General features: G+C 62.6%; 53 protein-coding genes, 2 other RNA genes and 2 pseudogenes (1 of these 57 running past the window's edge). 36 read left to right on the plus strand and 21 right to left on the minus strand.

Annotation, left to right across the window (positions count from 1 at the left end; genetic code table 11):
- Window positions 1-82 precede the first annotated feature (82 nt).
- Genes KPG66_RS02790 through KPG66_RS02805 form a run of 4 tightly spaced genes read right to left on the minus strand, consistent with a single transcriptional unit; the run spans window position 83 to window position 5,529 of the window.
- Window positions 83-340, minus strand: coding sequence for a formate dehydrogenase subunit delta (locus KPG66_RS02790; protein ID WP_013434443.1), 258 nt, complete (start codon window positions 338-340; stop codon window positions 83-85).
- A gap of 12 nt (window positions 341-352) precedes the next feature.
- Window positions 353-3,292, minus strand: a complete 2,940-nt coding sequence (gene fdhF, locus KPG66_RS02795) for a formate dehydrogenase subunit alpha (RefSeq protein ID WP_237069952.1) — start codon at window positions 3,290-3,292, stop codon at window positions 353-355.
- Window positions 3,293-3,334: 42 nt separating this feature from the next.
- Complete coding sequence (locus tag KPG66_RS02800) at window positions 3,335-4,951, minus strand: formate dehydrogenase beta subunit (RefSeq protein WP_041753121.1); 1,617 nt, start codon at window positions 4,949-4,951, stop codon at window positions 3,335-3,337.
- Complete coding sequence (locus tag KPG66_RS02805; protein ID WP_013434446.1) at window positions 4,951-5,529, minus strand: NAD(P)H-dependent oxidoreductase subunit E; 579 nt, start codon at window positions 5,527-5,529, stop codon at window positions 4,951-4,953. The genes KPG66_RS02800 and KPG66_RS02805 overlap by 1 nt, the downstream gene beginning before the upstream one ends.
- Window positions 5,530-5,655: 126 nt before the next feature.
- Here KPG66_RS02805 and KPG66_RS02810 point away from each other — a divergent pair, with 126 nt between their 5' ends.
- Entirely contained in the window at window positions 5,656-6,732 is a 1,077-nt protein-coding gene (locus tag KPG66_RS02810) for a substrate-binding domain-containing protein (RefSeq protein ID WP_237069953.1), read from the plus strand.
- A gap of 146 nt (window positions 6,733-6,878) precedes the next feature.
- Window positions 6,879-7,814 (plus strand): hypothetical protein, encoded by a 936-nt coding sequence (locus KPG66_RS02815; RefSeq protein ID WP_237069954.1) that lies wholly within the window; start codon window positions 6,879-6,881, stop codon window positions 7,812-7,814.
- A gap of 338 nt (window positions 7,815-8,152) precedes the next feature.
- On the opposite strand, the gene ssrA (KPG66_RS02820) is transcribed toward KPG66_RS02815, so the two are convergent.
- Both ssrA (KPG66_RS02820) and KPG66_RS02825 read right to left on the minus strand, forming a co-directional pair.
- Window positions 8,153-8,511, minus strand: a transfer-messenger RNA (tmRNA) gene (gene ssrA, locus KPG66_RS02820).
- A gap of 113 nt (window positions 8,512-8,624) precedes the next feature.
- A pseudogene (locus KPG66_RS02825) lies at window positions 8,625-8,849 on the minus strand (HAD family hydrolase); the annotation flags it as partial.
- A gap of 12 nt (window positions 8,850-8,861) precedes the next feature.
- On the opposite strand from KPG66_RS02825, the gene KPG66_RS02830 reads away from it, so the two are divergent.
- Window positions 8,862-9,116: a transcriptional regulator fdsR gene (locus KPG66_RS02830; RefSeq protein WP_013434452.1), complete on the plus strand. Its 255-nt coding sequence runs from the start codon at window positions 8,862-8,864 to the stop codon at window positions 9,114-9,116.
- Between the two features lie 1,198 nt (window positions 9,117-10,314).
- Here KPG66_RS02830 and ssrA (KPG66_RS02835) read toward each other — a convergent pair.
- The 4 genes from ssrA (KPG66_RS02835) to ompA all read right to left on the minus strand — a co-directional run bounded on the left by ssrA (KPG66_RS02835) (window position 10,315) and on the right by ompA (window position 13,161).
- Window positions 10,315-10,673, minus strand: a transfer-messenger RNA (tmRNA) gene (gene ssrA / locus KPG66_RS02835).
- A 91-nt stretch (window positions 10,674-10,764) separates the two neighbouring features.
- Window positions 10,765-11,478, minus strand: coding sequence for an HAD family hydrolase (locus tag KPG66_RS02840; protein ID WP_237069956.1), 714 nt, complete (start codon window positions 11,476-11,478; stop codon window positions 10,765-10,767).
- A gap of 11 nt (window positions 11,479-11,489) precedes the next feature.
- A complete protein-coding gene (gene ubiG / locus KPG66_RS02845; protein ID WP_237070067.1) occupies window positions 11,490-12,194 on the minus strand; it encodes a bifunctional 2-polyprenyl-6-hydroxyphenol methylase/3-demethylubiquinol 3-O-methyltransferase UbiG in 705 nt (234 codons plus the stop codon).
- A gap of 235 nt (window positions 12,195-12,429) precedes the next feature.
- Window positions 12,430-13,161 (minus strand): outer membrane protein OmpA, encoded by a 732-nt coding sequence (gene ompA / locus KPG66_RS02850; protein WP_013434457.1) that lies wholly within the window; start codon window positions 13,159-13,161, stop codon window positions 12,430-12,432.
- A gap of 570 nt (window positions 13,162-13,731) precedes the next feature.
- On the opposite strand from ompA, the gene gyrA reads away from it, so the two are divergent.
- The 16 genes and pseudogenes from gyrA (at window position 13,732) to cysM (ending at window position 31,661) form a co-directional block, all read left to right on the plus strand.
- Window positions 13,732-16,335 (plus strand): DNA gyrase subunit A, encoded by a 2,604-nt coding sequence (gene gyrA / locus KPG66_RS02855; RefSeq protein ID WP_013434460.1) that lies wholly within the window; start codon window positions 13,732-13,734, stop codon window positions 16,333-16,335.
- 82 nt (window positions 16,336-16,417) lie between these two features.
- Complete coding sequence (locus KPG66_RS02860) at window positions 16,418-17,017, plus strand: DUF2059 domain-containing protein (protein ID WP_237069957.1); 600 nt, start codon at window positions 16,418-16,420, stop codon at window positions 17,015-17,017.
- Between the two features lie 188 nt (window positions 17,018-17,205).
- On the plus strand, window positions 17,206-18,288 hold the full coding sequence (gene serC, locus KPG66_RS02865) for a 3-phosphoserine/phosphohydroxythreonine transaminase (protein ID WP_237069958.1): 1,083 nt from the start codon (window positions 17,206-17,208) through the stop codon (window positions 18,286-18,288).
- Between the two features lie 45 nt (window positions 18,289-18,333).
- The gene (gene pheA / locus KPG66_RS02870; protein WP_237069959.1) at window positions 18,334-19,416 is read left to right on the plus strand and encodes a prephenate dehydratase; all 1,083 of its coding nucleotides are present in this window, start codon (window positions 18,334-18,336) and stop codon (window positions 19,414-19,416) included.
- Window positions 19,417-19,658: 242 nt separating this feature from the next.
- Window positions 19,659-20,579, plus strand: coding sequence for a prephenate dehydrogenase (locus KPG66_RS02875; RefSeq protein ID WP_237069960.1), 921 nt, complete (start codon window positions 19,659-19,661; stop codon window positions 20,577-20,579).
- 14 nt (window positions 20,580-20,593) lie between these two features.
- Complete coding sequence (aroA, locus tag KPG66_RS02880; protein WP_041753131.1) at window positions 20,594-21,910, plus strand: 3-phosphoshikimate 1-carboxyvinyltransferase; 1,317 nt, start codon at window positions 20,594-20,596, stop codon at window positions 21,908-21,910.
- Between the two features lie 79 nt (window positions 21,911-21,989).
- Window positions 21,990-22,721 (plus strand): (d)CMP kinase, encoded by a 732-nt coding sequence (gene cmk / locus KPG66_RS02885; RefSeq protein WP_013434466.1) that lies wholly within the window; start codon window positions 21,990-21,992, stop codon window positions 22,719-22,721.
- A 178-nt stretch (window positions 22,722-22,899) separates the two neighbouring features.
- Window positions 22,900-24,633, plus strand: coding sequence for a 30S ribosomal protein S1 (gene rpsA, locus KPG66_RS02890; RefSeq protein WP_332415119.1), 1,734 nt, complete (start codon window positions 22,900-22,902; stop codon window positions 24,631-24,633).
- Between the two features lie 6 nt (window positions 24,634-24,639).
- Window positions 24,640-24,969, plus strand: coding sequence for an integration host factor subunit beta (locus KPG66_RS02895; protein ID WP_013434468.1), 330 nt, complete (start codon window positions 24,640-24,642; stop codon window positions 24,967-24,969).
- A 302-nt stretch (window positions 24,970-25,271) separates the two neighbouring features.
- A complete protein-coding gene (locus KPG66_RS02900) occupies window positions 25,272-25,565 on the plus strand; it encodes a LapA family protein (protein WP_041753133.1) in 294 nt (97 codons plus the stop codon).
- A 36-nt stretch (window positions 25,566-25,601) separates the two neighbouring features.
- Entirely contained in the window at window positions 25,602-26,777 is a 1,176-nt protein-coding gene (gene lapB, locus KPG66_RS02905) for a lipopolysaccharide assembly protein LapB (protein WP_237069961.1), read from the plus strand.
- A gap of 84 nt (window positions 26,778-26,861) precedes the next feature.
- Entirely contained in the window at window positions 26,862-28,262 is a 1,401-nt protein-coding gene (locus KPG66_RS02910) for a UDP-glucose dehydrogenase family protein (protein WP_237069962.1), read from the plus strand.
- Complete coding sequence (gene rfaE1 / locus KPG66_RS02915) at window positions 28,231-29,289, plus strand: D-glycero-beta-D-manno-heptose-7-phosphate kinase (RefSeq protein WP_083813422.1); 1,059 nt, start codon at window positions 28,231-28,233, stop codon at window positions 29,287-29,289. The genes KPG66_RS02910 and rfaE1 overlap by 32 nt, the downstream gene beginning before the upstream one ends.
- Window positions 29,290-29,331: 42 nt before the next feature.
- Window positions 29,332-30,318, plus strand: coding sequence for an ADP-glyceromanno-heptose 6-epimerase (rfaD, locus tag KPG66_RS02920; RefSeq protein ID WP_013434473.1), 987 nt, complete (start codon window positions 29,332-29,334; stop codon window positions 30,316-30,318).
- A 116-nt stretch (window positions 30,319-30,434) separates the two neighbouring features.
- Window positions 30,435-30,644 (plus strand): annotated as a pseudogene (locus KPG66_RS17525) (ComEA family DNA-binding protein); the annotation flags it as partial.
- Window positions 30,645-30,758: 114 nt separating this feature from the next.
- A complete protein-coding gene (gene cysM, locus KPG66_RS02930) occupies window positions 30,759-31,661 on the plus strand; it encodes a cysteine synthase CysM (protein ID WP_041754087.1) in 903 nt (300 codons plus the stop codon).
- 3 nt (window positions 31,662-31,664) lie between these two features.
- On the opposite strand, the gene mltB is transcribed toward cysM, so the two are convergent.
- Window positions 31,665-32,861 (minus strand): lytic murein transglycosylase B, encoded by a 1,197-nt coding sequence (mltB, locus tag KPG66_RS02935; protein WP_442929403.1) that lies wholly within the window; start codon window positions 32,859-32,861, stop codon window positions 31,665-31,667.
- 291 nt (window positions 32,862-33,152) lie between these two features.
- On the opposite strand from mltB, the gene KPG66_RS02940 reads away from it, so the two are divergent.
- From KPG66_RS02940 to KPG66_RS02965, 6 genes are all read left to right on the plus strand, one after another.
- Complete coding sequence (locus KPG66_RS02940) at window positions 33,153-34,076, plus strand: histone deacetylase family protein (RefSeq protein ID WP_041753134.1); 924 nt, start codon at window positions 33,153-33,155, stop codon at window positions 34,074-34,076.
- 295 nt (window positions 34,077-34,371) lie between these two features.
- The gene (locus tag KPG66_RS02945) at window positions 34,372-35,406 is read left to right on the plus strand and encodes a methionine ABC transporter ATP-binding protein (RefSeq protein WP_041753135.1); all 1,035 of its coding nucleotides are present in this window, start codon (window positions 34,372-34,374) and stop codon (window positions 35,404-35,406) included.
- A complete protein-coding gene (locus KPG66_RS02950) occupies window positions 35,396-36,049 on the plus strand; it encodes a methionine ABC transporter permease (RefSeq protein ID WP_237069964.1) in 654 nt (217 codons plus the stop codon). The genes KPG66_RS02945 and KPG66_RS02950 overlap by 11 nt, the downstream gene beginning before the upstream one ends.
- A gap of 88 nt (window positions 36,050-36,137) precedes the next feature.
- Complete coding sequence (locus tag KPG66_RS02955) at window positions 36,138-36,932, plus strand: MetQ/NlpA family ABC transporter substrate-binding protein (protein ID WP_013434480.1); 795 nt, start codon at window positions 36,138-36,140, stop codon at window positions 36,930-36,932.
- A gap of 406 nt (window positions 36,933-37,338) precedes the next feature.
- The gene (locus tag KPG66_RS02960) at window positions 37,339-38,088 is read left to right on the plus strand and encodes an electron transfer flavoprotein subunit beta/FixA family protein (RefSeq protein ID WP_041753137.1); all 750 of its coding nucleotides are present in this window, start codon (window positions 37,339-37,341) and stop codon (window positions 38,086-38,088) included.
- Between the two features lie 24 nt (window positions 38,089-38,112).
- The gene (locus KPG66_RS02965) at window positions 38,113-39,045 is read left to right on the plus strand and encodes an electron transfer flavoprotein subunit alpha/FixB family protein (RefSeq protein ID WP_013434482.1); all 933 of its coding nucleotides are present in this window, start codon (window positions 38,113-38,115) and stop codon (window positions 39,043-39,045) included.
- A gap of 187 nt (window positions 39,046-39,232) precedes the next feature.
- Here KPG66_RS02965 and KPG66_RS02970 read toward each other — a convergent pair whose 3' ends face one another.
- Complete coding sequence (locus KPG66_RS02970) at window positions 39,233-40,525, minus strand: D-amino acid dehydrogenase (RefSeq protein ID WP_041753138.1); 1,293 nt, start codon at window positions 40,523-40,525, stop codon at window positions 39,233-39,235.
- 128 nt (window positions 40,526-40,653) lie between these two features.
- Here KPG66_RS02970 and KPG66_RS02975 point away from each other — a divergent pair, with 128 nt between their 5' ends.
- Both KPG66_RS02975 and KPG66_RS02980 read left to right on the plus strand, forming a co-directional pair.
- Entirely contained in the window at window positions 40,654-41,142 is a 489-nt protein-coding gene (locus tag KPG66_RS02975) for a winged helix-turn-helix transcriptional regulator (protein ID WP_237069965.1), read from the plus strand.
- Window positions 41,143-41,179: 37 nt separating this feature from the next.
- Window positions 41,180-42,346, plus strand: a complete 1,167-nt coding sequence (locus KPG66_RS02980) for a PA0069 family radical SAM protein (RefSeq protein WP_041753139.1) — start codon at window positions 41,180-41,182, stop codon at window positions 42,344-42,346.
- 46 nt (window positions 42,347-42,392) lie between these two features.
- Here KPG66_RS02980 and KPG66_RS02985 read toward each other — a convergent pair whose 3' ends face one another.
- Window positions 42,393-42,902: an NINE protein gene (locus tag KPG66_RS02985; RefSeq protein ID WP_237069966.1), complete on the minus strand. Its 510-nt coding sequence runs from the start codon at window positions 42,900-42,902 to the stop codon at window positions 42,393-42,395.
- Between the two features lie 17 nt (window positions 42,903-42,919).
- Between KPG66_RS02985 and KPG66_RS02990 the strand changes: the two genes are divergently transcribed.
- The 7 genes from KPG66_RS02990 (at window position 42,920) to KPG66_RS03020 (ending at window position 47,521) form a co-directional block, all read left to right on the plus strand.
- Complete coding sequence (locus KPG66_RS02990) at window positions 42,920-43,078, plus strand: hypothetical protein (RefSeq protein WP_237069967.1); 159 nt, start codon at window positions 42,920-42,922, stop codon at window positions 43,076-43,078.
- A 279-nt stretch (window positions 43,079-43,357) separates the two neighbouring features.
- Window positions 43,358-43,612, plus strand: coding sequence for a 30S ribosomal protein S16 (gene rpsP, locus KPG66_RS02995; protein ID WP_013434489.1), 255 nt, complete (start codon window positions 43,358-43,360; stop codon window positions 43,610-43,612).
- 93 nt (window positions 43,613-43,705) lie between these two features.
- Window positions 43,706-44,365: a ribosome maturation factor RimM gene (rimM, locus tag KPG66_RS03000; RefSeq protein ID WP_237069968.1), complete on the plus strand. Its 660-nt coding sequence runs from the start codon at window positions 43,706-43,708 to the stop codon at window positions 44,363-44,365.
- Window positions 44,366-44,376: 11 nt separating this feature from the next.
- The gene (trmD, locus tag KPG66_RS03005) at window positions 44,377-45,150 is read left to right on the plus strand and encodes a tRNA (guanosine(37)-N1)-methyltransferase TrmD (RefSeq protein WP_041754088.1); all 774 of its coding nucleotides are present in this window, start codon (window positions 44,377-44,379) and stop codon (window positions 45,148-45,150) included.
- 124 nt (window positions 45,151-45,274) lie between these two features.
- Entirely contained in the window at window positions 45,275-45,664 is a 390-nt protein-coding gene (gene rplS, locus KPG66_RS03010) for a 50S ribosomal protein L19 (RefSeq protein ID WP_041753143.1), read from the plus strand.
- Between the two features lie 63 nt (window positions 45,665-45,727).
- A complete protein-coding gene (locus KPG66_RS03015) occupies window positions 45,728-46,402 on the plus strand; it encodes a CoA pyrophosphatase (RefSeq protein ID WP_013434493.1) in 675 nt (224 codons plus the stop codon).
- Window positions 46,403-46,582: 180 nt separating this feature from the next.
- The gene (locus tag KPG66_RS03020) at window positions 46,583-47,521 is read left to right on the plus strand and encodes a CobD/CbiB family protein (RefSeq protein WP_041753145.1); all 939 of its coding nucleotides are present in this window, start codon (window positions 46,583-46,585) and stop codon (window positions 47,519-47,521) included.
- Between the two features lie 40 nt (window positions 47,522-47,561).
- On the opposite strand, the gene KPG66_RS03025 is transcribed toward KPG66_RS03020, so the two are convergent.
- From KPG66_RS03025 to KPG66_RS03035, 3 genes are all read right to left on the minus strand, one after another.
- On the minus strand, window positions 47,562-47,885 hold the full coding sequence (locus KPG66_RS03025; RefSeq protein WP_013434495.1) for a putative signal transducing protein: 324 nt from the start codon (window positions 47,883-47,885) through the stop codon (window positions 47,562-47,564).
- Window positions 47,886-48,019: 134 nt separating this feature from the next.
- Window positions 48,020-48,994: a ribosome small subunit-dependent GTPase A gene (gene rsgA / locus KPG66_RS03030; RefSeq protein ID WP_013434496.1), complete on the minus strand. Its 975-nt coding sequence runs from the start codon at window positions 48,992-48,994 to the stop codon at window positions 48,020-48,022.
- Window positions 48,991-50,244 carry a M48 family metallopeptidase gene (locus KPG66_RS03035; protein WP_013434497.1) on the minus strand — a complete coding sequence of 418 codons (1,254 nt, stop codon included), beginning with the start codon at window positions 50,242-50,244 and terminating at the stop codon, window positions 48,991-48,993. The genes rsgA and KPG66_RS03035 overlap by 4 nt, the downstream gene beginning before the upstream one ends.
- A gap of 110 nt (window positions 50,245-50,354) precedes the next feature.
- Between KPG66_RS03035 and orn the strand changes: the two genes are divergently transcribed.
- A complete protein-coding gene (gene orn, locus KPG66_RS03040) occupies window positions 50,355-50,969 on the plus strand; it encodes an oligoribonuclease (protein WP_237069969.1) in 615 nt (204 codons plus the stop codon).
- A 46-nt stretch (window positions 50,970-51,015) separates the two neighbouring features.
- Here the strand turns inward: orn and mog are convergent, their stop codons facing one another.
- The gene (gene mog, locus KPG66_RS03045) at window positions 51,016-51,648 is read right to left on the minus strand and encodes a molybdopterin adenylyltransferase (RefSeq protein WP_370645063.1); all 633 of its coding nucleotides are present in this window, start codon (window positions 51,646-51,648) and stop codon (window positions 51,016-51,018) included.
- On the minus strand, window positions 51,629-52,258 hold the full coding sequence (gene yjgA / locus KPG66_RS03050; protein ID WP_237069970.1) for a ribosome biogenesis factor YjgA: 630 nt from the start codon (window positions 52,256-52,258) through the stop codon (window positions 51,629-51,631). Before yjgA ends, mog begins: the two co-directional genes overlap by 20 nt.
- Before the next feature lie 67 nt (window positions 52,259-52,325).
- On the opposite strand from yjgA, the gene pmbA reads away from it, so the two are divergent.
- Window positions 52,326-53,708 (plus strand): metalloprotease PmbA, encoded by a 1,383-nt coding sequence (gene pmbA, locus KPG66_RS03055; RefSeq protein WP_442929404.1) that lies wholly within the window; start codon window positions 52,326-52,328, stop codon window positions 53,706-53,708.
- A 13-nt stretch (window positions 53,709-53,721) separates the two neighbouring features.
- Here the strand turns inward: pmbA and KPG66_RS03060 are convergent, their stop codons facing one another.
- From KPG66_RS03060 to fumC, 3 genes are all read right to left on the minus strand, one after another.
- Window positions 53,722-54,219 carry a dihydrofolate reductase gene (locus KPG66_RS03060; protein ID WP_041753151.1) on the minus strand — a complete coding sequence of 166 codons (498 nt, stop codon included), beginning with the start codon at window positions 54,217-54,219 and terminating at the stop codon, window positions 53,722-53,724.
- Window positions 54,220-54,389: 170 nt separating this feature from the next.
- Window positions 54,390-55,226 carry a thymidylate synthase gene (locus KPG66_RS03065; protein WP_013434502.1) on the minus strand — a complete coding sequence of 279 codons (837 nt, stop codon included), beginning with the start codon at window positions 55,224-55,226 and terminating at the stop codon, window positions 54,390-54,392.
- A 227-nt stretch (window positions 55,227-55,453) separates the two neighbouring features.
- A protein-coding gene (gene fumC, locus KPG66_RS03070; RefSeq protein WP_041753153.1) for a class II fumarate hydratase crosses the window boundary here: on the minus strand, window positions 55,454-55,886 show its end. Its footprint extends 965 nt past the window's final position; the window shows 433 of its 1,398 coding nt (coding positions 966-1,398); the start codon falls outside the window, past its right edge; its stop codon occupies window positions 55,454-55,456.

Below are 55,886 nucleotides of genomic sequence, written 5' to 3' on the forward strand. Positions count from 1 at the left end.
CACCAAGATGTATCGCATCTTCAGGCAAAACGAGTGACCCATATTTGTGGGTAAACCTCAGGGCTGCGGGGGGGAGCGCGGGTTATGCCGGCGCGGCGGCCGGCATTAACCTGTCACGATAGCGAACAAGGGCCTCGCGCGCGATCGGCATCAACTCGTCCAACGCCGGATCCATGCCGCGATCGAGCGCGTCGAGCAGTGTGCGCCGCATGCGCGGCTCCCAAAAGCGCTTTAGATGATCGGCGATACCTTCGAGCGCGGCGTGCCGATCGGGCATCGATTCGAAGAACTCTCCAATGCGGTTGGCCATGTCGACCAGGGTGTGCAGCGGCATTGCCATTGTCGACTCCTCCTATTGGGCCGTCGCGACGCCCGATGCGTCCAGTAGGGTACGTTCTTTCAGCAGCGCCAGTTGCTGGTCGCTGAAGCGGGCATAGCGCTGCTGCCAGTCCGATAACTGACCGACAACCGGCGTGACCTGCACCGCGGTCACTTTGTACTCTGGGCAATTGGTCGCCCAGTCGGACGAGTCGGTGGTTACCACGTTGGCGCCGGATTCCGGAAAGTGGAACGTCGTGTAGACGACGCCGGGCTGCATCCGCGTGGTCACCAGCGCGCGCAGGACCGTGTGTCCCGCGCGCGACGCGACGCCGACCCAGTCGCCGCTCTTGATTCCCCGGTCCTCTGCGTCCACCGGATGGATCTCCAGCCGGTCCTCTTCATGCCAGCGCGAATTGTCCGTGCGGCGGGTCTGCGCGCCGACATTGTACTGCGACAGGATTCGGCCCGTGGTCAGCAATAGCGGGAACCGGCGGGTGACCTTCTCGCGCGTCGGGATGAACTGCGTGATCACGAAGCGTCCCTTGCCGCGCACGAAGGTGTCCACGTGCATGGTCGGGGTGCCGTGTGGCGCCGCTTCATTGCATGGCCACTGGATGCTGCCCAATTCGTCCAGCCGCGCGTACGATACGCCATGGAAGGTGGGCGTGAGCCGTGCGATTTCGTCCATGATTTGGCTCGGATGGGAATAATCCATCGCGTAGCCCAGCTTGGCGGCCAGCTTGATCGTCACTTGCCAGTCGGCCATGCCGGGTAGCGGGGGCATCACCTGTCGCACGCGGGAAATCCGGCGCTCCGCATTCGTGAACGTGCCATCCTTTTCCAAAAATGACGTGCCCGGCAGGAAAACGTGCGCGTACTTGGCCGTCTCGTTCAGGAAAATATCCTGCACGACGATGCACTCCATCGACGACAGCGCCGCGGCGACATGCTGCGTGTTCGGGTCCGATTGCGCGATGTCCTCGCCCTGGCAATACAGGCCCTTGAACGTGCCGCTCAGCGCGGCATCGAACATGTTCGGAATGCGCAGACCCGGCTCGGGTTGTAGCGTGACGTTCCAAGCGGCCTCGAACAGGCTGCGCGTGGCGGCGTCACCGATATGCCGGTAGCCCGGCAACTCATGCGGGAACGATCCCATGTCGCAGGAGCCCTGCACGTTGTTTTGCCCGCGCAGTGGGTTGACACCGACGCCTTCACGGCCGAGGTTGCCAGTGGCCATCGCCAGATTCGCAATGCCCATCACCATCGTGGAGCCCTGCGAATGTTCGGTGACGCCTAACCCGTAATAAATCGCCGCATTGCCGCCGGTGGCATACAGACGAGCGGCTTCGCGCACCTGCGCCGCCGGCACGCCGGTGATCGACTCGGTGGCTTCCGGCGCGTTCTGTGGCTGGGCCGCGAAATCCCGCCATTGCTCGAATGCGAGCGGCTCGCACCGCTGGGCGATGAAAGCCGTGTCGAGCAGGCCCTCGGTGACAATCACATGCGCGAACGCATTGATGATCGCGACATTCGTGCCCGGGCGCACGGGTAGGTGATACTGCGCGTTGACGTGAGGTCCCTGGACCAGATCGATGCGGCGCGGGTCGATCACGATCAGCTTCGCGCCTTCGCGCAGACGCCGCTTAAGCCGTGAGCCGAATACCGGATGGCCATCAGTCGGGTTGGCGCCGATTACCATGATCACGTCGCTATGCGCGACCGATGCGAAAGTCTGCGTGCCGGCCGATTCGCCAAGCGTGGTCTTCAAGCCGTAGCCGGTCGGCGAGTGACACACGCGGGCGCAGGTGTCGACGTTGTTGTTGCCAAATGCCGCCCGCACGAGTTTTTGCACTAGGTACGTCTCTTCGTTCGTGCATCGTGACGATGTGATGCCGCCGATCGACTCGCGTCCGTACTTGTCCTGGATGCGCCGGAACGCGCTGGCCGCGTAGTCCAGCGCCTCGTCCCAGCTGACTTCGCGCCACGGCGCGTCGATCGACGCGCGGATCATCGGGCGCGTGATGCGGTCGCGGTGCGTCGCATAGCCCCATGCAAAGCGCCCCTTCACGCAAGCATGGCCCTCGTTGGCGCGGCCGTCCTTGTGCGGCACCATCCGTACCACCTGATTGCCCTTCATCTCGGCCTTTAGCGAACAGCCGACACCGCAATAGGCACAGGTCGTGACGACGGCGTGCTCCGGTTGGCCCAGTTCGGCAATCGACTTTTCGTGCAACGTCGCGGTCGGGCAAGCGGCCACGCACGCTCCACACGAGACACACTCCGATGCCATGAACGAGACGCCTTCGCTTGCCGCAACGCGCGACTCGAAGCCGCGTCCCGCGATGGTCAGCGCAAAGGTGCCTTGTGTTTGCTCGCACGCGCGCACGCATCGGTTGCACACGATGCACTTGCTGGCGTCATAGGTGAAGTACGGGTTCGATTCGTCCTTCGCGTCGCGCAGATGATTGGCGCCATCGTAGCCGTAGCGGACCTCGCGCAGCCCCACGACGCCCGCCATGTCCTGCAACTCGCAACGCCCGTTGGACGGGCACGTCAGACAGTCTAACGGGTGATCGGAAATGTACAACTCCATCACGTTGCGACGCAGCGCCTGCAGCTTGTCGCTTTGCGTGCGCACCTTCATGCCCGGCTCGACCGGCGTCGTGCAGGAGGCCGGATAACCCCGGCGGCCTTCGATCTCGACCAGGCACAGCCGGCACGAGCCGAACGCCTCTAGAGAATCGGTTGCGCATAGTTTCGGCACGCGAACGCCGGCGTGGATCGCCGCGCGCATGACCGATGTGCCTGCCGGCACATCCACCTGCACGCCGTCGATCTGCAGCGACACGCTTGGGCCGTGGCGGGCCGGCGTACCGAAATCGACGTCGTCCAGCGGTACATTGTTCTCGCGGCAAGCGCACGATCCGGACCCGCACCCACCACGAAGGCCATCCTGGCTCATGTCATTCATTGTCTGCTCCTGCGCGTCGCGTGAAGCGGCGCGCGTCTGTCATCATGCCGCGGCGCTGCGTTCAGGCTCGCACGGCGCGTCGCCTTCGGCGCTCGCAAGGCCGAAGTCTTCAGGGAAATGGTCCAGCGCGGACAGCACCGGGTAGGGGGTCATCCCGCCCATCGCGCACAGCGAGCCGTGCAGCATCGTGTCGCATAGCTCGCGCAGCAACGTCACGTGGTGCGTGCGCGCGCGCGCGTCCTGCTCCGGGGCACGGAGCTTGTCGATGACCTCCGCGCCGCGCGTGGAGCCGATCCGGCACGGCGTGCACTTGCCGCACGATTCAAGCGCACAGAAGTGCATCGCATAACGCGCCAGCTCGGCCAGGTTGGCGGTGTCATCGTGGACCACGATGCCGCCGTGGCCCACGACGGCGCCGATCGCCGTATAGGCTTCGTAATCCAGCGGCACGTCCCACTGGCTCGGCGGCAGATAGGTGCCGAGCGGGCCGCCGACCTGGATCGCGCGTGCGGGGCGTCCACTCGCCGTGCCGCCTCCGAATTCGAACACCAGTTCGCGCAGCGTGACGCCGAACGCAACTTCGACCAGCCCGCCGCGCTGTACATTGCCGGCGAGTTGGAACGGTAGCGTGCCACGCGAGCGCCCCATGCCGAAGTCTCGGTAGAACGCATCGCCGCGCGCGAAAATGATCGGCACGGACGCCAGCGTGATCACGTTGTTGATCACCGTCGGCTTGCCTCGGTAGCCGGCCAACGCGGGCAGCGGTGGCTTGGCGCGCACGATGCCTCGCTTGCCTTCGAGCGATTCGAGTAGCGCCGTCTCCTCGCCGCAGACATACGCGCCGGCGCCTTTCGCGACGAACAGATCGAAAGCCCGACCGGAGCCCAGCACATCTGGGCCGAGCCAGCCGGCGGCGCGCGCACGGGCGATCGCCGCGTTCAATCGCGCGATCGCCAACGGGTATTCGCTGCGCACGTAGAGGTAGCCTTGCGTCGCACCGGTCGACACGCCGGCGATGATCATGCCTTCGATCAGACCAAATGGGTCACATTCCATCGACAAGCGGTCCGAGAACGTGCCGCTGTCACCTTCGTCCGCGTTGCAGACTACGTATTTTTGGTCTGCCTGGGCTTGCAGTACCGTGCGCCACTTAATACCTGCCGGAAACGCGGCGCCGCCGCGTCCGCGCAGTCCAGCGTCAATCAGTAACTGGCAGGCGGCGGCTGGCGCCATCTGCAACGCGCGGTGCAGGCCTTGCAGGCCACCGTGCGCAACATAGTCGTCGATCGATAGCGGATCGATGAGGCCGATCCGGGAAAAGGTCAAACGCTGTTGCTTGCTTAGGTAGGGGAGGGCTTCGACGAGGCCGACGCATTTCGGATGGGCCGCTGCCCGTGCTTGCGCAGCGTCGTCGGTGTGGAAACCCGAGTCGAACAACGCGTCGATGTCCTGCAACGCAACGTTAGCGTAGCCGATGCGGCCGGCGGCCGTGCCGACCTCCACGAGTGGCTCCAACCAGGACAATCCTCGCGAGCCGTTGCGTACCAGCTCGATGTCGAGCGCGCGTCGCGCGGCTTGTCCCGCGATGGCCTGCGCGATCTCGTCTGCTCCGAGCGCGATCGCTGTCGTATCGGACGGCACGTAAATGCGAATCGCCATTAGCACGCTCCCCGTTGCGCGTCGCCGATCGCCGCGGCGAGCACTGTATCGAGCTTCTCCGGCGTGACGCGGGCGTAGGGCTTGCCATTGACCATCATCGCCGGGGACGTGCTGCACAAGCCCAGGCAGTACGCGGATTGCAACTCAACTGCCGGGTGGCCGGCGAGCGGTGCGGCCGGTGGCGCCGCGCGATGGTCGTCGCCGTGGCGACACGCATCGAAGCGGTGACCCGTGCGGGTCTCGGCATGCCGCGCCAGCGCTTCGCTGCCCATCGCGCGACAGGATTCGGCGCGGCACAGCTGGACTGTCACGGCGGCCGGTGGCGATGTGCGAAAGTGATGGTAATACGTGATCACGCCATGGACTTCGGCGCGCGACAAGTTCATTGCCTGGGCAAGCGGGGCGATGACACTGTCGGGGATGTAACCAGCATCGTCCTGGATTGCGTGCAAAACGCTTAATAGCGAATGTCCCGGTACGGCGCGCGCTGCCGCACTCGTGTGGTGCGCGACAAGCCGAGCTGCCGCGTCCGGCGCCAATGCGGCGCCCGTTGCACGGCCGGTAGAGGGTTCTGCCAAGGGGCCTCCGGTGGGGGAGTAGTATATGATTTATCCGTTCATATACCGTTCGTTGGATTGATGTCTTTTTCGAACGTTAGTCGTTGCCGGTGTCGATTTCAATAGGAAAATAAATTGCATATGAGTATGCCCAGGATCGAAGCGGTGTCCGAATGGCGGATCGCGGGTACGGATCACGCGGGCGGGTGCTTGTCGGACGTGATCCTGCTGCTGACGCGACTGGTCGAGCTGGGCAGCATTGCGAGCGCGGCGCAAGCGCTCGGTCTGTCGTACCGGCACGCATGGGGCGTGCTGCGTGCGGCCGAACAGCGCCTTGGCGGCCCATTGCTGATCAAGGTTCGAGGCCAAGGTTCGCTGCTGTCCCCGCTCGGCGAAAAACTGCTGTGGGCCGAGCGCGTGCGTATCGAACGGCTGGAGCCGCTCACGCAGTCGCTCGGCGTCGAAGTCACCGAGGAAATCCGGCGATTGCTGGCCCCAGAGCGGCGTGACGTGCGGATTCACGCGTCACATGGATATGCCGTCGCGGCGCTGGTACAAGCGCTCGCCGAAGACGGCACCCCGGTGGAGATCCGGTATCGGGACAGTGCGGACGCCGTCGCGTCGTTGTCGCGCGGCGAATGCGACCTGGCCGGTTTCCACTTGCCGATTGGACCATTCCGCGCAGTATGCGCGGCCGTCTACCGGCCATGGCTGGACGACAGGCGACACGTGCTGATTCACCTGGCGCGCCGCAAGCAGGGGTTGTTCGTGCCGAAGGGCAATCCGCAGCACATCGGCGGCCTTGCCGACCTGTCCCGCGAAGGCTTGCGCTTTGTCAATCGTCAGCCAGGCTCCGGCACGCGCATGCTGCTCGACCTGATGCTGCGCGATATCGGTATCGATCCGACGCGCATCAACGGCTACGCGTCAACCGAACTGACGCATTCGGCGATCGCGGCGTTCGTGGCGAGCGGTAAGGCCGATGTCGGGTTCGGCGTTCAGCCGGCGGCTGCGTATTTCGGACTGGACTTCATTCCGATAGTCGATGAGGATTATTACTTCGCGTGCGAGCAAGCCGCGCTTGATATGGCACCGTTATCGACGATTGTCGATGAGTTGCGCGGCGACGCGTTCAAAGGCGCGGTCGCGCAACTGCACGGGTACGATGCCGCGCGCTGCGGCGACTGCGTTCCGCTTCAGGAGGGCGTGGGGCCGCGGAATTGATCCGGATATCTTATTATTTAAAGGGCGTCAGGACGGTGGGGAGCGAGGCCTTCGCGCACGGCAATATGTGATCGCGTACCTGAATAGCCTGAGTTGTGCATTGGTGTAGTGTGCGGTTTCAGCATGATAGAAGGATGTCAAGCGCTATGATCAAGGTGCACTCACTGCAGCAGCTTTCCCTGACCGACTTGCCGACGGACAGCGGCTTGGATCGTTTTATTAAAGATATAGATTCGCTCACACCGAAGAGTCGGGGCGGGGCGTCAAGTACCGGGCGGCCGGGTGAGCTGGCAGGCCTGCGTTCCCGGCATCGCGCAAGCGAAGAGTCAAGCAAGGTGACGCACTCGCCTGCTGAATCGAGCAAGAAATCCTTCGACAGTACGAGTTCATCGAAGTCGGGGAGCCGGTTCACTGAACTACTAGAAGAGAATTGGCCTCAAAAAGCTGAGAATTTGAAGCAAAAAACGGCTGTGGAGCCGTTTGTTAATCATCTGGACGTTGGGCAGACAAAGTCAAAGACGGCTACGGCACGGTTTGCCGATGATCATCTCGCAGGAGAGGAGGCGAAGCTAAAGACGGATGCCGAACGATTCATCGGTCACCTCGTCAAGGGAATCGATGCACAATACGATGCGCTTACCAAGTTTTTCGATGAGACCTATAGTGACTGGAAAAAGAACTTTGTAAAACATGACGTCCAACCCGAGGAGCCCAAGCAGCGGGGTAGGCGCCGTGAAGGTACCTTCAGTCGCTTGACCGACTCGCTGAAAAATATAGGGCGACGACGCTCTAACTCGACTCAATCGATGGGAGTAAACAACCCAGCCGGGCCAGGTGTTGCTGCCTCGGCTGCGGATGCAACGCCTGTTTCGTCAGCGAAACGGGCGCCCAAGCTTCGTGCGCGCAGCGCGTCGGCGGAAAATATCCGCAACGGTTTTTCGACGTTGACGAGAAAACTTAGTGTGAAGCGCCGTAAGTCGATGTCGGATACCGCCGCCACCTCGGGAGCCGCCGATGGGTCGTCTGTTCCGCCGGTCCCCCCGCTGCCGGACCGCGTCAAGGTCCGCAAGCCGAAGCGCTGATTCAGCGGTTACTGACCCCGGCTTAAAACGGCTACGCGCTCGCGGACTCGAGCTGTGTGGCAATACGTCGATGCGTCGGCTGGCTTACGCTCGGCGTCACCGCCCGACGAATGACACGCGACCCGGCACGCCGCCGTGGCGCTGCGCGATCGCCGCTGCACCGGTGATGTTTTGCTTAAGAAAGTTGGGTGGCGGGACACTCGCCCACCACTAACAGTTGCATGAACGTACGCATGCCAGACCATGCCAGTCGGAGCGGGCGTTCGCGCCCCATCTACAACGAGCGCTTGGCGGAAGCACATAAAAAAACCAACCGAGCGTGGTTGGGGCTTGAATAGTGGTGGAGCCGGCGGGAATCGAACCCGCGTCCGTAAGCACTCTACAACCAGTTCTACATACTTAGTCCAGTCTTTTGCTTTAACCGCACCGACGCGGACGAACACGCTTCGCTACGGCGAGTCACTGAGTTTTCGGCCCCGGCGCCGTGACCTCACCGGGGATTAGCTGACGTAAATGACCTCGCGCGGTCTTGCGACCCTAGCCCGTCAGCGAGCTAGTGCGAGGCAGGCCGGTGTTAAGCGGCCAGTGCGTACGTTTCGTCGTTCGCAGTTACTTAAGTCCCATTGATTTACGAGGTGACGGGTCCTCGGTATGCCCTGTATTGCTTCGCTACCCACGTCGAAACCAGGTCGGCCCCGAAAAGTAGGTGACCATTATCTCACAGACCATAAGATGTGGTCGATGGGGCGGCTTCAAGTAACGGGCACGTCCAGCACAAGTAACGGGCGCGCCCAGTACACCGCGTTCGTGTTACTGCGACAAGACCCCGAACAGGCGCTGCAGTTCCGTTGTTGTTTCGACCACGCGATCAGCCCCCCAATTGGACAGGGCCACGTCGCTGCCGCAATAGCCATAGGCCGCCACGACGGCCAGCATGCCGGCCGCCTTGCCGGCCTCGATATCGCGCAGGTCGTCGCCGATGTAGACCGCGCTGGTCGGCACGATGCCGAGTCGCTGTGCAGCCAGCAACAGCGGCTTGGTGGCCCATTGCTGGTCAAGGTCCATGGTCAAAGTTTAGTGCTGCCGCCACTAGGTGAAAAGCTGCTTTGGGCCGAGCGTATGCGGGTGGAGCGGCTCAGTCCACAGTTGCTGAGCATCGAAGGAGCGGACGAGATTGGGCGGCTTATTACGCCGGCGCGACGCAGTATGCAGATCCATGCATCACATGGGCATGCGATTGCGGCATTCGTTGCAAGTGGCAACGTCGATGTCGGATTCGGCGTGCAGTCGGCAGCTGCCTAATTTGGCTTAGAGTTCATACCAATAATTGATAAGGGATACTACTTTATTTGTCACGGGGATACAACTTATACGTCACCCTTGGCGATGATCGGCGACGAGTTACGCAGTGGTGACTTTCGACACATGGTTGCCCAACTGGACGGATAGGAGGCTTACTGCCGCGGCAATTGCGTGGTGGTTCATCCAGTATTGGGAATTCAATATTAATTAGGGATGTTGCAGGTCATTGAAGAAACGCAGGATGTTCGCTTGTTTCGCCAATGCTAATGTGTGATCGTGTATGCGCCTCGATTGTCTGCGATCTGGGGTAGTGTGAGTTTTCGCTAAGAGATAAGGTCTAAACGCAATATGACGATTCAGTCGGATCCACGGAGCCTATATTCCACCGGGAATCTCAAGTACCACCAACAATCGAGCAGTGTCAGCGACTCGTCGACATCGGAAGCAGACGATACTGTGCCGTTAGCAAGCCTGTATCGCCACCGGCTTATCGCTCCCAGCACGCGGCCCGGGACAGGATTACTCGCGCAGCTTAGGGCGGATCAATGTCCTGTTAAACCTAGGCAGTCACCGACGCAATTTATAGAAGAGCAATTTTACAATGGAAACATACGTACTTCTAATTTAATTAAGGACATTAGGGATACGTGTGCCCAATGGAATACGCAGTATGTGAACGCAGGATCTCACAAGACTGCAAAGGAGTCGATCCCGCCAACAGTCAGTACTCGATCTTCGGATGGAAGTTATACAAAAGAGCCGCAGTCTGCAGAAGAGGCAGCGGATCGGTACTTGCATCGAGTCGAACCGCTTGGTGTTAGCCGGGAGGCCGTGCTTGAGTATTTCTGTGCCACGTATCCTAATCGCGCCAATCGGACGACGAAACCCATGCAAAGCTCGCCTCAGAACGTACCGGTGAGCGGCAATACGACACCGGTCATGCGCCATCGCGCTATCGGGCGCAGTCAATCGATGTCAAACGCCCCGGAACGCCCCCCTGTTTTGCTTGAGGCAACCCCAGTGCCGCCGTTGCCCGAACGCCAGCGTCCGTCTGTGCTGAAGCGCTGGATTTCCAGCGTCTCGCTAGGCAAGCGTCATCGACGGCATAACAATGTGTCGGCGTCCTGAAATATCGTTCGTGCGGTGATTCTACTGCCGATGTGCTACTCCAGCAGGCACTGCTGGAGCGCGCGCGTATTGGTGGAGCCGGCGGGAATCGAACCCGCGTCCGTAAGCACTCTACAACCAGTTCTACATACTTAGTCCAGTCTTTTGCTTTAACCGCACCGACGCGGACGAACACGCTTCGTTACGGCGAGTCACTGAATTTTCGGCCCCGGCGTCGTGACCTCACCGGGGATTAGCTGACGTGAATGACCTCGCGCGGTCTTGCGACCCTAGCCCGTCAGCGAGCTAGTGCGAGGCAGGCCGGTGTTAAGCGGCCAGTGCGTACGTTTCGTCGTTCGCAGTTACTTAAGTCCCATTGATTTACGAGGTGACGGGTCCTCGGTATGCCCTGTATTGCTTCGCTACCCACGTCGAAACCAGGTCGGCCCCGAAAAGTAGAGGTTTATTATCTCACAGACCATAAGATGGGGTCGATGGGTCGGCTTCAAGTAACAGGCGCGCCCAGTACACCGCGTTCGTGTTACTGCGACATGATCCCGAACAGGCGCTGCAGTTCCGTTGTTGTTTCGACCACGTGATCGGCCCCCCAATTGGACGGGGCCACGTCGCTGCCGCAATAGCCATAGGCCGCCGCAACGGTCAGCATGCCGGCCGCCTTGCCGGCCTCGATATCGCGCAGGTCGTCGCCGATGTAGACCGCGCTGGTCGGCGCAATGCCGAGCTGCTGTGCGGCCAGCAATAGCGGCGCAGGGTGGGGTTTCGGGTACGGTGTGGTATCGCCGCCGATGACGCACCCGGCGCTGGCGCCCAGGCCCAGCCGGGCGACCAGCGGCAATGCCAGCCGTTCGACCTTATTCGTGACAATGCCCCACTGAATGCCGCGCGCGGACAGTGCGTCAAGCAATGGACGAATGCCGTCGAACAGCGTCGTGTCGATGCAAAGATCGGCCTCGTAATGGGCGAGGAACTCTTCCCGCATTGCGCTGAAATCGGGGTCGTGTGGCCCAATGCCGAATGCACCGCCGAGCAGCCCGCGTGCACCGGCCGAGGCCAACGGACGCAGCCTCTGCAGCGGCACCGCCGGTAAGCCGCGCCCGCGGCGCATCTTGTTGACCGCCGCCACCAGATCCGGTGCGGTATCGGCGATCGTACCGTCCAAGTCGAACAAGACCGCACGGCAAGTCGCGAACACGGCGGCGGGTATTGGGCCGGTTGGCGAGACAGTGTCTGTCATGTCGTTGCGATTCACGTGGCGCGTTGGCACGCAAGCATGTAATTGACGCGGGTATCGTCGGTCATCGCGAAGCGCTGGCCGATCGGGTGATAGGCTACCCCTTTGAATTCGTGCGCGAGCAATCCGGCGTCACGAACGAACTTGGCAAGCTCCGATGGCTTGATGAAGCGCGTATAGTCGTGCGTGCCCCGCGGCAGCATCTGCATCACGTATTCGGCGCCGATTACCGCGAACAAATAGGCCTTCAGATTTCGGTTCAGCGTCGAGAAGAACACCCAGCCACCCGGCTTCACCAACTGCGCGCAGGCGCGCACGATGCTCACCGGTTGCGGGACGTGCTCCAGCATCTCCATGCAGGTGACCACGTCGTATGTCGCCGGCTCGCGATCGGCGAGTGCCTCCGCGGAGATTGCTTCATACTCGACGTTTGTCACGCCGCTCTCCAGGCTGTGCAGGTCGGCGACGCCGAGTGCGTTCTCGGACAAATCGATTCCCTTGACCGACGCGGCGCCCAGTTGCGCAATCGACTCCGACAAGATGCCGCCGCCGCAGCCGACATCGAGCACCCGTTTGTCGAGCAAATGGGCGTGCGAGTCGATCCACGCCAGTCGCAGCGGGTTCATGTCGTGAAGCGGCTTGAATTCGGCTTTGGGATCCCACCAGCGATGAGCGAGATCGCTGAATTTTTGCAGTTCGTGTGGATCGGCGTTGGTCATGTCGGGCAAGGCAGGGGCGGCAGCAAGGCGGCGCGGCGCGCCGCCGCGAACTGCTCACGCGGCTAATAGTTACCAGTATATCGGGCCGTTGACGTGCCGGCAAAGCGGTGCTTGCGCGATTATTGTCGCGACTGGCATCGAGCGGAATGTGCGGCGCCGTGGGTAATGCTCGGATGAGGGCGAAAAAAAGCCCTGCCGATGCAGGGCTAGGTACCTCGGTTGCAAGCGCGCCGACTTATTGCTGCGGCTGGCTCGACGTACCGACGACAGGCTGGTTCGACGTATCGATGGGTTGGCTCGACGTATCGACGGGCAGGCTCTTCGTACCGACGACTTCCACTTCCACGCGGCGGTTCGGTGCCAGGCATGCGATCAGCGCCTTGCGGTTCTTCTGGTTGCAGTCCGTCACGACCGGATTACGCTTGCCCTTGCCTTCCGTGTAGATGCGGTTGGCTGGGATGTCCTTGCTGACCAGATACGCCTTCACCGCTTGCGCACGGCGCAGCGACAGATGGTCGTTGTACTTGTCCGAGCCGATCTTGTCGGTATAGCCCGTGGCGACGACCACTTCGAGGTTCAAGTCTTGGATCTTCGATGCCAGATCATCGAGCTTTTCCTTGCCAGCCGGCTTCAGCACCGCCTTGTCGAAGTCGAACAGCGTGTCCGCCTGATAAGTGACTTTCTGGCTCGTGATGACCGGTGCCGGTACGACCGGCGGGGGGGGCGCCGGCGGCGTCGGAGCCTGAGCCACCAGCGCGCCGTCGCATTTCGCGTTCGCCGTGGCCGGGGTCCAGAACGCATCGCGCCAGCAAAGCTCGCTCGTGCCGTTCATCCACACGTATTCGCCGGTGCCATTTGCCCAGTTGTCGTTGGCGGCTTGTCGCGAAGCCGGCACCGACTGTGCCGATGCGGATGCAGCCATGACCGCGGTAGCTGCAATGAACGCGAGCTTTGAAAGTTTATTCATATTTCTCCTCTCGAAATTGAGATTACCGCAGCTTTACTGCGAGCCTGTTGACGAAGACAAGTCAGACATTGCGCGAAGTATAACATTATGGCAATGCGGAAAACCGATGTATACACTTCGAACAGGGTCTGGCTTCTGCGCCACATTTTGCCATATTGGTACTATCCAACGATAAATTTCTCCTCCTCGCTAGGCCCTAATCCGGCAATTGTGGTTTGCTCGCAACAGTCGCCGAAGAACACTGTCCAGCTTGGCTGTGCGGCATTGTCGACAGGATTTCGTGACGCCGTCGAGAAAGGGGGGATGAATCGGCCGGCGAGAATCGGCATTCACGCGCGAGCCGTCGCGGCCGGTGGCTCCCTAGCGCGGCACGCCGCTTTAAGTTCGGGACTCACGCGCCGGCCGCGCTGTGTGCCCGCTTACGCGCGGCGCTGCGCGCCGGGGCCGCCGGGCTCACATGCTAGAATCGCGTGATACGCGTTGTCCTCCACCGCCACATCGGCACATGCGCCCACGCCACGCCCGTGGCCTGGGGCAGGCACCGCCAGAGTTCGTCACAGACACCAATAAATGGATCAATTCGCCAAAGAGACCCTGCCCATTTCTCTCGAAGAGGAAATGCGCCGCTCCTACCTCGACTACGCGATGAGCGTGATCGTGGGCCGCGCGCTGCCCGATGCGCGCGATGGGCTCAAGCCGGTGCATCGGCGCGTGCTCTATGCGATGCATGAGCTGAACAACGACTGGAATCGTGCGTACAAGAAGTCCGCGCGGATCGTCGGGGACGTGATCGGTAAATATCACCCGCATGGCGACAGCGCGGTCTACGAGACGATCGTGCGCATGGCGCAGGATTTCTCGTTGCGCTACATGCTGGTGGACGGGCAGGGCAACTTCGGCTCGGTCGACGGCGACAACGCCGCGGCGATGCGCTACACCGAGATCCGGCTTGCGAAGATTGGCCATGAGCTGCTGGCTGATATCGACAAGGAGACCGTCGACTTTGAGCCGAACTACGACGGTAGCGAGACCCAGCCGCAGGTGCTGCCGGCGCGGATCCCGAACCTGTTGATCAACGGCTCGTCCGGTATCGCGGTCGGCATGGCGACGAACATCCCGCCGCATAACTTGAACGAAGTCGTCGACGCGTGCCAGCATCTGCTAAACCATCCGCAAGCGTCGATCGACGAGTTGATCGAGATCGTCCCGGCGCCCGACTTCCCGACGGCGGGGATCGTCTACGGCGTGCAAGGCGTGCGCGACGGCTATCGTACCGGCCGCGGCCGCGTCGTGATGCGCGCCAAGACCCACTTCGAGGAGATCGACCGCGGCCAGCGCATGGCGATCATCGTCGACGAGTTGCCGTACCAGGTGAACAAGCGCTCGCTGCTCGAGCGCATCGCCGAGCTGGTCAACGAGAAGAAAATAGAGGGCATCTCCGATATCCGTGACGAGTCCGACAAGAGCGGCATGCGCGTGGTGATCGAGCTTAAGCGCGGCGAGGTGCCGGAGGTCGTGCTCAACAATCTGTACAAGAACACGCAACTGCAGGATACGTTCGGCATGAACATGGTCGCGCTGATCGACGGTCAGCCGAAGCTGCTGAACCTGCGCGAGTTGCTCGAGTGCTTCCTGTCGCACCGGCGCGAAGTCGTCACGCGCCGCACCCTCTATGAGTTACGCCGCGCGCGCGAGCGTGGCCACGTGCTCGAAGGCTTGGCGGTGGCGCTGGCGAACATCGACGAGTTCATTGCGATCATCAAAGCGGCACCGACGCCGCCGATCGCGAAGCAGGCGTTGATGACGCGCGCATGGGACTCGGCGCTAGTGCGCGATATGTTGTCACGCGCGCAAGGCGAAACCCCGGGCGGGCGCGATGCGTTCCGCCCCGATGGGCTGGCGCCCATCTTCGGCATGCAATCCGATGGGCTGTACAAGCTGTCGGACACGCAGGCGCAGGAAATCCTGCAGATGCGCCTGCAGCGCTTGACCGGCCTGGAGCAAGACAAAATCACCGCCGAGTATCGCGAGGTGATGGCGCAGATCGCCGATCTGCTAGATATCCTGGCCAAGCCGGAGCGGATCCGTACGATCATCGCCGACGAGCTGGTCGCGATCAAGGCGGAATTCGGCGACCCGAGGCGCTCGCAGATCGAATTGAACGCCACCGAGCTTGGCACCGAAGATCTAATCACGCCGCAGGACATGGTCGTCACGATGTCGCACGCCGGCTACATCAAGTCGCAGCCGCTGTCCGAGTATCGTGCGCAAAAGCGCGGTGGCCGCGGCAAGCAGGCGATCGTGATGAAGGACGACGATTGGATCGAGACGTTGTTCATCGCGAATACGCATGATTATATTCTGTGTTTCTCGAACCGCGGGCGCGTGTACTGGCTCAAGGTCTACGAGGTGCCGCAGGGCTCGCGCAACTCGCGCGGCCGGCCGATCGTGAACATGTTCCCGCTGCAAGAAGGCGAGAAAATCAACGTGGTGCTACCGGTCAAGGAATTTTCGGCCGACAAATTCGTATTCCTCGCCACGTCGCTTGGCACCGTGAAGAAGACGCCGCTGGAGGCGTTCTCGCGGCCGCTGAGAAAGGGCATTATCGCGGTGGGGCTCGATGATGGCGATTTCCTGATCGGCGCGCAGATCACCGACGGGCAGCATGACGTGATGCTGTTCTCCGACGCCGGCAAGGCGGTGCGCTTCGACGAGAACGACGTGCGGCCGATGGGGCGGGAGGCACGCGGCGTGCGCGGCATGCAGCTCGAGGAAGGCCAGCAGGTGATCGCGTTGCTAGTGGCCGGCGGCGAGTCGCAATCGGTACTGACCGCAACCGAGAACGGCTACGGCAAGCGCACGCCGATTGCCGAATACACGCGGCATGGGCGTGGCACGAAGGGTATGATCGCGATCCAGACCTCGGAGCGCAATGGCCGGGTAGTCGCCGCGACGCTGGTCGAACCGGATAGCGAGATTATGCTGATCACGACCGCTGGTGTGCTGATCCGTACACGCGTTTCTGAAATCCGCGAGATGGGCCGTGCAACGCAAGGTGTTACACTAATCAGCCTTGACGAGGGCACCAAGCTGTCGGGCTTGCAGCAGATCGCTGAGACCGACGCGGAAGCCGACGCCGAGTCCGACGCGGATACCGGTGGCGCCGACGAATGACGGCTGGCTGCATGTATGTCGGCCGGGTGTGGCTGCTGAGCGAGCGCCGGGTCGACAGAACAACTTTTTCATGGGAGTCGTGATGCAAAAACAATTCAAGCAGTGGATGTTGCTAGCCCTTTTCGTGCCGACGTTGGCGATGGCACAGGCGCTGCCTGCCCAGGGCAGCGCGGCTTCGACCTCCAGTGCAGCGCCGATCGATCCGGCCAAGCAGGCCGCCATCAAGGATCTGCTCGATGCGATCGACGCGCCGAAGCTGGTCGGTGCCATTGCCAACAGCGCACAAATGCAAGCCAAGCAACTGGTGCCGGCGATCCTATCCGACGCGCTGACCGAGAACAAGGCGCTCAACGACAAGCAGAAGCAGGCTGCCGTGCCGGCGCTGCAAAAGAATGCCGTGCCCAAGCTCGTGGAATCCGCCGGCACGGTATTCAACAGCGAGCCATTCCGCCAGGATGCGATGCAGGCGCAGTATGACGCGTATGCGAAGTACTATTCGGCATCGGAAATCAAAGATCTGACGGCGTTCTATAAGAGCCCGACCGGCCGCAAGTTCATCGAGGTGCAAGATCAGGTGGGCCGCGACGTGGTCAGCGGCTTGATGCAGAAGTACATGCCGGCATCGATCAAGGCGACGCGCGACCAGGCCGACAAGGAAGTGGCTGCGGTCAAGACGAAGTAACGTCGGCCGCGGATACGCGCTGCTACGCGGGTGACGCGTCGGCGCGTGAGCGGCGGGCTGGGCGCCGCCAGTTGCTTGGCGGTGCCGTGATGGCGATGCCATAATGGCCGTTTGCGATGCTGCAAGCGGCCATTGCTTTTTTTTCGACGCAGACGCGTTGTTTGCGTCCGTTTCAGCCAGAGTCCCAGATGCGAGCGTTCAATTTTTCGGCGGGCCCCGCGGCACTGCCTGAAGAGGTATTGCAACAGGCTGCCGACGAGATGCTCGATTGGCACGGCTGCGGCATGGGCGTGATGGAAATGAGCCACCGCGGCCGTGAGTTCTCGTCGATCCACGAGCGGGCATTGCTCGACCTGCGGGAACTGCTGGCGGTGCCGGCCAGCCACCAGATCCTGTTCCTGCAAGGCGGCGGGCTCGGCGCAAACGCGATTGTGCCGATGAACCTGCTCGGCTCGCGCTCGAGCGCGGATTTCGTGTTGACTGGCGCTTGGACGCAGAAGTCCTATCACGAGGCAAAGAAGTATTGCAGTGCGCATATTGCCGCATCGGGCAAGACCGAGGCGGGCTTCACGCGGATGCCGGCCGTGTCGGAATGGCAGCTTAGCGATGATCCCGCGTACGTGCATGTGTGCTCGAACGAAACGATTGACGGCGTCGAAATGTTCGAGTTTCCCGACCTGGGCAATGTGCCGCTGGTGGTCGATGCGTCGTCGCACATTCTGTCGCGTCCGATGGATGTGACCAAGTGCGGCGCGTTGTTTGCCGGCGCGCAGAAGAACATTGGCATTGCCGGCTTGACGATCGTGATCGTGCGCGAGGATCTGCTGGATCGCTCGCTCGCGATTTGCCCGTCGGCGTTTGAGTGGAAGACGGTTGCCGCAAACAACTCGATGTACAACACGCCTCCCACGTATGCGATCTATGTCGCCGGGCTGGTGTTCCAATGGCTGAAGCGCCAGGGCGGGCTTGCCGCGATTGAGGCGCGCAATATCGAGAAGGCCACACTGCTGTATGACTTCATCGACAGCAGCGATTTTTACTCGAACAAGGTCGAGCGCGGGTCGCGCTCGAGAATGAACGTGCCGTTCTTTCTTGCTGACGAATCGCGCAACGACGATTTCCTGGCCGGTGCGAACGCGCGGGGGCTATTGCAACTGAAGGGCCACAGGTCCGTTGGCGGCATGAGGGCATCGATCTACAACGCGGTGCCGTTGGGCGGTGTAAAGGCGCTTGTCGAATACATGAAGGAATTCGAGCAACGCCGCGCCTGAGGTCGCGTGGACCCAAGACTGGTTTTTTCACGAGCCGATGTTGCGATGGACGAAGAACTGAATTTGAAGCTCAAGCCATTGCGCGAGCGCATCGACGAGATCGACCGGCAATTGATCACGCTGCTGAACCAGCGCGCGCAGGTTGCTCTCGAGGTCGGCGAGGTCAAGAAGGCGTATAACGCGCCAGTGTTTTGGCCGGAGCGCGAGCAGCAGGTGATCTCGCGTCTGCAGGCGTTATCCACTGGGCCGCTGGGCGGCGAGCATATCGCGTTGATCTGGCGCGAGATCATGGCGGCGAGCCGCCAACTCGAGAAAGCGCAGCGGGTGGCGTATCTGAGCCCGCAGGGCACCTATAGCGAGCAGGCGATGCTCGGCTATTTCGGCCAGTCGATGACCGGCCTGCCGTGCGTGTCGATCGACGAGGTGTTCCGCTCGGTCGAGGCGGGCGCAGCCGATTTTGGCGTCGTGCCCGTCGAGAATTCGACCGAAGGTGCAGTGTCGCGCACGCTGGACCTGTTGCTGGAGACGTCGCTGCAGATCAGCGGTGAGCTATCGCTGCCGATCCAGCATCATCTGCTCACGCAAAGCGGCACGTTGCAACGGGTCACGCGGGTGTGCGCGCACGCGCAAGCGCTCGCGCAGTGCCAGAACTGGCTCTTTGCCAACGCGCCGCTGCTCGAGCGTCAGGCAGTGTCAAGCAATGCCGAGGCTGCCCGGGTGGCGGCGGCGGATCCCACCGTCGCGGCGATTGCCAGCGAACGCGCCGGGACGCAGTATGGCTTGCAAACCGCGTTCGCGTTGATTCAGGACGATCCGCGCAATCGCACGCGTTTCCTGATCATCGGCGGCGATTCGCCGGGTGCAACGGGTTGTGACAAGACATCGGTGATTTTCTCGGTGAAGAACGAACCGGGTGCCGTATTCCGGATGCTCGAGCCGCTGGCACGGCATGGTGTATCGATGAGCCGTTTCGAGTCGCGCCCGGCGCGCAGCAGTGCGTGGGAGTATTTTTTCTATATTGATCTTGAAGGCCATCGGCAAGACGCGGCGGTCGCGGCCGCGCTCGCGGAGCTGGAGCATACCGCAGCCTATGTGAAGATACTCGGCTCCTATCCGCGGGCCCGGTAGGGGCCGCGCCGGCGGGCCATCCGGTGGCGGCTGACGTGTGAACGTCATCGCCTGCCACGGCCGTTGGCCAACCTCGTCGTCATTTGTCTGGAGCTTGAACATCATGTCAGCCATGCAATACGGTCCGCCCCACGTGCGTGCGCTTGCCCCCAAACGAAGTGTTCCTGGCCGCGCTGCAAAAGGCGCTGGCACCGTCCTGATCCCGCAGGCGCATATCGTGCACCTCATTACGCTATCGTATCGTGGCCGCGTTCTCGTTTAATAAACTCGTTGTCGTCGGCGTCGGGCTGATCGGCGGCTCATTGGCGTTGGCGTTGCGCGAGCGTCACGGCGGCACCGGCACGATCGTCGGTGTCGGCCGCGGCGCTGGCTCGCTGCGCATGGCGCTCGAGCGGCGCGTCATTGATGAGGCGATCGTGGTCGACGATGACGCCGCGCTGGCCGGCGCGTTGCGCGGCGCGGATTGGGTCGTGCTGGCGGCGCCCGTCGCGCAGACCCGTGCGCTGCTTGGTGCCATCGCGCCGCACTTGGAGCGATCCACGATCGTCACCGACGCGGGCAGCACGAAGCAAGACGTTATTGCCGCTGCCCGCGCCGCGCTAGGCACGCGGCTCGCGCAGTTCGTGCCTGGGCATCCGATCGCTGGACGCGAATCCAGCGGGGTCGAGGCGGCGCTTGCCGACCTGTATGTGGGGCGCAAGGTGGTGTTGTGCCCGCTCGCGGAGAACCCACGCGCGTTGGTGGACCGGGTAGCCGCCATGTGGGAGGCGAGCGGCGCCTCGCTGCATGAGATGACTGCGCAGCAGCATGATGCGGTTTTCGCCGCCGTTAGCCACTTGCCGCATGTGCTGTCGTTCACGCTCGTCGAGACGATCCTGCGCGCGCCGGATGCGGCGTTGAAGCTCTCGTTCGCCGGCGGGGGCTTTCGCGACTTCACGCGGATCGCGGCGTCAAGTCCGGAAATGTGGCGCGACATCTGCGTGGCCAACCGTGATGCGCTACTAGACGGGATCGACGCTTACTCGGCCGTACTTGCGACAGTGCGTGCGGCGATCGCTGCGGGCGATGGTGCGACGCTCGAAGCGCTGTTCGCGCGTTCGCGCAGCGCGCGGGCGCAATGGGGCCACGAGCGTGATGCGGCGTCCAAGCTCAAGCAGTGCTAAAAGGAGCTTCTATTATGGAATACCTCGACCTCGGACCCTACACGCGCGCGACCGGCACGGTGCGCCTGCCTGGCTCCAAGAGTATTTCGAACCGCGTACTGCTGCTGGCGGCATTGGCTGAGGGCGTCACGACGATCGACAACCTGCTCGATTCGGATGACACCCGCGTCATGCTGGCCGCGCTCGAACAACTGGGCGTCACGCTGCAGCATGACGCCGCGCAGTGGCGTTGCACCGTGACAGGCGCTGGGAGCGTGTTTCCGGTCAAGCGGGCGGCGTTGTTTCTCGGCAACGCGGGAACCGCTGTGCGGCCGCTAACAGCGGCGTTGGCGGTCATGGGCGGCGAGTATCGACTGCATGGCGTACCGAGGATGCACGAGCGCCCGATCGGTGACCTGGTCGATGGCCTGCGGCAGCTCGGGGCGCGAATCGACTATGAAGGCAATCCGGGTTATCCGCCGTTGCTCGTGCATCCGGCGTCGCTTCGCGCGAATGCGCCGATTCGCGTGCGCGGTGACGTATCGAGCCAGTTTCTGACTGCGCTGCTGATCACGCTGCCGCTGGTGGAGACGGCTGGCGGCGAGGCGGTGGTCGAAGTCGAGGGCGAGCTCATCTCCAAGCCGTATGTTGAGATCACGATCCGCTTGATGGAGCGCTTCGGCGTGCACGTGCAGCGCGACGGTTGGCGGCGCTTCATCGTGCCGGCCGCCGGCTGCGCGCGTTACCGCTCGCCGGGCCGGATCGTCGTCGAAGGCGACGCATCGTCGGCGTCCTATTTCCTCGCGGCCGGCGCGCTCGCCCATGGGCCGGTGCGTGTCGAAGGAGTCGGGCGGGCCAGCATCCAAGGCGACGTGCAGTTTGCCGACGCGTTGGTCCGCATGGGGGCGAATGTGATGATCGGCGACGATTGGATCGAAGTGCGCGGGGTCGAATCAGATGATGGCAGGCTGCAGCCGTTGGACATGGATTGCAATCTGATTCCGGATGCCGCGATGACGATTGCAGTCGCCGCGTTGTTTGCCAGCGGCATGACCACGCTGCGCAACATCGGCAGCTGGCGGGTTAAGGAAACGGACCGGATCGCCGCCATGGCCACCGAGCTGCGCAAACTGGGGGCGCACGTCGAGGAAGGCGCGGACTACTTGCGTGTGGCGCCGCCTGCCGCGCTGACGCCTAATGCCGCAATCGACACGTATGATGACCATCGGATGGCAATGTGTTTCTCACTGGTCAGTCTGGGCCATGTTCCGGTGAGGATTCACGATCCCAGTTGCGTCGGCAAGACGTTTCCCGATTATTTCGACAGATTTGCCGCGATTACCCGCGCTTGATCCAGTGCCGGCGGCCGGCCGGTCCGCATACGTGCGGTCGGTCGTTTCGTTTCAAGTATTTTAGTCTTCAAATAGAGTAATGAAGTCCAATCGTCCATTTCATGAACCCGTGCCGGTCATCACGATTGACGGGCCGACGGCATCTGGCAAAGGCACGGTCGCGCAATTGGTGGCGGCACACCTGGGCTTTCATTTGTTGGACAGCGGCGCGCTGTATCGGCTGGCGGCGCTGGCGGCGCAGCGCTACGGAGTGGGCAAGGACGACGTCGCCGCGCTGGTGGCGCTGATCGATGACCTGCATATCACCTTTCGCGAAGGCTGTGCGCAATTGGATGGTGTGGACGTCTCGACCGAGATTCGGCAGGAGGCCATCGGCAAGCTGGCCTCGGCGATCGCGGTACACGCGCCGGTGCGCGGCGCGCTGGTGGCCCGACAGCGCGCGTTTCGCAAGCCGCCCGGCTTAGTCGCGGACGGCCGCGACATGGGCACGGTGATTTTTACCGACGCGGTATTGAAGGTGTTTTTGACGGCAAGCGCGGAGGCCCGCGCGCAGAGGCGTTATAAGCAATTGATACAAAAAGGGTTTTCTGCTAATATCGATGACCTTCTGCGGGATCTGCGCGAGCGTGACGCGCGCGATGCGAATCGCGCAAGCGCGCCGCTCAAGCCAGCGGCGCATGCGCGCCTGCTCGACACGTCCACGTTGTCGATCGGCGAAGCGGTTGACCGGGTCGTGGCTTGGTACCAGCAAATCGAGCCGGCCACCGGTGCCACGAACGCGGGCCATGGCCGGCAAGGCCCGCAGGCATGAGCGTTGCGGCTATACCGCGACGGATCGGGCAGTCATGCATCGGCGGTGAGGCTTCGTAGTGCCCGATGCAATGGTAGTGAATAGCAGTACCGTAGGTATTCCACGGTGACGTGGGATGTATTTTCAACCCTTAACCCCGCATGCGGTCGCTGGCGATCATGAAGCCGAGTCCCGCCCCATGCACCATTTCATTTTTATGTCCGACCTGCAAACCTCTAACCCGAATACTGAATCTTTTGCGGCTCTGTTCGAAGAGTCGCTGACCCGCCAGGACATGCGCGCAGGCGAAGTGATCTCTGCCGAAGTCGTGCGCGTTGACCACAATTTTGTGGTCGTCAACGCGGGTCTGAAGTCTGAAGCCTACATTCCGATCGAAGAGTTCCTGAATGATCAGGGCGAGGTTGAGGTGCAGGCGGGCGATTTCGTATCGGTCGCGATCGACGCCCTCGAGAACGGCTATGGCGATACGATCTTGTCGCGCGACAAGGCCAAGCGCCTTGCTTCGTGGCTTGCGCTTGAAAAGGCGCTGGACAACAACGAGCTTGTGACCGGCACGATTACCGGCAAGGTTAAGGGCGGCATGACCGTGATGGTCAACGGCATCCGTGCGTTCCTGCCCGGCTCGCTGGTTGACACCCGTCCAGTCAAGGACACGACGCCGTACGAGGGCAAGACGCTCGAGTTCCGCGTGATCAAGCTGGACCGTAAGCGCAACAACGTCGTGCTGTCGCGCCGCGCGGTGATCGAAGCCACGCAAGGCGAAGAGCGCGCGAAGCTGCTCGAGACGCTGAAGGAAGGCGCGATCGTCAATGGCGTCGTGAAGAACATCACTGACTACGGTGCGTTCGTTGACCTCGGCGGCATCGATGGCTTGCTGCACATCACCGACATCGCGTGGCGTCGTGTGCGTCACCCGAGCGAAGTGCTGTCTGTGGGCCAAGAAGTGACCGCGAAGATCCTGAAGTTCGATCAGGAGAAGAATCGTGTGTCGCTTGGCATCAAGCAGCTCGGCGACGATCCGTGGGAAGGCATTTCGCGTCGCTACCCGTCCGGCACGCGGCTGTTCGGCAAGGTCACAAACATTACCGACTACGGCGCGTTCGTCGAAGTCGAGTCGGGCATCGAAGGCCTCGTGCACGTGTCCGAGATGGACTGGACCAACAAGAACGTCGCGCCGAGCAAGGTGGTGCAGCTCGGTGACGAAGTGGAAGTCATGGTGCTCGAGATCGACGAGGACCGCCGCCGTATCAGCCTTGGGATGAAGCAATGCAAGCCGAATCCGTGGGATGACTTCAGCCGCAACTTCAAGAAGGGCGACAAGATCACCGGCGCAATCAAGTCGATTACCGATTTCGGCGTGTTCATCGGCCTGCCGGGCGGGATCGATGGCCTGGTGCACTTGTCGGACCTGTCGTGGAGCGAATCCGGCGAGGAAGCGGTCCGCAAGTACAAGAAGGGCGACGAGGTCGAGGCCATGGTGCTCGGCATCGATGTCGAAAAAGAGCGCATCTCGCTGGGTATCAAGCAGCTGGAAGGCGACCCGTTCAGCAACTTCGTGGCGATGAACGACAAGGGTTCCATCGTCGATGGCACGGTCAAGGCCGTCGATCCGAAGGGGGCCGTGATCCAGTTGAGCGTCGAGGTCGAAGGCTATCTGCGGGCGTCGGAAATCGCGCAAGATCGTGTCGAGGACGCACGCAATGTGCTGAAGGAAGGTGACAAGGTCAACGTGATGGTCATCAATATTGACCGCAAATCGCGCGGCATCCAGCTGTCGATCAAGGCGAAGGACTCCGCGGAGCAGCAGGAAGCGATGCGTGGCCTGCACGCCGACAGCAGCGCGGCTGCCAGCGGCACGACCAATCTCGGTGCGTTGCTCAAGGCAAAGCTGGACGGTCAACAGAACCAGTAAGGCAGCATGACCAAATCCGAGTTGGTCGCTCAACTGGCGCTGCGATTTCCGCAACTTGTCCTAAAGGATGCGGATTTTGCAGTCAAGGCGATGCTCGACGCGATGTCCGACGCGCTTGCCAATGGTCATCGCATTGAGATACGCGGCTTTGGCAGCTTTGCACTGAATCGTCGTCCGGCCCGGGTCGGACGCAACCCCAAGTCTGGCGAACGAGTCCAGGTCCCGGAGAAATGGGTGCCGCACTTCAAGCCGGGCAAGGAGTTGCGTGAGCGGGTCGACGGCAAGGCCGGCCAACCGATGAAGGCCGACAGTGTCGAGGCGTCGGACGACACATGACGTCAATATCGGGATAAGGCCTGCTGTTTCGGCAACCATGGAAAAAGCGCCAAATGGCGCTTTTTCTTTTATTAGCATCGCACGATGCCGGCGGCTTTGGCGGCCAGGTGTGGCCAAACAAGCACGCCGTTGGGCGCGCCAGTAGGTGAGTGCGAGCGCTTCCATTACAATACGGGCACTTTTCCCGGCCCCCGGCCACGGTCCGGTTCCCTGTCACGGCCCGGCCACCCGATGCGCGGGTGCGGGGCGTTTGTCCAATTCGCTGGCGATTCGCTGTCCGGTCGCCGTCATCGAGATTGCCCATGAAGCTCATTGTCTGGCTGATCCGCGTCATCGTATTCGTGTTGCTGTTGGTGCTGGCGCTTGCCAACACGCAAGGTGTGACACTGAACTTCCTGGCCGGCTATACGTGGAATGCGCCGTTGATCGTGATCGGGCTCGCATTTTTCGTGGTCGGCTTGCTTGCTGGGCTGATGTCGGCGCTGCCGGCGGTCCTCCGGCTGCGGCTCGAAAACGGCCGGCTCAGGCGCGAGCTGAAGACGGCCCGGCAGACGCCGGCGACGGTGGACGAGCCGCCGATGCCGCCGATCATCTGACGCGTCCGGCACGCGCATGCTCAACGAATCACATTCATGGATCTTGATTTTTGGTGGTTGCTCATCATTCCGGTGGCCTTCGGGCTGGGCTGGGTCGCGGCCCGCTATGACCTGAAACACCTGTTGTCCGAGAGCGCGAACTTGCCGCGCTCTTACTTCCGGGGCTTGAATTTCCTGCTCAATGAGCAACCGGATCAAGCCATCGATGCGTTCATCGAAGTGGTGAAGCTAGATCCGGAGACGACCGAGCTTCACTTTGCCCTAGGTAATTTATTTCGTCGGCGCGGCGAGACGGAACGCGCGATCCGGGTTCATCAAAACCTGCTTTCGCGCGAGGACTTGCCAGCCAACGAGCGCGACCATGCGTTGTACGAGCTTGGCCAGGACTTCCTGAAGGCCGGGCTGCTCGATCGGGCGGAAGAGACCTTCCAGCGGTTGCACAGTGGCGGCTACGCACTCGGTGCGTTGCGGGCATTGTTGACCATTTTCGAAATCGAGAAGGACTGGCACAAGGCGATCGAGGCGGCGCAACGGATTGAAGCGATGGGCGTGCCGCCGCTGGACAAGGAGATTTCGCAATTCCACTGCGAGCTTGCGCAGGAAGCGTTGCAGCACAAGCGGATAGACGAGGCACGCAACGCATTGCAGCAGGCGCTGCGGTGCAACCCGCAGAATGTGCGCGCGACGATCCTGAGCGGCGATGTTGAGATGGCGTGTCACGAGCCGACGCGGGCGCTCGAGCATTGGCGACAGGTTGAGCAGCAGAATCCCGCCTACTTGCCACTGGTTGCCGACAAGCTGATGCAAGCGTATGCGGCGACCGGCCAGTCGGCGCAGGGCGCCGCGCTGTTGACGCGCTATGTCGAGGCGTATCCGTCGAACGATCTGCTCGACGCCGCCTACAAGCACATCGCCGAGTTGCGCGGCGCGCAGGCCGCGCATGCGCTGGCGCGTACGCAGATGCAAAAGTCGCCCAACCTGGCGGGCATGACGCGGCTGCTCGAAGCGCAGATCGCGGTGGCCGACGAGCCGCGCAAGAGCGAACTGGAACTGATGCGCACGTTGATCCAGCAGCGCACGAAGAACCTGCCGCGATATACGTGCCAGAATTGCGGTTTCCGGGCGCGGCTATTTTACTGGCAGTGCCCCGGCTGCAGCGGCTGGGAAACCTACGCGCCGCGGCGGGTCGAGCCGATCGTGTCGGCCAACTGACGATGCGCGACACGCCGATTGTAGTCGGCGTGCGGCGCGCGGCCCTGGCAAAAGGACCGTGAACCTCATCGGATTTGAATAAGCATGAAAATCACCATAATCGGCACGGGCTATGTTGGCCTGGTCACTGGCGCGTGCCTGGCGGAGCTGGGTAACGATGTGTTCTGCCTGGACGTGGATCCGCGCAAGATCGAGACTTTGAATGGCGGGGGCGTGCCAATCCACGAGCCGGGGCTTAAGGAGCTGATCGATCGCAACCGTGCGGCGGGGCGGTTGCGGTTCTCCACGCAGGTGGAGGCAAGCGTGGCGCACGGGGATGTGCAGTTCATCGCGGTGGGCACGCCGCCGGACGAGGATGGCTCGGCGGACCTCCAGTACGTGCTGGCGGCGGCGCGCAATATTGGCCGGCACATGCAGGGTTTCAAGGTGATCGTGAACAAGTCAACGGTGCCGGTAGGCACGGCCGAGCGGGTAGGGGCGGTGGTGGCCGATGAGTTGGCGCGGCGCGCAGTGGGACACGGTTTCTCGGTGGTGTCGAATCCGGAGTTCTTGAAGGAGGGCGCGGCGGTGGACGATTTCATGCGCCCGGACCGGATCGTGATCGGCAGCGACAAGGACGAGGCCGGCAAGTACGCGCGCGAGCAGATGAAGCGGCTATACAAGCCGTTCAACCGGAACCACGAGCGCACGATGTACATGGACGTTCGCTCGGCGGAGTTCACCAAGTATGCGGCCAATGCAATGCTGGCTACGCGGATCTCGTTCATGAACGAGCTGGCGAACCTGGCGGATCGGGTGGGCGCGGACATTGAGGCGGTGCGCCGGGGGATCGGTTCGGACCCGCGCATCGGTTACAGCTTTCTGTACGCGGGGGCGGGCTACGGTGGCTCGTGCTTTCCGAAGGACGTGCAGGCGCTGATGCGCACGGCGGGCGAGTATGGGTGCCCGCTGCGGATCCTGGAGGCGGTGGAGGCGGTGAACGAAGCGCAAAAGAGTGTGCTGGTGGACAAGATCACGGCGCGGCTGGGACAGGACTTGAACGGGCGCGCGGTGGCGGTGTGGGGTCTGGCGTTCAAGCCGAATACGGATGACATGCGCGAGGCGCCGAGTCGCACGTTGATCACGGCGCTGCTCAGGCGCGGGGCGACGGTGCGCGCATACGACCCGGTGGCGGTGCAGGAGGCGCGGCGGGTGTTGGCGCTGGATCTGCGAGATGAGCCGCAAGCGCAGGCGCGGCTGTCGTTCGCCAACACGCAAGCCGAGGCGGTGGACGGCGCGCACGCACTGGTGATCATGACCGAGTGGAAAGCGTTTAAGAGCCCGGACTTCAACGCGCTTAAGCGTGCGCTGCAGGCGCCGTTGATATTCGACGGACGCAACCTGTACGAGCCCAATGCAATGGCCGAGCTTGGCATCGAATACCACGCGATTGGTCGCGGTGCGGTACCGGCCAATGCGATGCCCGGCGAGGTGCAGCGTGTCTGATCAGCCGATTTCGCGTTCCACGCTGCATGCCGCGACCGAAGCGGCTACCCACGACGCGGCGCACGCGTCGCAGCAAGTGCCGACCGTGCGGCGGCCACGGCTCGCCGCGTCGCGCGTGCTGGTCGTCGGCGACGTGATGCTGGATCGTTATTGGTTCGGTGATGTCACACGAATCTCGCCGGAGGCGCCGGTGCCCGTTGTCCACGTGCAGCGCACGGAGGATCGTCTGGGCGGTGCCGCGAATGTCGCGCGCAACGTATCGGCGCTTGGCGCCCAGGCGGGGCTACTGTGTGTGGTGGGACACGACGAGCCGGGCGAGCGTATCGTCGAGTTGCTCGGCCAGAGCAGCGTGAACGCCCATCTGGAGCGCGATCCCGCGTTGCCAACGACGATCAAGCTGCGCATCCTGTCGCGCCAGCAACAATTGCTGCGGATCGATTTTGAAAAGACGCCGGCACATGAGGTATTGCTGGCGGGACTGGTGAAGTTCGAGACGCTGCTGCCCGGCCATGACGTCGTGTTGTTGTCCGATTACGCGAAAGGCGGCCTAACCCATGTGACGCGCATGATCGAGACCGCGCGGGCGGCGGGTAAGCCCGTGTTGGTCGATCCGAAGGGGGATGACTGGGAGCGCTACCGCGGTGCTACGCTGATCACGCCGAACCGGGCGGAGTTGACCGAGGTCGTCGGCCGCTGGAAGTCCGAAGCTGACCTGCATGCGCGCGTGGATGCCTTGCGCGCCTCACTGCAGCTTTGTGCATTGCTGCTGACCCGTTCGGAGGAGGGCATGACGCTGTTTACCGATGCCGGCGTACTGCACGAATCGGCGCGCGCACGCGAAGTGTATGATGTGTCGGGCGCGGGCGATACGGTCATCGCGACGCTGGCGGCCATGCTCGGCGCCGGCGTGCCGCTTATCGAGGCGGTTCGCCATGCGAATCGCGCCGCCGGCATCGTGGTCGGCAAGCTCGGTACCGCGACCGTGAGCGACGACGAACTGTTTCCCGACCCGCCGGCATTGGCCTAGTGTACGGCCCATGCCTGACCTAATTCCACGGATACGCAATTTATGACCATCATCGTTACCGGCGCGGCCGGTTTCATTGGCAGCAATATCGTCAAGGGATTGAACGAGCGCGGCGAACGCCGGATCATCGCCGTTGACAATCTGACGCGCGCGGACAAGTTCCGCAACCTCGTCGATTGCGAGATCGATGACTACATCGACAAGCGCGAGTTTGTCGAGCGCTTGCGCCGTCATGACTTCGGCAAGGTGCGTGCGGTATTCCACGAAGGCGCGTGCTCCGACACCATGGAGACGGACGGGCGCTACATGATGGACAACAATTTCACGTACAGCCGCGCGGTGCTGGAGGCTTGCGTCGCGCAGCGTGCACAGTTCCTGTATGCATCGTCTGCAGCGATCTACGGCGGCTCAACGACGTTTGTCGAGGAGCGGGGTGCTGAAAGCCCGTTGAACGTCTACGGCTATTCGAAGTTTCTGTTCGACCAAGTCGTGCGACGCATGCTGCCCGAGGCAGCAAGCCAGATTGTCGGCTTTCGCTATTTCAACGTCTATGGTCCTCGCGAGACGCACAAGGGACGCATGGCGTCGGTGGCGTTCCACAACTTCAACGAGTTCCGTGCGCAACGCCACGTTAAGCTGTTCGGTGAATACAACGGCTATGCGGCCGGCGAGCAGACACGGGATTTCGTGTCTGTCGAGGATGTCGTTAAGGTGAACCTGTTCTTCTTCGATCATCCGGACAAGTCGGGCATTTTCAATCTTGGCACGGGCCGTGCGCAACCGTTCAACGATATCGCGATGACGGTTGTGAACACGTTGCGCGAGCTTGATGGCAAGCCGGCGTTGCCGCTTCCCGAGCTGGTTCAGGATGGCACGATCGAGTACATCGCATTTCCGGACGCGCTGCGCGGCAAGTACCAGTGCTTCACACAGGCCGACCTCACCAAGCTGCGTGCCGCCGGCTATGACGCGCCGTTCCTGACCGTGCAGGAAGGGGTGGCGCGCTACGTGCGCTGGCTGAACGGCTGACTGCGGCGGCACCCTCGTCCTGCGTAGACTGGCATCCTGTGCCGGCGATGTCCGCCGGCACAAGTTCGTTGGGGGATTCGATGGGTACGCTTCTCAATACGCTGAACGCGTCGCGCATGGCGGTGGTGCTGTGGCTGGCCGCGAGCCTGGCTGTGGCGTCGCCCCGCGTGGAGATTAACGCTGCGGATGACGCGATGCTGCAGGCGATCCACGGGATCGGTCCGTCCACTGCGCAGGCAATCATCGAGGCCCGGGACGCGCAGGGTCCGTTTAGCAGTGCGGACGACCTTGTGCGACGCGTCAAGCGCGTGGGGGCGAAGTCGGTGGCGAAGTGGCAGGCACAGGGCCTGATTTTCGATGCCGCGCCGCCGCAGTGGCACTGCGCGCCCGCGGTTCCGCTTTACAATAAAAAATTGCCACATTCCCGTGCAAGTGCAGCGATGGCTTATAAAACAATTCAAGACACAATCGGCAACACGCCGCTCGTTCAACTGGCCAGGCTGCCTGACGACGATATCCGCAGCCGGGGCAACGTGATTTTGGCCAAGCTTGAGGGAAACAATCCCGCTGGATCGGTGAAGGACCGTGCCGCGCTGTCGATGATCAGCAAGGCTGAGCAACGTGGTCGCATCCAGCCCGGGGATACGCTGATCGAGGCGACTAGTGGCAATACGGGCATCGCGCTGGCGATGGCTGCAGCGATTCGAGGCTACAAGATGGTGCTGTTGATGCCGGAGGATCTGTCGGTCGAGCGCCAGCAGAGCATGGCCGCGTATGGCGCGCAGATCGTGCTGACGCCGGTCAAAGGCGGTATGGAGTATGCACGCGATTTGGCCGAGCAAATGCAGCGCGACGGCAAGGGCGTGATACTCGACCAATTCGCCAACCCGGATAACCCGGTTGCACATTATGAGGGCACCGGGCCGGAGATTTGGCGTGATACCGATGGGCGTGTCACGCATTTCGTCTCGGCCATGGGCACCACCGGCACGATCATGGGTGTGTCGCACTACCTGAAGGAGCAGAACGCGCGCATCGAAATCATCGGTGCGCAACCGGACGAGGGTTCCCGTATCCCGGGCATTCGCAAGTGGCCAAACGCGTATTTGCCGAAGATCTTCGACCGCGCGCGCGTGGACCGCATCGAGCACGTAAGCCAGTCGGCATCGGAGGCGATGGCGCGCCGGATGGCCGCCGTTGAAGGCATTTTCTGCGGCATTTCATCCGGTGGGGCCTGCGAGGTGGCGCTGCGCATCGCGCGGCAAACGCAGAACGCGACCATCGTGTTCTGCGTTTGCGACCGCGGCGACCGGTACCTGTCGACAGGCGTGTTCTCCGTATAGCCGCTACTGCAGCGCGGACGGTGTGGCAAACGCCGCTGGCCGAGGGGTCGTCGCGCAAAGGGCTTGCATCTGCGCCTTGACCCGTTCGCCCAGTTGATACACCGCCAGTGCATAAAAGAAGCTGCGGTTGTAGCGGGTCAACACGTAGAAATTCCTTAACCCGAGCATATACTGCGTGGGTTGTCCGGGGGTGGGCAACTCGACCACGGTCACGGGTGTTCCAGCTTCGCTCGCCGTATCGATGCCGCGTTCATCGAGCAGCATGCCGGCGCGCAACAGTTGTTGCAGCGCCCAGCGGGGTTCGGCCTGCCCGTCTGCGGCGGCCTGCGCAATGCCAATGCTGCCGGCATCCGCGCGAATATGCCATACAACCGGCCGGCCGCTTTCCCAGCCGTGCTGTTTCAGATAGTTGGCGACGCTGCCGATGGCATCGGCCGGGCTGTTGCGCAAGTCGATACGGTGATTGCCCTCGTAATCAACCGCGTATCCGATGATGCTGGTCGGCAGGAACTGCGGGATGCCGATCGCGCCCGTATAGGAGCCCAGCACCGTGGTCGGCTCGATGCCGGCACTGCGAGTCCAGACCAAAAAATCTTCTAGGTTCTTGCGGAACAACGCCATGCGTTGTGTGCGATTGGGTGTGTCCGGATAATCGAATGCCAGGGTGGTCAGCGCATCGAGCACGCGGAAGTTGCCCATGTACCGGCCATACAATGTTTCGACGCCGATGATGCCGACAATCACTTCCGGCGGCACGCCGAATTGTTCGCTGGCCCGTTGCAGCACCGCCGCGTTCTGCTGCCAGAACTTTACCCCCGCGTTGATACGCACCGGTTCAATGAAGCGTGCTTGGTATGCTTGCCAATTCTGGATCGTCGGCGTCGGCGCGGGAAGCACTAGCTTGACTGCGGTTTTCGAATACACGGCCTGGTTGAACAGCGCGTGCAGCGCGTTTGAATCGAAGTCGTATCGGGCGACCATTTCGTTGATGAACGCATCGACATTCGGATTGGCCGCATAGCGCTGCGGCACGATTTCCTCCTCGAACGCCTGACCTGGTGGCACCGGCGCCTCCGGTTGCGCCTGGGCGACGATCATCGGCCGTGAGTCGCTCGGCGCCGCGCTGATCGGCGCGGCGAGCGCTGCACCCTGCGCGGTGGCGAGCCAGAGCAGCAACGCCTGCGGTCCGCGGGTCATCACGCGGCTGGATCTCGATTGAGAACGGGGACAACGGCGGCACATCAGTAGATCGAGCAAGACGGTCATGGCAAGGCGTGGCAAGTAAAGCGGCGAACGAATACGGCAGTGCGTCGGTGTTGTCCAGGCAATGCGCCGATGCGCAAAGGGCGGCACGCCGGTTGGACAGGGTCAACGCAGTATAACCGAGGGTGGTGTGGTAACTTAATCAGAGGGTCGCCGCATGCGGTGGCCGGGACCCACAAGAAGGCGGCGCGTCGCGGGCGCGTTCATGACCCAACCGACCGTATTGCGATGGCAACAGGTTTTTTCACCCACCCGGAGTGTCGGCTGCACGAAATGGGGCAGGGGCATCCGGAATGCCCGGCGCGCTTGTCCGCGATTGAGGATCAGCTGATCGCCAACGGCATCGATCCGCTGATCCAACACGAGTTGGCCCCATTGGCAGACGAAGCGTCGCTTGCGCGGGTCCATACGCGCGCGCACATCGATTTCGTGCGCGACACCGCACCTGAGCAGGGCTATGCGGAAATCGATGCTGATACACAGATGAATCCTCATAGCTGGCGGGCGGCGCTGCGCTCCGCCGGTGCATCGGTGGCGGCCACGGACGCGGTCATGGCGGGCCGCTACGACAATGCCTTTTGCAGTGTGCGCCCGCCCGGCCATCATGCCGAACCGGCTCGGGCAATGGGTTTTTGCTTCTTCAACAATGTCGCGATCGCGGCGCGTCATGCGTTGGACGTGCACGGGCTGGCGCGTGTGGCGATCATCGACTTCGACGTCCATCACGGCAACGGAACCGAAGCTGTATTCGCCGGCGACGAGCGGGTGTTGATGTGTAGCTTCTTCCAGCATCCTTTCTACCCGTTCAGTGGTTTTGACAATCAGGCGCCGAACATGGTGAACCTGCCCCTGCCGGCTCGCACGCGGGGCATGGAGGTACGCGAGGCAATCGACTTAATCTGGCTGCCACGGCTTGATGCGTTCCGACCGCAGATGATATTCGTATCGGCCGGCTTTGACGCGCATCGCGAGGACGAACTTGGCAACATGGGGTTGGTCGAGGATGACTACGCATGGATTACGCGGCAAGTGCGCGATGTCGCCGTGCGTTACGCGCATGGGCGTATCGTCAGTTGCCTGGAGGGCGGCTACAGCTTGTCGGCGCTCGGCCGCAGCGTCGTCGCACATCTGAAAGCGCTGGCCAATCTGTAGCGCCTATCATCCATGGATCGGCGGCATGCGCAGCCATGGACCGTGCCGAGCCTTGCCTCAAGCCAGTCCAGCAGTGACCCGATTACTTGCGCGCGGCTAAGATCATTCCTCATACTACGCGGCCGTAGCGTGACGGATGTCAGTGCACGCGCTTAATTTCTAGAAGTTATAAATGGGCTAGAAACAATTATGCCCAGCTATGTGGCAGTTTGATAGAATCGTCAGTCGAAAAAACGGATCACTGCGGCGGCGGACTGTGGCAACGAGACGGTCGTCCGCCGTTTTTTCATTTGCCATGATCGAACTGCACAATATCTCGCAGCGCTTCCCTGGACCTCGCGGGTGGGTAGAGGCGCTGCACAACGTTACGCTCACGGTGCCGCCGCGCCAAGTGTTCGGCATCATCGGACGCAGCGGCGCGGGCAAGAGTACGCTGGTGCGCACCATCAACCTGCTGACGCGACCCAGCGAGGGCCGCGTGATCGTCGACGGTCGCGACTTGACTGCGTTGCCTGCCGATGGCCTGCGCGCGGCACGGCGTGAAATCGGCATGATCTTCCAGCATTTCAACCTGCTGTCCTCGCGCACAGTCTATGACAACGTCGCGTTACCGCTGGAGTTGGCGGGGAAGCGGCGCATGGAGATCGACAAGGTCGTGTTGCCGTTGCTGGAGTTGGTCGGATTGTCCGCGCAGCGGGACCGGTACCCGGCGCAGATCAGCGGTGGGCAGAAGCAACGTGTTGGTATTGCGCGGGCGTTGGCGAGCCGGCCAAAGGTGTTGCTGTCGGACGAGGCGACGTCGGCGCTGGACCCGGAAACCACACGCTCGATATTGGAACTGCTGCGCCAGATCAATCGGGAGTTGGGGTTGACGATCGTGCTGATCACTCACCAGATGGATGTGATCAAGCAAGTGGCCGATCGCGTCGCGGTACTCGACGCGGGGCGCTTGGTCGAGCAGGGCAACGTGATTGACGTCTTTCTGAAGCCGCACCACGAAGTCACGCGCGCGTTGATCGGCGACGTGATCGCGCAGGAACTGCCGCCTGCGCTCAAGGCTAGGGTCCAGCAGCGGCTGGAGGCGGGGCGCGACCATTTGTTAAGGCTCGCGTTCTCGGGCCGCGGCGTCGAGCAGCCGGTGTTGTCTGAGACGATTCGGCGATATGCGCTCGATTTCAGCATTCTGCATGGCCAGATCGACGAGATCCAAGGTCAGACGTTCGGCTCGCTTGCCGTGCTTGCCAGCGGCGAGCCCGGCAATGTCGGAAAGGCGATAGCTTTTCTGCGCGAGCAAGGTGTCATCGTTGAGGAGCTGAGCTATGTGGAGTGAGATGTTCGACATGTTCGTGCAGTCGTTCTGGGAAACGCTAATCATGGTCGGCATTTCCGGGGTGATCGGCGGCGCGATCGGCCTGCCGCTCGGCGTGCTGCTGCACTTGAGCGAGCGTGGCGGCGTGCTGCAAAACGTGCTCCTCAATCGTGTGCTGGGCATGACGATCAACGCGGTGCGCTCCACGCCCTTTATTATCCTGCTGGTGGCAGTTATTCCGTTCACCCGCCTGGTGGTCGGCTCGTCGATCGGCACCGCCGCCGCCGTTGTGCCGCTGACGATCGCCGCCGCACCGTTCGTTGCGCGCTTGGTCGAGACCGCGCTGCGCGAGGTGGATCGTGGCCTGATAGAAGCCGCACAGGCGATGGGGGCGACTACCTCGCAGGTTGTGTTCAAGGTCCTATTGCCCGAGGCCTGGCCCGGTATCGTCGCGGGCTTGACGTTGACGTTCGTATCGCTGGTTGGCTACTCGGCGATGGCGGGGGCGATCGGCGGTGGAGGCCTGGGCGACCTGGGCATCCGCTATGGCTATCAGCGTTTCCTGCCCGAAGTCATGTTCGCCGTGGTGCTCGTGCTGATCGTCTTCGTGCAGTTGGTGCAGTCCTTTGGCGATTATCTGGTGCGCCGGCTTAGCCACAAATAGCGGTACGGCGCACAAGCGTGGCGGCGCGGCCAGCACGCGCCGCCACGGGGTGAGAAGTCCCATACTGACTTAGAGAAAAGGGAAATCGATGCAACGCCGTTTCATGATCAAGTTGGTTGCGGCACTGGGGAGCGCAGCGCTCTTCATGGGTGCCGCGCGCGCACAAGACCGGATCAAGGTGGGCGTGACCGGCGGCCCGCACGCGCAAATCCTCGAGGTCGTGAAGAAGGTCGCAGCCAGGAGCGGGCTGAATCTTCAGATCGTTGAATTTTCCGACTACGTGCAGCCCAATGCCGCCCTCGCCGCCGGCGACCTCGACGCGAACAGCTACCAGCATCAGCCCTATCTCGACGCGCAGGTCAAGGATCGCGGCTACAAGATCGTCAAGGTCGCCGATACGGTGATGTTCCCGATGGGCATCTACTCGAAAAAGGTCAAGTCGCTGAAGGATTTGCCCAGTGGCGCGCGGATTGCGATGCCGAATGACCCGACCAATGGTGGGCGGGCGCTGCTGTTGTTGCAAAAGCTCGGCACGTTGAAGCTGCGCGCGGACGCGGGGCTGAAGGCCACGCCGCTGGACATCGTCGAGAACCCGAAAAAGGTTAAGCTTATCGAATTGGATGCGGCGCAGATCCCGCGCTCGCTGGCCGATGTCGATGCGGCCGCGATCAATACGAATTTCGCGTTGGAGGCAGGCCTGCAGCCCAGGCGGGATGCGATCGCGCTCGAAGACGCGAATGGTCCATACGCGAACATCCTCGCGGTGCGCCAGGCTGATCGCGACAAGCCATGGGTCGCGAAGCTGGTTGCTGCGTACCATTCGCCGGAAGTCAAACAGTACATTGATAGCCAATACGGCGGTGCCGTAGCGGCCGGGTGGTGATCCCATTGGGGAACGCCCGTCGTTGGCCTACGCGTGTAGCAACGGCGACTACGGCTGCGGCTGGGTCGGGGCTGTGGTTGGGTCAGGGCTGCGGCTGGGTCGGGACTGTGGCTGCCTTGGGGCTGCGGTTGCCGCTGGTGCCGCGGTGAATCCGCACTGGCCTGTTGTGGCTGACATGATCGGGCGTTTGGATTAGAGCTTTGTGTCAGGCTGGCGGCTTCTCGCCGGTCTTTTTTGTTATTAAAATAGAACGACCGTTCTTTAAAAGTGCGGTGATGGGCGCGTGTGAGGCGCATTGCCGCATGGCCCCAATCCTCGGAAAGCCTGATGTGTCGGGATTCGCACGACCGTCCGTCGTTATAATGGCCGTTAATGGATTGCCGTATTCGTAACTTTGGAGCGTGGAATGAAAGTTCTTGTGCCGGTCAAGAGAGTGGTCGACTACAACGTGAAGGTCCGCGTGAAATCGGACGGCACGGGCGTGGATGTGGCGAATGTGAAGATGTCGATGAACCCGTTTGACGAGATCGCGGTGGAAGAGGCGGTGCGGTTGAAGGAAGCGGGCGTGGCCACGGAAGTGATTGCCGTATCGGCGGGGGCGGTGGCGTGCCAGGAGACGCTGCGCACCGCGCTGGCGATCGGCGCGGACCGGGCGATCCTGATTGAAGCCCAAGAGGAGTTGCAGCCGCTGGCGGTTGCCAAGCTGCTCAACGCGCTGGTCGCGCGGGAGCAGCCGCAACTCGTGATCCTTGGTAAGCAGGCGATCGACGACGACTCGAATCAAACCGGGCAAATGCTGGCCGCGCTGGCCGGCTGGCCGCAAGCCACGTTTGCCTCGAAGGTGACGGTCGAAGGCGGCCGCGCCACGGTGGCGCGTGAAGTGGACGGCGGCGCCGAGACGCTGTCATTGACGCTGCCGGCGGTGGTGACCACCGACCTGCGGCTGAACGAGCCGCGCTATGTGACGTTGCCCAACATCATGAAGGCGAAGAAAAAGCCGCTGGAGACCGTGACGCCGCAGGCCCTGAGCGTGGACGTGGCGCCGCGGCTCAAGACGCTGAAGGTGGCCGAGCCGCCCAAACGCAGCGCGGGCGTGAAGGTGCCGGATGTCGCCACGCTGGTCGACAAGCTCAAGGGCGAAGCAAAAGTACTGTAACGGACAACGCGCAAAGAGGCAGACATGGCGATACTGGTCATTGCAGAACACGACAACGCGGCGCTCAAGGCAGCGACGCTAAACACGGTAGCGGCCGCGCAGCAATTGGGCGGCGAAATCCACATACTAGTGGCGGGGCACAATGCACGCGGCGCAGCCGACGCGGCGGCCAGGGTGGCCGGGGTCGCGAAGGTGCTGTTGGCCGATGCGCCGCAGCTCGGCGAAGGATTGGCGGAGAACGTCGAGGCGACGGCGCTGGCGATCGCGCGCGAATATACGCACATCGTGTTGCCGGCGACCGCATACGGCAAGAACGTGGCGCCTCGTCTTGCCGCCAAGCTGGACGTTGCCCAACTGAGCGACATCACGGCCGTGGTGAGCGCGGACACGTTCGAGCGGCCGATCTATGCGGGCAACGCGATCGCAACGGTGCAGTCGGTGGATCCGATCAAGGTCATCACGGTACGGGGCACGGCGTTCGATCCGGTCGCTGCCGACGGCGGCAGCGCGCCGGTGCAGGCGATCGACGCGGCGCCGGCGGCGCCCGGTGTAAGCTTTGTGGGCCGTGAGTTGACTAAGCTGGAGCGCCCGGAATTAACCAGCGCGCAGATCATCGTGTCGGGCGGACGGGGGCTGGGCAGCGGCGAACACTATACGCAGGTGCTCGGGCCGCTGGCCGACAAGCTCGGCGCTGCGCTGGGCGCCTCGCGCGCGGCAGTCGATGCGGGATACGTACCGAACGACTACCAGGTGGGGCAGACCGGCAAGATCGTTGCGCCGCAGCTGTACATTGCGGTAGGGATTTCCGGGGCAATCCAACACGTGGCCGGCATGAAGGACAGCAAGGTCATCGTGGCGATCAACAAGGATCCGGAGGCGCCGATTTTCAGCATCGCCGACTACGGCCTGGTAGGCGATCTGTTCACGCTGGTGCCGGAACTGGTCAACGCGTTATAAGCGGTTGACACGTCGCGTGATGCGCGCGACGGATCTTGGCAGAAAGGGCGTATCGTGCGCCTCTTAGTTGTCTTTGCACTGCCATACGACGAGACGGCACTTCGACTAAGCGGGGCAGCGATGCGTTATGTGCCACCCGTCAATGACAGGTGGCTTGTGATCGATCGATGGCGCCGGCTCTGCACGCTCACGCGCCGGCGTAGGCGGGGCGGCGCGAGCCGGCCCCGTCGGCGAGATAGCGATGCACGGACAGGTCGTCGGCCTGGATCGCGGGTCGCTTGCCGGACATCAGATCGGCGAGCAATTGCCCCGATCCGCACGACATGGTCCAGCCGAGCGTGCCGTGGCCGGTATTGAGGAACAAGTTGGGCACCGGCGTGCGGCCGACGATCGGTGTGCCGTCGGGGGTCATCGGCCGCAAGCCGGTCCAAAAGCTGGCCTGCACCGTGTCGCCGCCCCCCGGGAACAGGTCGTTGACGCACCTCTCGAGCGTGCGGCGGCGCGCTTCGCGCAGCGACGTATCGAAACCGACGACTTCGGCCATGCCGCCAACGCGGATCCGGTCATCGAACCGGGTGATGGCAACCTTGTACGTCTCGTCCAGCACAGTTGATACCGGCGCACGGGCAGCGTCGACGATCGGTGCAGTGATTGAATAGCCTTTGAGCGGATAAACCGGGATCTTGACGATGCCGGCCAGCAGGCGGGTCGAATACGCGCCCAGTGCGACCACGTAGGCGTCGGCGCGCAGCAGCTCGGAACCGCATTGCACGCCAGTGATCCGGCCGCCGGCGATCGCGAGCGAGTCGATTGGCGTGTCGAACCGGAATTGCACGCCCAGCGACATGGCCAATTGCGCTAGTCGCGTCGTGAAAAGCTGGCAATCGCCGGTTTCGTCGTTAGGCAGCCGCAATCCGCCGGTCAACGTGTGCGCGATGCGCTGCAGCGCTGGTTCGGCCTGGCTCAGTTCGGCGCTCGACAACAGTTCATATGGAACGCCTGCGTCCTCGAGTACCGCGATGTCCTTCGCGGCACCGTCCAACTGCGCCTGTGTGCGAAACACCTGCAGCGTGCCGCCTTGGCGCCCTTCATACGCGATGCCGGTCTGCGCGCGCAGCGCTTGCAGGCAGTCGCGGCTGTACTCGGCCAGTCGCACCATCCGGCTCTTATTGGTCGCGTACCGGCTGGCGGTACAGTTCTGCAGCATGTGCCACATCCATTTGAGCTGGAATGTGCTGCCATCAAGTCGAATGGCCAGTGGCGCGTGCTGCTGGAACATCCATTTGAGCGCCTTCAGCGGCACACCCGGCGCTGCCCACGGCGCGGCATAGCCCGGCGAGATCTGGCCAGCGTTGGCGAAGCTGGTCTCCAGGGCGGGGCCCGACTCGCGCTCGAGCACGGTGACTTCATGGCCTGCCCGCGCCAGGTAATAGGCGCTTGCCACGCCAACCACGCCGCTGCCCAGGACGATGACACGCATGCGATGCTCCGATTCGCTTGTATCCCGACTCAGTACTGCAAGTCGGCAGATTGGTAGTAAACGCGCCTATCCTATTGCGAGCTATCCAGGTATTGTTATTGTATTTTTACGATATTTAGTAAAAAATCATGAGAACGCAAAGGCAGCCCGTGCGGGTGCTCGACAAGCTCGACCACAAGATATTGAATCTATTGCAGTCCGATGGACGCATGGCGATGAAGGATCTTGCCGAGCGTGTCGGATTGTCGATTACGCCGTGTATCGAGCGCGTCAGGCGCATGGAGCGCGACGGTGTGATCACCGGCTACTATGCCCGGGTGGATCCGGCTAAGCTTGGCGCCGGCCTGCTCGTCTTCGTCGAGATCACGCTGGATCACAAAAACGGCAACATGTTCGGCCAGTTCCGACGCGAGGTCGAGCGCATTACGCAGGTATTGGAGTGCCACCTGGTCTCCGGCGAGTTCGACTATTTGATCAAGGCGCGCATCGGTGAGATGTCCGACTATCGGAAGTTACTCGGTGACATCCTGCTCCAATTGCCCGGGGCGGTGCAGTCCAAGAGCTATGTCGTGATGGAGGAAATCAAGGAGACGTTGACGGTTGCGGCGGGTGAATGATACTGTATTTTTATACAGTGCTGAGTCGCATGAACCGATGGAATCGCCTGCTGATGACGCGTGTCCAGTGGTGCCGCTGCTGCCACGTAAAGGTCGCGGTGCCATCACGAACCTGCCGGGCCGCTACGAGGTGGATGAGCGGCAACCGATTGACGACGGCTGGCTGCACGTGGCCGCCGATCGCGACGGCGACGGCATCGCACCCTTGAAGACACGCGTGTTCAACGAGCGGGCAAAGCGCATTCTGACGCGCAATGCATCGCCCGATATTCCATTCAGCGTATCGCTGAACCCATACCGAGGCTGCGAGCACGGCTGCATCTATTGCTTCGCGCGGCCCACGCACAGCTACCTCGGGTTGTCGCCCGGCCTGGATTTCGAGAGCCGTATCTACGCGAAAGTCAACGCGCCCGAGTTATTGCACGCCGAACTGGCCAAGCCATCCTATATGCCCGAGCCGATCGCGCTGGGCGTTAGCACGGACGCCTATCAGCCGGTCGAACGGGATCTGCGGATCACCCGTCGCGTGCTCGATGTCTTGGACAGACATCGGCATGCGGTGGCGGCGATCACGAAGTCATCGCTGATCGAACGCGATATCGATCTGCTCGCGCCGATGGCGCACCGTGGTCAGGCGTTGGTCGCGATAACGGTCACCACGTTGGATGCCAACGTCGCGCGCACGCTCGAGCCGCGGGCCGCGACGCCGTTGCGCCGGCTGCGCACGATCCGGGTGCTGGCCGATGCGGGTATTCCGGTAGGAGTGAGCATCGCGCCGGTCATTCCGTTCATCACCGAGCCGGATTTGGAGCGGGTGCTTGACGCTTGCGCGCAGGCGGGGGCGAGCAGCGCGTCTTATATCGTCTTGAGGCTGCCGTGGGAAGTTGCACCGCTGTTCAAGCAATGGCTCGATGTGCATTTCCCTGGCCGGGCCGAGCGCGTGATGAACCGGATTCGCGAGATGCGCGGCGGCAACGACTATGACGCGTCGTTCGGCACGCGGATGAAGGGCCAGGGGGCGTGGGCTGAGCTGCTCAAGCAGCGTTTTGAACGGGCGGCGCGCAAGCTGGGGCTTGCCGGGCGTCAGCACGGGATATTGGACATGTCCGCGTTCGCGCCGCCCGCGGCGCGGACTGCCCGCCGTCACGTCGCCAAGCCCGCGGTCGGTCTTTGCAGCGATGCCCAGATGAGCCTGTTTGACTGATTTGACTGATCGCGGTGCCGTCATGAGTGGCACCGCGATCAACCGATCAACCGATCACGTCGAGGCCCACACGGCTCAACGGTTGAACCGTTGCCTCGAAGTAGGTCTGGAACGCTAGCGCCAGCGCGCCCATCAGCAACATCGCGCCGATGAACAGCGACAGGATCACAACAAACACGACACCCCAGCCGGAATGGCTCCGGCGGTCGCCGTGCGGGTTGAAATGGGCGTCCCACTTATCGTCCGGCCGCAGGCCATAGACGATTGCGGCGAGGAACGCAGCCAGCAGCGAGATGGCACCGGGCACCGATAGCCACCACCCGGCGACTGACGTTCGCTGCGTCGCGACGAGCCATTGCACGCCGACGACGCCGAGCGCCGTCGCGGCAATATGCAAGTACGCTAGCGCGTCGCGTGGGCCATATAGATAGAACCGGTGTGAGCCGAGTGAACCGAGCACGAACGCGGCAAGGGCGGCGCGGGTCTTAGACTTGAACCGGGTTGGCGGGGCCGGCGGCACGCAGCCGTCGGAGCGCAGGCGGGAAGAGGCGGACATGGCGGGCAAGGAAGACGATGACAGGGTCGATATTGTACGTCGCGCCGTCAGTGCTTCGCGTAGGTGACGCGATAGATGGCACTGGCACCGTCGAGCGTTACCTGCGCGACGCGGTGGCCGACCTTGGTGCTGTGGCTCCACGAACCGCGCTTGGCAATGAAGAGAAGATGGTGTGATGATATTGCGGCGGGAGCATCGGTTCATCGTGGCGACCAGTGCATCTCGATTGCGGTCGGGCGCGTAAATGGTTGTACGGTGCGTCGATTGGCACCCGGATCGCGTTCACGGGCAGCGTCGCGGCAAGGCGGCACGCAAGCATGTCGGCCACCAGCGCCGTCACCGACACGGTAAGTATTTGTTGGAGCGCTATTTTCAGGTTATAATCGCGCGTTTCGGCAGATCGAAAACCCGGGTGTTGCTGGTCAATACCCAGGCTATTTAGGTAAGGACACAGCATGGTCATCATCCGCTTGGCTCGTGGCGGCTCGAAGAAGCGCCCGTTCTACAATATCGTTGCAACCGATTCGCGCAATCGCCGCGACGGCCGTTTCATTGAGCGCGTCGGTTTCTACAATCCGGTTGCGACAAAGGGCGAATCGCTGCGCATCGTGCAAGACCGCCTGACGTACTGGCAAGGCGTCGGCGCGCAGCTGTCGCCGACCGTGGCTCGCCTGGTCAAGCAGGCGCAAGCTGCGCAACCGTCCGCGTAACCCGTTGCATGCAGGCCGGCATTTGCCGAGTGCGGTATCGCGGCATCTGCCGGAGTCCTGTGCGCGAGTGGTCAAACGCTGGGGGATGAGCAGATGGCAACCCGTGTATCGTCGCCACCCCGGCCTGTGTCGTTTGGCCATTTTGTGCGTCGTCCAGTGAAGGCGGGCGGCCGTGCGGGCTCGCCCGAGTCCGGCGTCGAGAGCGTGGCGTCGTTGCCGGACGATGCGATCGAGGTCGGTGCGGTCGTCGATGCGTACGGCGTCAAGGGCTGGTTGAAGATCACGCCGCATGCCGGCGTCGGTTCGAGTGGCGGTGCGCTGCTGCGCGCAAGATCCTGGTGGCTCGTCAAGGGCGGCGTGTGCCGTGCGGCGCAGGTCGTGTCGAGCAAGGCGCATAGCGCTACCGTGGTCGCGCAACTTGCCGGGTGCGCGGACCGCGATCAGGCCCTTGCGCTGCGCGGCGCCACGGTGCACGTGCGCCGCGCGGATTTTCCGGCGCTCGAGCGTGACGAGTACTACTGGGTTGATTTGATCGGCTTGGCGGTCGTCAATGAGTCCGGTGACGCGCTGGGCCAGGTCGTGGCCCTGATGGATAACGGCGCGCACTCAATCCTGCGTGTGGAGTACGACGAGGTCGGGCGGGACGGGCGCATCAAGAAGGCGCAGCGGCTGATTCCGTTTGTCGACGCTTACGTGAAAACGGTCGAGCCGTCGGACCGCCGCATCGTGGTCGACTGGGGAATGGACTATTGATGGCGCGCGCGATGCAATTCGATGTCATCACGCTATTCCCGGAAATGTTTGGCGCCCTGACCGACTGGGGGATTACCAGCCGGGCCGCCAAGCAACAGCGTTATACGTTGCGCACGTGGAATCCTCGCGACTTCACGACGGACAACTACCGGACGATCGATGATCGTCCGTACGGTGGTGGTCCAGGCATGGTAATGCTGGCCCGGCCGCTTGCCGACGCGATCGCCGCCGCCCGGAAGGCGCAATATGCGGGTGAGGCCGGGTCACTGCCGCATCGCGCGCGCGTCGTGCTGATGTCGCCGCAAGGCCGGCCGCTGGATCACGCCAAGGTGATCGAGTATGCGGCGCTGCCTGGGTTGATCGTGTTGTGCGGCCGATACGAGGCGATCGACCAGCGGCTGATTGATCGCGAGGTGGACGACGAAGTGAGCCTCGGCGATTTCGTGCTGTCGGGTGGTGAGTTGCCTGCGATGGCACTGATGGACGCGGTGATTCGGCAGTTGCCCGGCGTATTGAACGATGCGCAGTCGGCTGTGCAGGACAGCTTCGTCGATGGGCTGCTCGACTGTCCGCATTACACGCGCCCGGAGGAGTATGACGGCGTGCGGGTGCCGGACGTGCTGCTCGGCGGGCATCATGCACAGATTGAGCAGTGGCGGCGTCGCGAGGCGCTGCGCAATACATGGGTCAAGCGCCCCGATCTGATCGAGCGCGCCCGGCGTAACAAGATGTTGAGCCGTGCCGATGAGGCATGGCTCGCAACCCTCGTGGCATCGGAGCATTGATGGCCGGTGTGCGAGGGCAAGGCGGTGGCCGGAGCCGGCTGCCGGAAGTCAATCCATCCTCTACCGGGACCTCGATCGTGATCGGGGTAAGAAAACGCCGGCAAGATGGTCACAGGAGTCAATCATGAATCTGATTGCAAAACTCGAGCAGGAAGAAATCGAGCGCGTGCTCGCGGGCAAGACCATCCCGGCCTTTGCGCCGGGTGACACGGTCGTCGTCAACGTGAACGTGGTCGAAGGCAATCGTAAGCGTGTTCAAGCGTATGAAGGCGTGGTGATTGCGAAGCGCAATCGTGGCCTGAACTCGTCGTTCATCGTCCGCAAGATTTCGTCGGGCGAAGGCGTCGAGCGGACGTTTCAAACGTACTCGCCACTGATCGCAGGCATTGTCGTGAAGCGCCGTGGCGACGTGCGCCGTGCGAAGCTGTACTACCTGCGCGAGCGTTCGGGCAAGTCCGCTCGGATCAAGGAAAAGCTGTCGTACAACAAGGAACGTGCAGCGTCCAAGGAGTAAGGGCAGCACCGGAAAAAAGCACCCCCGCTGGGGTGCTTTTTTCGTTGGTGGTCCTATTGCACCATGAGCCGGCCGATCTTCAATCCTGAGTTACTGCCTGTCGAGTCGAGCGATACGCGCTTGGCGCCGGTCGCTCCGGGCCGGTTGACGCCGCGCGGCTTGCGTGAGCGGTTCCAGCAGGAACTCACCTGGACTGCGGAGCCGCATGAGGTGCGCTGGACACGCGGCGACCCGCGGCAGGCCGCGGTGCTGGTGCCGTTGGTGGTTCGCGACGACGTCACGGTGTTGTTGACGCAGCGCGGAGACATGCTGACCGACCATGCCGGGCAAGTCAGTTTTCCGGGCGGGCGACACGAGCCGGATGACGCAGACGCGACAGCGACGGCCTTGCGTGAGGCACGGGAAGAAGTTGGCCTGCCGGGGGATCGCGTCGAGGTGTTGGGGACATTGCCCGAATACCTGACCGGCACGGGATTTCGCGTCACGCCGGTCGTCGGCTTGGTCCATCCGCCCTTTTCGACAGTGGCCGACGGCTATGAAGTGGCAGAGATTTTCGAGGTGCCGCTCGCCTTTCTAATGGATCCGTCCCATCATCAAGTACGCGTTTTTCGTTCGGAAAATGCCGAGTACCGTTTTTTTGCGATGCCGTACCCACGATTGGACGGCCGCGGTGACTATTTCATCTGGGGCGCCACCGCAGGTATGCTGCGCAACCTGTATCGGTTCCTAGCCGCTTAGCAGCGCGCGTCCCGTCGCGCGCCGCACGGCTGTATCGTATCGTGGCCAGCGTTGTCCATCTGCTGTCTATCGTGTCTACGTAACAAGTTCCAGATCAATGAGCGCCGAGCCAAGGCACTGTGCTATCTTTACGCCATCTTTATCGGTACGCTTGTACCAAACCGTATTACGGCGCTGCGCATGACCTTTTTTTCCGTATTGCTGGCTCTGATCATTGAACAGTTGCGGGCGCTGTCGCCGCACAATCCCGTGTCGATGCTGCTTCACTATCACGCGGCCAGTGCGGGGCAAGCGTTCGATGCCGGCAAGCGCAAGCACGGATTGCTTGCGTGGCTTTCCGTCGCTGTTCCATGGACCTTGGCGGTCGCGCTGATCTACTACCTGTTGTATCGGATCAGTTTTGTACTGGCGTTTCTCTGGAATGTGGTGATCGTCTATTTGACGCTCGGCTTCCGACAATTCAGCCATTATTTCACCGACATTCATCTCGCACTGAACAACGATGACGTGCCGCGCGCGCGTGAAATCCTCGCGCAGTGGACGGGCCTGGACACGGTGGACATGCCGGTTAGCGAGATCGTGCGCCATACGCTGATTCGCGCGGTGATCGCGTCGCACCGGCATGTGTTTGGCGTGTTCTTCTGGTTCGTCGTGCCGCTCGGACCGGCCGGTGCCGTCCTCTATCGGGTGGCTGAGCATTTGGCGCGGACCTGGAACGATACGGTATCGGACCGCACGCCAGCATTCGCCGCGTTTGCGCGGCAGGCGTTCTTTTTCATCGACTGGATGCCGGCGCGGCTGACCGCCATGGGTTTCGCGATCGTGGGCAACTTCGAGGACGCGATTTACGCTTGGCGCAATACCGCGCAGCAGTGGCCGGATCCAAACGAGGGCGTGTTGCTGTCCGCCGGCAGCGGCGCACTAGGGGCACGGCTGGCTGGCCCGCTAGCTGAGCCGTCCAGCGTCGACGCGTTGTCCTCCACCGATGGCAGCCCGGTGCCGGTGGGCGAGGATTGCACGCCGCGGACATTGCAATCGGCGGTGGGCCTCGTCTGGCGCGCCGTCATCCTGTGGATGCTATTGTTGCTGATGCTGACCGTGGCGGTGTGGGTCGGCTAGGCTAGTAGCACTAGCCGCATCGTGACGCACCCGCGCTGCATCAACCGTCGCGTAGATCGCGAGGGGTGCCGCACTGCCAGCACAGCGTGAATTGTGCTTCAAGCGTTTCGCCACAGCGTGGGCAGCGCCATTGCGGCTGTCGAACACCGGCATTGTTCGTCACCGCGAGCAGAATGTGTCGCGCAAGCGGCGCATCGCGCTCATCGACGAGCCATAGCTCCGGCGCGCATTGATCGGCCGGAATCTCGCCGAGCGCCCCGTGCAGATATCGATTGTGCATTTCACAGCGGATGCCTGCGGTCGACAGCACATTGATCCAGTGCTGTGCGATCACCACATTAGGCGCTTTCGTCAGGATGACCATTCAAATCTCCTGCGGCAGTCAACGTGGCATGGCGCGGGCGCGCTGGCATCTACCGGCTCGACCACGGTATCGAACCACACCCACGGCGTGCTATCGAACCACCTACGGTGTGCTATCGAACCACTCACGGCGTGCTATCGGACCACCTGGCTTGCTTCGTGCAGCAGTTGCGCATACAACGCATGGCGTGCCGGTGCGATGCGGCCTTGCGCCACCGCGTCCAGTATCGCACAGCCCGGCTCGTGCAAATGATGGCAATTGTAGAAGCGGCAACCGCCGAGTAGCGGGCGGAATTCGGGAAAGGCGCGTTCGAGTTGGCCCTCGGTCAAATGATACAGTCCGAACTCCTGAAAACCTGGCGAGTCGATCAACGCCCCACCGCTCGGTAACGTATACCAGCGAGTGAACGTGGTGGTATGACGGCCGCTGTTCAGCGCCGATGAAATGTCGCGCGTCGCGGCGTTCGCGTACGGCACCAGCAGATTCACCAGCGTTGACTTGCCCATACCGGACTGGCCGAGCAGCAGCGTAGCGCGATGGGCGAGCAACGGTGCGAGCGTGGCGTGCGTGGCATCGGCGGCACTGGTCGCGGACACCTCGACGATCCGGTAGCCGAGTGCCGCGTAGGATGCGACACGTTTGCGGGCAAGCGGCAGTGCGGCGAGTAAGTCGGCTTTGTTCAACAGTACCACCGGCTCGAGCTGATGGGCTTCGGCCGCCACCAGCGCGCGGCCAAGTAGGTCCTCGCTGAAATGCGGCTCGGTGGCCAGTACGATCAGCAATTGATCGAGATTGGCGGCAAAGAGCTTCGACTTGAACTGGTCCGAGCGAAACAGCAGGTTGCGTCGTGCATCGGTCGCGACGATGACCCCCTGGTCCGCGGAGGTCGTCTCGAAGCTGACGCGGTCGCCCACGGCGACTTCACTCTTTTTGCCGCGTGGAAAGCACTGCAGTAGCGAGCCACCACTGTCGGGCTGAACCACATAGTGCCGGCCATGTGCGGCGATGACCCGGCCCTTGCCGGGCCCCCCTATCTGGTCGTGATCGTTGCCGCGTTGTGTTGTCGGGCCCGTGTGACGCGGTGCGCCGCGCGCTGCGTGGCTGCTCATGTACGCGCGTGCGCCAGCAGCCGTTCGATGCGCTGCGCCGCGGGCGGGTGGGAGTAATAGAATGCAGAGTAGACCGGGTCGGGCGTCAGCGTCGACGCATTGTCCTGATAGAGCTTGACCAGCGCGCTGATCAAATCCTGCGCGCGTGCCTGCGTCGCAGCGAAGGCGTCGGCCTCGAACTCATGCTTGCGCGACGATAGGCTGGTGAGCGGCGTCACAAAAAACAGGAAGACCGGCATCACGAGACAGAACAGGATCAAGGCAAGTGCGTCGTTCGAGCCGGTCATCGACGGCGTCACGCCCAGGCTCGTGTAGAACCACGGACGTTGGGCGAGCCAGCCGAGCAACGCAAGCAGCACGAATGACAATGCAAATGTGATGATCATGCGTTTCAGCACGTGCCGGTGCTTGAAATGACCGAGTTCGTGCGCCAACACCGCCTCGATCTCGCTGCCATCGAGCCGGCTGAGCAGCGTGTCGAAGAACACGATCCGCTTGGCCGTGCCAAAGCCGGTAAAGTAGGCATTGCCATGCGCGGAGCGCCGGCTGCCGTCCATCACGAACAGCCCTTTGGCGGCGAAGCCGCAGCGGTGCATCAACGACTCGATGCGCTCACGCAACGATGCGTCGGTCAGCGGCTCGAACTTGTTGAACAGCGGCGCGATTACGCTTGGGTATAGGACCAGCACGCCGACGCTGAACGTGACCCAGACGAGCCAAGCCCAGATCCACCACATCGCGCCGGCCTGCTGCATCAGCCACAGCACGACGAACAACAGCGGCAGGCCGATTAGCGCGCCGAGCAACGTTCCCTTCACCAGGTCGGCAAAAAAAAGCTTGCGCGACATCCTGTTGAAGCCGAACCGTGCCTCGATGACAAAGTGCCGCGCATAGTCGAACGGCAAATCGACCAGTCCGATGATGACAGCGACCGTGGTCACCAGCGCAATCTGACCTGCATAGCCGCGACCCAGCCATCCACTGAGCAGGGTATCCAACCATTGCAGGCCGCCCAACAACGTCAACGCGACCAGCAACGCGCCGCCCACGCCGAGCTCCAGCATGGCGAGCCGTGTCAGCGATATCGTATAGTCGGCCGCGCGCTGGTGGGCCTGCAGCGAGATCGTGTCGCGGAATCCGTCCGGGACCGCATGGCGATGGTTGGCGACGTGCCGGATCTGTCGGCTTGCGAGCCACAGCCGGGTGGCGATCATGGCGACGAGCGCGACGACAAAGAGGAACGTAAACATCCGTTATCCGTGGGAACGCTGTAATGCATCTATTCTCGCACGTTCGCCGCGGGTGTCGCCGCTGCGGCGCTTCGGGCAAAATAGCGAGGAATCCATTTTAAGGCGTTTGAATGAGTCCCGACCTGCAGCAACCTGGCGGCCAGCCCGTGTTGGCCAAGAGTGAATTCAACTTGATCTGGCTGGATATGGAGATGACCGGCTTGCTGCCGAACACCGACCGGATCATCGAGGTCGCGGTGGTGGTCACCGATTCGAACCTGACGGTGGCCGTCGAAGGTCCGGTACTGGCGATCCATCAGTCGGATTCGACGCTGGATGCGATGGACCAATGGAACAAGAACACGCATGGCCGCTCGGGCCTGATCGAACGGGTTCGTGCATCGTCGGTCACCGAAGCTGATGCGGCCGCGCAATTGCTCGCGTTCCTGTCGCAATATGTGCCGGCTGGCAAGTCGCCGATGTGTGGCAACTCGATTTGCCAGGACCGTCGTTTCATGGCGCGCTGGATGCCGGAACTCGAGGCGTTCTTTCACTATCGCAATCTCGACGTGAGCACGCTGAAGGAGTTGTGCCGCCGCTGGCAGCCGGCGGTCTACAAGGGATTCCAGAAGCGTGCCTTGCATACCGCGCTGGCCGACATCCATGAGTCGATTGACGAATTGAAGTACTACCGCGAGCATTTCCTGCGCGCGCCCGACGCCGCCGTGATGCCGCAAGTGGGCTGACGAGCCGGCTGCGCCGCACAAGCGGCCGGGTCCGCGCCGCCTGCGCTCAGGTTGCGGCCGGCGGCTTTTGCCGGATCGCGCTCTTGGGCCGGAATGCGATCACATGCGCCGGGTCGGTTTCGATATACGGGCCGCCAATCAGGTCGATGCAGTACGGCACGGCGGCGAAGATGCCATTGACGATCACGTTCCCCTGCGCGTCGCGCACGCCCTCGAGTGTTTCACGGATCGACTTCGGCTGGCCGGGCAGGTTCACAATCAGCGCCGCATGATCGGCCGTTTCGCGAATGACCGCCACTTGGCGCGACAGAATCGCCGTCGGCACGAAATGCAGGCTGATCTGGCGCATTTGCTCGCCAAAACCGGGCATCGTCCGAGTGCCCACCGCCAGCGTGGCCTCCGGCGTGACGTCGCGCCGGGCGGGGCCGGTGCCGCCCGTGGTGAGCACGAGGTCGCAGCGGGCCTCGTCCACAAGCTCGGTCAGCGTGCGTGAGATGGTGGCTGCATCGTCGGCGATCAGCCGCGTGTGTGCCTGCCACGCACTCGTGAGCGTGTCGCTCAGCCATGCCTGTAGCGCGGGGATGCCCTGGTCCTCATAGACGCCGGCACTGGCACGGTCGCTGATCGAAACCAGGCCGACGACCAGTTTGTTGGCACGGTCATGCGGTGTCGTCATCATCTTGCTCGTCGTCGGAAGAAGCGGGGATCCCGGCGTGTTCGGCGCGCGGATCCGCATCACCGGCCACTTCTTTGATCCACTGGAACAGTTCTCTAAAATAGCGCGGCGGCTTGCCTTGGGCCGCCTCGCGCCGCGCATTGCGGATCAGCGTGCGGCCTTGCTGGACGTCGGCGCCCGGATGGGTGCGTAAAAACTCGGTCAACGCCTCGTCGCTCGCGAGCAACTGCGCGCGGGTGCGCTCGATCCAGTGCAATCGCGCCGTCTCGGCTTTGTTCGTGCCGTTATATGTGTCCAGCGCGTTGCGCAGCGCCGCCACGTCGGTGGCTGTCAGGCCGCGCATCAGTCGTCCCACATACTGCAATTGCCGCCGCTTGCCCTCATGGTCGGTGATGCGGCGCGCTTCGCGTATCGCATCGGCTAGGTCCTCGGGTAACGGCATGCGCTTAAGCGCATCCTTGGGCAGGTCAACAATCTCGGCGCCAAGCGCCTGTAGCGCCGTCATTTCCCGTTTGAGTTGCGATTTGCTCGGCCGCGTGTCATCGCGGCCGCCCTGGTGGTCGGCGAGCGGTTGCGGCTGCGTTGCTGTCGTGGTTCGTGTCTTGCGCGTCATGCGCGTATTTTAGCGCGTACCGCGTGCCGTCCTCGCGGTTGGGCAAACGGCTTGTTATGATCGCATCATGAAAACCGAGGATCGAACTGACATGGCAGCACACCAGCGCGTGTTTCCGCACACCCAGGCGCAACTGAAGGACATCGCGGCGGACATACTACGGCACGCAAAAGCGCTCGGCGCAACCGATGCCGCGACCGAGATCTCAGAAGGCGACGGCTTGTCGGTGTCAGTACGGCGAGGCGAGGTCGAGACGATCGAGCACAACCGCGACAAGACGATGGGGGTGACCGTATTCATCGGCAACAAGCGCGGCAACGCGAGCACCTCCGATTTCTCGCCGGCAGCACTGCGTGATACGGTATCGGCCGCGTACAACATCGCGCGGTTTACCGCAGAGGACAACTGCGCCGGGCTTGCCGAAGCGGAGTTGCTCGAGATGCACCCGCTGGATTTGGATTTGTTCCACCCGTGGGAGCTACATGCCGACGACGCGGTCGAGATCGCGCGCCGCGCCGAACAGGCGGCCTTCGACACCGACCCGCGGATCCGCAACAGCGAAGGCGCGAGCGTGTCGGCGCAGCATTCGCAGTTCGTGCTGGCTACCTCCCGCGGTTTTGTCGGCGGCTATCCGTATTCGCGGCACGCTATCGCATGCGCGCCGATTGCCGGCAGCGGCCAGCAGATGCAGCGTGACGACTGGTACACGTCACGCCGCTGCGCAGCGCAATTGGCCTCGCCCGAAGCGGTGGGCCGCTATGCTGCCGAGCGTGCGTTGGCGCGTATCGGCGCGCGCCGGCTCGGGACTCGAAAATGCCCGGTGTTGTTCGAGGCGCCGCTCGCCGTCGGGCTGCTGGGTGCGTTCGTGCAGGCGACCAGCGGCGGGGCGTTATATCGCAAGACGAGCTTTCTGACCGACTCGCTGGGCAAGCCTGTATTCGCGCCGCACGTGCAGGTGCGCGAGGATCCGCATGTGCCCCGCGCGCTGGGCAGTGCCCCGTTTGACGAGGAGGGTGTACGCACCACGCGGCGCGATGTCGTGCGCGACGGCGTCGTACAAGGGTATTTCCTGTCGACGTATTCGGCTCGCAAGCTGGGCATGAAAACTACCGGCAATGCCGGCGGCTCGCACAATCTGTCATTGACCAGCACGTTCACGCGCGAAGACGACAATTTCCGCGCGATGTTGCGCAAGCTCGGCACGGGGCTGCTGTTGACCGAGTTGATGGGGCAGGGGGTGAACTATGTTACGGGCGACTATTCGCGTGGCGCGTCCGGATTCTGGGTCGAGAATGGCCAGATCCAGTATCCGGTCGAGGAGATCACGGTCGCCAGTACGCTGCAGCAGATGTTTGCGCAAATCGTCGCGATCGGCGCCGACAAGATCGTGCGCGGAACGAAAGAAACCGGCTCGGTGCTGATCGAGCAAATGACGATTGCTGGCCAGTGAGTCCCGCGGCGTATCAGCGGATCCTTTCGTATTCGACGAACGCGTAGTCGAAGTCGTTCGGTGGGGCCGCGCGATGGGTTTCGCGCGACACCTCCCGCCAGTGCTCCGGTGACGGCGCGGCAAACGTCGCGTCGCCTTCGAACGCGTGATCGATCTCGGTGACGATCAATCGCCCGGCGCGTCCGATGCCCTCGCGATACAACTGGGCGCCGCCGATCAGGTAGGCAAGCGGTGCATGCAGCGTTTCGCACAGCGCGAGCGCCGCGTCCAGGCTCGTGACGGTGTCACAGCCCTCGAAACGTCGCGTCGCATCGTGCGTCACGACGATGTTGCGGCGGCCCGGCAGCGCGCGCCCAATCGACTCGTGGGTCTTGCGCCCCATGATCAGCGGCGCACCCATCGTGGTGCGCTTAAAGTGCGCAAGATCCTCGGGCAGCCGCCATGGCAGCGCGTTGTCGCGTCCGATCACGCCGTTGCGTGCGCGCGCGACGATCAGGTAAAGCGTCGTCATTGATCCACCGTGAGTTGGACAGGCAGGGGCGCGGGGCTCGCCCCGCGTGCCCGATTGTAGCTGACTGCGGCTCAGCATTCGACGAGCGGCGGCGGACATGAACACGGCCGTCGCGGTTGACGCCGCTGGCCGGCCCGGGCTGGGATCGCTCACCCCCCGGTGCCGTCAGGCTACACCGCGATCGGTGCGGCAATATGGGGATGCGGGTCGTAGCCGGCGATCTCGAAGTCTTCGAAACGGTAATCGAACAGGGTGTCCGGCTCTCGCTTGATGATCAGCCGGGGTAGCGGCCGTGGCGTGCGGGTGAGCTGCAGCCGGGCCTGTTCGACGTGGTTCAGGTACAGGTGAGCGTCACCGATTGAATGGACGATTTCGCCGGGCTGCAAGCCCAGTTGCTGCGCGATCATATGGGTGAGAAACGCCACCGACGCGCAGTTATATGGGATGCCGAGGAACCAATCGCCGGAACGCTGGGTCAGCATGCAGCTCAGCTTGCCCTCGGCGATGTAGAACTGGTACAGGATGTGACACGGCGGCAGCGACATGCGGCCCTCCAGCGCATTTTGCTCGGGGGACTTCGACTCGTCGGGCAGAAACGACACGTTCCATGCGTTAAGGATGTGCCGGCGGCTGTCCGGCTTCGTGCGCAGCGAGTCGAGCAGCGCCTGTACCTGGTCGGTCCGGGTGCCGTCGGGATTGCGCCACGACCGCCACTGCGCGCCGTACACGGGGCCGAGTTCGCCGTCGGGCGTGGCCCATTCGTCCCAGATCGTCACACCGTTCTCATGCAGGTAGCGGATGTTCGTATCCCCGCGCAGGAACCATAGCAACTCGTGCAGGATCGAGCGCACGTGCAGTTTCTTGGTGGTCAGCAGCGGGAAACCGGTGGATAAGTCATGCCGGTACGACACGCCGAACAGTGAGCGCGTGCCCGTGCCGGTGCGGTCGCTCTTGAGCGTGCCGCGTTCGAGCAGATCCTTGAGAATAGACAGGTACGGTGCATCCATGGTCTGGAACCGGGTTGCAGGCCCGGTCGGGGAAAGTGGCTGGAAACGGCAAATGCACTATTTTACGTGACCGGGGAAAACGCGCCGGTTGAACTCAAATCGTGTGCTTGTCCAGCCATCGCCGTCATGCGGTCGTTGTGTCGAAAGAACGCTTTGCGCTGCTTGCCGTGGCCTGCGTGGCCGTGTGTTGCAGCGGCTGCGCGCGGCTGGACAGCGTGTCGGTTCGGCTAGTCGCGTGTGCCGACCATGTCCCGCGGTCGAACCCACTCATCGAACTGCTCAGAAGTCAGATAGCCGAGCGCCAGCGCGGCGGCCTTCAGCGTGGTGCCTTCGTGGTGTGCCTTCTTGGCGATGTGTGCCGCCTTGTCATAGCCGATGTGCGGGTTCAGCGCGGTGACCAGCATCAGCGACTCGTTGAGCAGCGCGTCGATCCGTGCCCGGTTTGGCTCGATGCCGCTCGCGCAGTGATCGTTGAAGCTCAGCATGCCGTCGGTCAGCAGCCGAATCGATTGCAGCACATTGTGCGCAATCATTGGCCGGAAAACGTTGAGTTCAAAATTGCCGCTCGCGCCGCCGAAATTGACGGCGACGTCATTGCCAAAGACCTGGCAGCACAGCATCGTCAGCGCTTCTGCCTGGGTTGGATTGACCTTGCCCGGC

Source organism: Mycetohabitans sp. B2, from assembly GCF_021733735.1.
GTDB lineage: Bacteria > Pseudomonadota > Gammaproteobacteria > Burkholderiales > Burkholderiaceae > Mycetohabitans > Mycetohabitans rhizoxinica.

Excerpts from the sequence above, each read along its gene's own strand:
- KPG66_RS02790 (WP_013434443.1), bottom strand. The coding sequence starts at position 340 with ATGGCAATGCCGCTGCACACCCTGGTCGACATGGCCAACCGCATTGGA.
- fdhF (WP_237069952.1), bottom strand. The coding sequence starts at position 3,292 with ATGAATGACATGAGCCAGGATGGCCTTCGTGGTGGGTGCGGGTCCGGA.
- KPG66_RS02800 (WP_041753121.1), bottom strand. The coding sequence starts at position 4,951 with ATGGCGATTCGCATTTACGTGCCGTCCGATACGACAGCGATCGCGCTC.
- KPG66_RS02810 (WP_237069953.1), top strand. The coding sequence starts at position 5,656 with ATGCCCAGGATCGAAGCGGTGTCCGAATGGCGGATCGCGGGTACGGAT.
- KPG66_RS02815 (WP_237069954.1), top strand. The coding sequence starts at position 6,879 with ATGATCAAGGTGCACTCACTGCAGCAGCTTTCCCTGACCGACTTGCCG.
- KPG66_RS02840 (WP_237069956.1), bottom strand. The coding sequence starts at position 11,478 with ATGACAGACACTGTCTCGCCAACCGGCCCAATACCCGCCGCCGTGTTC.
- ubiG (WP_237070067.1), bottom strand. The coding sequence starts at position 12,194 with ATGACCAACGCCGATCCACACGAACTGCAAAAATTCAGCGATCTCGCT.
- ompA (WP_013434457.1), bottom strand. The coding sequence starts at position 13,161 with ATGAATAAACTTTCAAAGCTCGCGTTCATTGCAGCTACCGCGGTCATG.
- gyrA (WP_013434460.1), top strand. The coding sequence starts at position 13,732 with ATGGATCAATTCGCCAAAGAGACCCTGCCCATTTCTCTCGAAGAGGAA.
- KPG66_RS02860 (WP_237069957.1), top strand. The coding sequence starts at position 16,418 with ATGCAAAAACAATTCAAGCAGTGGATGTTGCTAGCCCTTTTCGTGCCG.
- serC (WP_237069958.1), top strand. The coding sequence starts at position 17,206 with ATGCGAGCGTTCAATTTTTCGGCGGGCCCCGCGGCACTGCCTGAAGAG.
- pheA (WP_237069959.1), top strand. The coding sequence starts at position 18,334 with ATGGACGAAGAACTGAATTTGAAGCTCAAGCCATTGCGCGAGCGCATC.
- aroA (WP_041753131.1), top strand. The coding sequence starts at position 20,594 with ATGGAATACCTCGACCTCGGACCCTACACGCGCGCGACCGGCACGGTG.
- cmk (WP_013434466.1), top strand. The coding sequence starts at position 21,990 with ATGAAGTCCAATCGTCCATTTCATGAACCCGTGCCGGTCATCACGATT.
- rpsA (WP_332415119.1), top strand. The coding sequence starts at position 22,900 with ATGCACCATTTCATTTTTATGTCCGACCTGCAAACCTCTAACCCGAAT.
- KPG66_RS02895 (WP_013434468.1), top strand. The coding sequence starts at position 24,640 with ATGACCAAATCCGAGTTGGTCGCTCAACTGGCGCTGCGATTTCCGCAA.
- KPG66_RS02900 (WP_041753133.1), top strand. The coding sequence starts at position 25,272 with ATGAAGCTCATTGTCTGGCTGATCCGCGTCATCGTATTCGTGTTGCTG.
- lapB (WP_237069961.1), top strand. The coding sequence starts at position 25,602 with ATGGATCTTGATTTTTGGTGGTTGCTCATCATTCCGGTGGCCTTCGGG.
- KPG66_RS02910 (WP_237069962.1), top strand. The coding sequence starts at position 26,862 with ATGAAAATCACCATAATCGGCACGGGCTATGTTGGCCTGGTCACTGGC.
- rfaE1 (WP_083813422.1), top strand. The coding sequence starts at position 28,231 with ATGCGATGCCCGGCGAGGTGCAGCGTGTCTGATCAGCCGATTTCGCGT.
- rfaD (WP_013434473.1), top strand. The coding sequence starts at position 29,332 with ATGACCATCATCGTTACCGGCGCGGCCGGTTTCATTGGCAGCAATATC.
- cysM (WP_041754087.1), top strand. The coding sequence starts at position 30,759 with ATGGCTTATAAAACAATTCAAGACACAATCGGCAACACGCCGCTCGTT.
- KPG66_RS02940 (WP_041753134.1), top strand. The coding sequence starts at position 33,153 with ATGGCAACAGGTTTTTTCACCCACCCGGAGTGTCGGCTGCACGAAATG.
- KPG66_RS02945 (WP_041753135.1), top strand. The coding sequence starts at position 34,372 with ATGATCGAACTGCACAATATCTCGCAGCGCTTCCCTGGACCTCGCGGG.
- KPG66_RS02950 (WP_237069964.1), top strand. The coding sequence starts at position 35,396 with ATGTGGAGTGAGATGTTCGACATGTTCGTGCAGTCGTTCTGGGAAACG.
- KPG66_RS02955 (WP_013434480.1), top strand. The coding sequence starts at position 36,138 with ATGCAACGCCGTTTCATGATCAAGTTGGTTGCGGCACTGGGGAGCGCA.
- KPG66_RS02960 (WP_041753137.1), top strand. The coding sequence starts at position 37,339 with ATGAAAGTTCTTGTGCCGGTCAAGAGAGTGGTCGACTACAACGTGAAG.
- KPG66_RS02965 (WP_013434482.1), top strand. The coding sequence starts at position 38,113 with ATGGCGATACTGGTCATTGCAGAACACGACAACGCGGCGCTCAAGGCA.
- KPG66_RS02970 (WP_041753138.1), bottom strand. The coding sequence starts at position 40,525 with ATGCGTGTCATCGTCCTGGGCAGCGGCGTGGTTGGCGTGGCAAGCGCC.
- KPG66_RS02975 (WP_237069965.1), top strand. The coding sequence starts at position 40,654 with ATGAGAACGCAAAGGCAGCCCGTGCGGGTGCTCGACAAGCTCGACCAC.
- KPG66_RS02980 (WP_041753139.1), top strand. The coding sequence starts at position 41,180 with ATGGAATCGCCTGCTGATGACGCGTGTCCAGTGGTGCCGCTGCTGCCA.
- KPG66_RS02985 (WP_237069966.1), bottom strand. The coding sequence starts at position 42,902 with ATGTCCGCCTCTTCCCGCCTGCGCTCCGACGGCTGCGTGCCGCCGGCC.
- KPG66_RS02990 (WP_237069967.1), top strand. The coding sequence starts at position 42,920 with ATGACAGGGTCGATATTGTACGTCGCGCCGTCAGTGCTTCGCGTAGGT.
- rpsP (WP_013434489.1), top strand. The coding sequence starts at position 43,358 with ATGGTCATCATCCGCTTGGCTCGTGGCGGCTCGAAGAAGCGCCCGTTC.
- rimM (WP_237069968.1), top strand. The coding sequence starts at position 43,706 with ATGGCAACCCGTGTATCGTCGCCACCCCGGCCTGTGTCGTTTGGCCAT.
- trmD (WP_041754088.1), top strand. The coding sequence starts at position 44,377 with ATGCAATTCGATGTCATCACGCTATTCCCGGAAATGTTTGGCGCCCTG.
- rplS (WP_041753143.1), top strand. The coding sequence starts at position 45,275 with ATGAATCTGATTGCAAAACTCGAGCAGGAAGAAATCGAGCGCGTGCTC.
- KPG66_RS03015 (WP_013434493.1), top strand. The coding sequence starts at position 45,728 with ATGAGCCGGCCGATCTTCAATCCTGAGTTACTGCCTGTCGAGTCGAGC.
- KPG66_RS03020 (WP_041753145.1), top strand. The coding sequence starts at position 46,583 with ATGACCTTTTTTTCCGTATTGCTGGCTCTGATCATTGAACAGTTGCGG.
- KPG66_RS03025 (WP_013434495.1), bottom strand. The coding sequence starts at position 47,885 with ATGGTCATCCTGACGAAAGCGCCTAATGTGGTGATCGCACAGCACTGG.
- rsgA (WP_013434496.1), bottom strand. The coding sequence starts at position 48,994 with ATGAGCAGCCACGCAGCGCGCGGCGCACCGCGTCACACGGGCCCGACA.
- KPG66_RS03035 (WP_013434497.1), bottom strand. The coding sequence starts at position 50,244 with ATGTTTACGTTCCTCTTTGTCGTCGCGCTCGTCGCCATGATCGCCACC.
- orn (WP_237069969.1), top strand. The coding sequence starts at position 50,355 with ATGAGTCCCGACCTGCAGCAACCTGGCGGCCAGCCCGTGTTGGCCAAG.
- mog (WP_370645063.1), bottom strand. The coding sequence starts at position 51,648 with ATGATGACGACACCGCATGACCGTGCCAACAAACTGGTCGTCGGCCTG.
- yjgA (WP_237069970.1), bottom strand. The coding sequence starts at position 52,258 with ATGACGCGCAAGACACGAACCACGACAGCAACGCAGCCGCAACCGCTC.
- pmbA (WP_442929404.1), top strand. The coding sequence starts at position 52,326 with ATGAAAACCGAGGATCGAACTGACATGGCAGCACACCAGCGCGTGTTT.
- KPG66_RS03060 (WP_041753151.1), bottom strand. The coding sequence starts at position 54,219 with ATGACGACGCTTTACCTGATCGTCGCGCGCGCACGCAACGGCGTGATC.
- KPG66_RS03065 (WP_013434502.1), bottom strand. The coding sequence starts at position 55,226 with ATGGATGCACCGTACCTGTCTATTCTCAAGGATCTGCTCGAACGCGGC.